Consider the following 55420-nt stretch of genomic DNA (forward strand, 5'->3'; position numbering starts at 1 on the left):
AACAGATGCCCTCCACCGTCCGCCGGTGGTCATTCCACGGACGGCCGCCCTTCGCGCCCCCACGCGGCATCAACGGCTCAATCCGCGCCCACATCTCGTCACTGAACTGAGGACTCCTGGTCACAAAGACAACCCTGACCCAAACCACCCAAATCAGTTACGCGACACGCCCTAGTGCCCTCGCGCTCGTACGCCACCACGCACCGCGTCCCGGGTGCGATCCCGCAGGGGATGTACCTCAGCGCCGACGACCCCAAGCGGTCGCTGCGGACGGTGCCGGTCGGCGACGAGGAGCTGCTCATGGTCGGCGGGAACGGGCACGTGGTGGGGCGCTCCGACTCCGAGGCGGACGCGGTCGCCGACCTCGGCGCTGCGCGACCGGACGCCGACCCCCGCCGCCGCCTTCGGCACCGTCGCGCCGAACATCCAGATCGCGGCCGAGCTCGCCAAGGACTGGGTGGCGGCCGAGCTGCGCGCCGTCCCCGACGAGCCCCCCGCCGAGGGTGAGGGCGTCGTCGGACGCGGTGCGGGCGGCCTCCCGGAGGGCGTGTCCACGGTCGCGGGCCGCACCTGCCGCGTCCGGGCGGTGTGCACGCACCTGGGCGGGGTGCTGCGCTGAACGACGCCGAGCTGTCGTGGGACTGCCCGCTGCACGGCTCGCGCTTCGCCGCCGACGGCACCCGGCTGGAGGGACCCGCCGTCGAGGACCTGGCCCTCACCGAGGAGGGGTGAGCCCCCTCACTCCACGATGACGCGCTTCTCGCCGAGCCTGATCTGCTTGGCCAGCAACGCCCGGGACAGCTGGTAGGGCCCACACGCGCACCCGGACTGGAGCTCGTCCGGCACCGTCGGGTCGTCGCCGGCGTCCAGCAGGTAGAACCAGTCGCGTCCCTCCTCGGAGCCGGTGGAGCGGCTCACGGGCAGGTCCTTGCGGCCGCGCCCGCGCGAGGTGAGGACCGAGCGCGCTTCGGGAGAGGCGCCGTGGTCCGGCGCGACGGCCGTGCGGGGCATCGGAGTGGCACGCCTTCTCGGCGGCGTCTCGGTTCTCGCCGTCCTTGGATACACGTACGGAAGAGGGGCACTTGCGGGACGTACGAGCCTGATGGACTACCTTGGATTCTTCACGAACTCGACGAGCCTGCTCGCTTCGCTCATCTTCATCGCTTGTTGGTACATGCACCCGTCTCAGGGGGCGCTTTCGTTGAGTCTGCGTATTGGTGCCGTGCTCGCTGGGCTGTTCGTCGCGGCGGGCGCCGTGTGGATGGCGAGCCGCTACCGGTTGTCGGCTGGCGCGGTGTCGTTCCCCGCGTCTTCGCCCATCTCGGTGCCCTTGCCCTCGTTCCCCTCGCTCCCATCGCTCCCCTCGCTTGGCCCGGCACCGGCACCGGCAACCTCCCCGACGGGGGTCCTCTCGGCCGTCCCGTCGCCGTCGGTCTCGTCTTCGCGATCATCGATCCCGGCCCTCTGAGCCCACACGAGCAGCGCCACGCCCGCGATGACCATCGGCACGCAGAGCCACTGGCCCATGCTCATGCCGAGCGAGAGGAATCCCAGGTGGGCGTCCGGCTCGCGGAAGAACTCGCCGATGAAGCGCAGGATGCCGTAACCGAGCAGGAAGGCGCCGGCCACCTGGCCGCGCAGGCGGGGTGCGCGTGCGTAGAGCCACAGGATGACGAAGAGCAGAACGCCTTCGAGGAGAGCCTGGTAGATCTGCGACGGGTGGCGGGCCACCGCGCCACCCGTCGGGAAGATCATCGCCCACGGCAGACCCTCGGGCGCCTCGCGCCCCCACAGCTCGCCGTTGATGAAGTTGCCGATCCGGCCGGCCGCGAGGCCGAGCGGGATCGTGGGGACCAGGAAGTCGCCGAGCTGCAGGAATGGGCGGCCCTTGACGCGCGCGAGGAGGGCGAGCGCGAGGATCACGCCGAGCGCCCCACCATGGAAGCTCATCCCGCCGTCCCAGATTCGGATGATGTCGAGCGGATTCGCGAGGTAGTAGGCCGGGTTGTAGAAGAAGCAGTACCCGAGCCGGACGCCGAGGATCACGCCGAGGATCGAGTAGAAGAGGACGTCGTCGATCAGCTCCGGCGTCCACGCGGAAGGCTTCGTGATCGAGCGGTAGGGCTCGTGGTGAAGCCGGCGCCGCATCAGCACGTACGCGATCGCGAACGCGAGGAGGTACATGATGGCGTACCAATAGTTCGGGCGTCCGAACACGGTGATGGCCACCGGGTCGATGTCGGGGAACTGCAGGGCGAAAGGGCTCACGTCGTTTGGTCTCGCACGCGACGGCCACCCGAAGCATTGCGGAGCGCACCGCGCCCACCATCATGAGCCCGACGGCGTCACGCCCAGTCCGCGGGCGCCTCTCCTTCGCGCAGGTACCCGGTGATGACCGAGAAAAGCCTCTCGATGTCTTCGGGAATCATCGTCTCGAAGAAGGCGAAGGCGTGGATCATTCCGCTGGCGATGAGGAGGCGAACGGGAGCTCCGGCCCCGGCCGCCCGTTCCACGTACGTCTCGGCCTCGGACAGGAGAGGATCGTACTCGGCGGCGATGACGAGGGTCTCGGGCATCGCCGCGTCGAACGGTCCCAGGGCGGGCGAGGCGGCCGCGCGGTCCGTCCCCTCCGGGAAATAGTTGTCGAAATACCACGCGACGCGCTCCGCGGACAGGAAGTAACCCCGCCCGAGCCTCTCCATCGAGGGGCCGCTCATCGTGTAGTCGAGGCTCGGGTAGATCAGCACCTGGCGGTCGATGGGGGACTCCCACTCGCCGCGGGCAACCCGCTGGGCGATCGAGGCGAGTTTCGCGCCGCCGCCCGAGTCCGCCACGGCGTGGATGCGGCCGGTGGTCGCGACGTCACCCAACGCCGTCGGGAGCGCGCGAAGGACGCGGTACGCCTCTTCGAGGCCGCAAGGGTACGGGGCCTCGGGTGCGCGCGCATAGTCCACCGAGACGACCACCATGCGGGTTGCCGCAGCCACGCGGCGGCACTGGAAGTCGTAGACGTCGAGGTCCCCGGCCATGTGGCCACCGCCGTGGATGAAGTAGACGACGTCGCTCGGGACTCCGGGGGTGGGCACGTACACGCGCACGGGAACGCCGTCGATCTCGCGATCGGACACGTCGGCGACTTCGATTGGTGCGGCCGCGAACTGGTTCAGGCCCGCGAGCGCGGCCCGCGCGGACTCGGGGGTGGGGACGAATCCGGAGGCGGCCGCCTGGTCCACCAGCGGGTTCAGCTCGTCGAGATACGCGCGAAAGGCGGGGTGGAGGCTCATGCCGTAATCTCCTCGGAGAACGCGTTCTGCGCTTTGAACCAGCGCCAGATGAAGAAGGTGCCGATCAGGAACGACGCCTCGGCGATGACGATGAAGATCATCGGCGCCACGGAGACCGGCACGTTCGAGCCGGGAATGAGCCCACCGGTCGCGTCCGCGATCCACGCGAAGATCTGGATGATGAACACCGATCCCGCGTAGCTGACGGCCCAGAAGATGGAGAACGTCACGGCGATTTGGCGGGGCGTGACGCCGGGGCGGATGAACGCCGTCTGCACGAAGAAGGGCATCGGGAAGAAGATCACGAAGCCAAGAATCACGCCGATGAGCACCTCGAGGCGGTGGCCCGCGAGCGCCAGGACGCTCGCCGCCGCGATCACCTGCGCGAGGGCGCTCCAGACGACGATCACCGGCTTGAGGCGGTCCTCCACGCGGGCGGAGACCACGGTACCGGACAGGGCCCCGACGATTCCCGCGTAGATGACCCAGCGGATCGTCGAGGGGTCCATGAACGTGAACGCCACGATGTAGTAGGACAGCAGGCCGGTGTAGGCGAGCGCGAACACCCAGTTGAACCACTCCTTGAAGCCGTCCGCCATCGTGTAGGAGTGATCCACCGCGGCCTCTTGAGCCTGCTCGGGCTTCAGGACCATCTTCGAGACCACAAGCCAGGTGACGAGAAGGATGATGGACAGCGTCGCGGCGATGACGACGGCGATCGTCGGACGCCCGCTGAAACGCACGCCAAAGGTGATGGCCACGGCGAGGCCCGTGTTGAATGCCACCGAGCCGATGCCGTTCGCGATCTGGAGATCGCGCCCCGTCAGTACCTTCGCGGCGATCGCGGACCCCATCACGACCATCAGCGCGCCGCCGAGGCCCATGACGAACCGGATGAAGAAGACAAGCGGAAACGCCTGCGTGAGCGAGACCAGACCGCCGAAGACGATGAGGGCACCGGCCAGTGTGTACGCCTTGCGCGTACCGAGCTGCACGATCACGTTGGCGGCCACGATCGATCCCACCACCTGGGCGAGCGTGATGGCGTTCGTCATCACGGCGGTCCGCGAAGCGGAGAACCCGAGGCTCGTGACGTACATGTCGCCCCAGTTCCACGCGACCGCGAAGAGCATGTAACTGGTGAACGTGGTGGCGACCAAGAGGACTTTCTTGGTGGTTCCCAGATCGGCGTAGGGGTGGGCCGGGGCCGAATGGGAGGTGGAGACGTCAGGCATTCCGCGGCCTTTCAGAAGGTCGTCGCGTTCGACGGCGGTGAGGGCGCCGCCCGATCGCCCGGCTCTTCTTGAGCGTGCGGATCGACGCGACGTCTCATCTTGGCACGCGCGTGAGGAAACTTCTGACAAGTGTCGTATTGAGTTTTCGTGTGTCGCGGGAGCCGGCGGGAATCGCCGCTTGGGCGAGGGTTCCGCGGGTGGAGGTTATCGTGACGTATGACTTCTCGCGCGGCACGCAGACTGGCGCTCGTTGCGCTCGCGATCGGCGTGAGTGGGTGCGGCGGGGACGGCGATACGGGCGTCGAGTACCCTCCAACGCACGGCGTCTTCGACTACCAACTGGGCGGGACATACGGCCGGATCTCCACCCCGGACGGCGAGAGTCGGATCGACATCGTGGTCCGAGATTCGACGGAAGAGCCGCTCGTCGGCGCCTACAACGTCTGCTACATCAACGGCTTCCAGACCCAACCCGGAGACGAGGCCGTGTGGCTCGGCGAGCGGGCGGATGCGCTCCTCCTCGACTCCGCCGGGCGTCCCGTGATCGACCCGGATTGGCCGGACGAGTACGTCCTCGATCCCTCGACCCGCGAACAGCGCGAGGTCATCCTTGGCGCCGTCGTGCCCCTCGTCGATGCGTGCCGTGAGGCCGGGTATGACGCCGTCGAGATCGACAACCTCGACACCTGGACGCGCTTCGCTCGGATCGATCGTGACGGAGCGATCGCGCTCGCGCGGGAGTACGTGGACGCTGCCCACCAAAGGGGCCTCGCGATCGCCCAGAAGAACGCCGCGGAGTTCCTCGGCGTCGAGATCGGCTTTGACTTCGCGATCGTCGAATCCTGCGCCGCGTACGACGAATGTGGCCTCTACGCGTGTCGTAGACCGACCCCAGGTGATGGCCCTTGCTGCAGTGCACGGCCACCCTCGCCTTCTCGCTCGGGCTCGGCCCCAGCTTCTCGAAGGCCTCTCGTGCGGCCCGCTCACGAATCTCATGGTTGGTGGCACTCATCCTGAGACGGTACGGGGCCACCTGCCGCTCTGCAATGGGGGTCAGTCAGTCGTCTTGAGCAATGCGTGCTCCTGGCCCTGCGTGTGGCGCCGGACACGTTCCGCAAACTCAGGGCACCCTGCCTTCTTGAGTCGGGCGGGCAGATTGGCGCTTCCGGTCTTGGAGAACCAGTACTGGTTCATGCTCAGCGTCGCCGCCCTGATGAGTTCCGGTGCGGAGTCGTCCAAGAGCGTCAGGAACGCATCTGGATGGAGCACGTCGTACGGGGCGGTGTCCTCGTCCCAGACAAAATCGGAGACGTTGCACGTGAGGAGGATCCCCGCCCCGCAGGCTACCGCTGCGGCGTGCACATGGGCGTCGAGTGGATCTTTGCCCTGGTAGCGCTCGTCCATGGGGAAGCTCTCGACACGTCCCACCTCGAAGGTCGACTGGAGTAGGTCTCGGATCCGCGTGATCCGTCCACCATCCCAGGCGGGATGCTTGCGTCGAAGCGAGTAGAGCACCTCTGCCATGACGTCTTCCGTCCACCGCACCTCGAACGGCGGTGTCTCGGGAAGCGTGTACAACCTTCCCACCCAGTCTCGAAGCGTCCGTGAGTACCAGACGTTCGCGTCGACAAAGACAACCATGGTTCCCGGGGCGGGCATGCGCTGAGCCTAGCGGCGACACTCAGCCGGTTGTCGGAGGCTCAGTCGTCGTCGCCCTCCGCCTCCAACAACGCGGCGAATGCCGCGCGTTCGCGTGCGCGTCGCGCCTTCAGTTCGGCGAACACATCCTCGGACTTCAGCCGATGGTGGGTGCCGACGCGGTGCGAGGCGATGTGTCCTTCCTTGACCATCTTCATCAGCGTGGGTCGAGAGATGCCCAGGATCTCGGCCGCGCCCGCAGGAGTCAGTTCCTTAGGAACCGAGGTGACCGTGATGGTGCCACCGCGAGCCATGGCGTCCAGCACCTGCTGGAGAATACGTCCGACCTCGGGGGGCATCGTGCTCGCGGCTTCCCCGGCGCGCTCGACGACCAAGGTGCCCTGTGGACCCTCCAACTGCGCGAGCACGTCGCGAGCCTGTGATACCTCACGTTCGGTTGCGATCACACGGCTGCGTTCGGGGGGTGCCATCGTTGTCGCCATGCGACCCACGATACACACCTTTCACTTGTATCTGTAAATAGTTCCAGTTGTATCTGTTCGGGAAGGGATGCTGGGGCCTATCCCCTGACGCCCGCCCTGCCCACCTCGGCCTCGGATACGGTGAGGCGATGGGCCCGACCACCACGACGACGAAGCGACCGCCCCGGGCGTCGCTGGAACGTCTGGAGCTCACCCGCCTCAACGCGATCGGGCTGCTCGTGGCATTCGCCCTGTTCTGGGTGCCGCTGCTGGTCGACGTGCCCGACCTCGACGACGTCGGCGAGCGGATGCTGTCGATCTTCCTCGTCGCGCTGGTGCTGTTCGTCACCGAGGCGATCCCGCTGTTCGCGACCGCGGCGCTGATCATCCTGCTGCCGGTGCTGTGATCTCCGACCGGGCGCTCGTGCCGCTGGCCGAGCCCGCCGGCACCGCGCGCCACTTCTACTCCGCGCTCGCCGACCTCGTGGTCATCCTGTTCCTCGGCGGCTTCCTCATCGCCGACGGTGCGGCCAAGTACCGCCTCGACCGCAACCTCGCCAGCCTCGTGCTGACCCCGTTCAAGCACAACGCCCGCACGGCGCTGCTGGCGCTCATGCTGCTCACGGCGGTGCTGGACCAGTTCATGTCGAACACCGCGACGGCGGCGACGATGATCGCGGTGCTGCTGCCCGTCCTGTACGCGCTGCCCCACGAGAAGGCGCGGGCCGGGTTCGCGCTGTCGATCCCGCTGGCGTCCAACGTAGGTGGCCTCGGGACGCCCGTCGCCTCGCCGCCCAACGCCATCGGCGTCGCCGCGGTCGCCGCCCGAGGGGAGTCGATCTCGTTCGTCGGCTGGATGCTCGCGATGTGGCCGCTGATCATCGTGCTGCTGGCGATCGGGTGGCTGTACCTGGTGATCCGGTACGTGCCCAAGGGGCTGGCGCTGGAGTTCACCCTCGAGCGCGACTTCGACACCCGCCTGTCGGCGAAGGTCTACTACGTGGCCTCGGCGCTCACGATCCTGCTGTGGTTCACCGAGCCCTTCCACGGCATCCCGGCCAGCGGGGCGGCGTTCCTCGCGGTGGTCATCCTGCTCGGCAGCAAGGTGATGACCGGTGACGACCTCCGCGCCCTGCAGTGGCCGGTGCTGTGGCTGGTCGCCGGCGGCATCGCCCTGGGCGGCGGCGTGGTCGCCAGCGGCCTGGACGAGTGGCTGGTCGGCCTCGTCGACTGGGCGGCCGTCCCCGGCGTCCTGCTGCTCGGGCTCGTGCTGCCGCACCTGTGGGCGCTGCTGGGGGTGACCGGATGATCACGACCGTGCTCGTCATCGGCGAGGGGGAGCGCGCGCAGACCGCCGTCCGCGAGATCACCGACGACATCGGCGGGACCGCCGTGGTCCACTCCTTCAAGCGCACCCAGAACCTCGCCGACTGGTCCGGACCGGGCGCCGGTGCCACCGCCGTCGCGCTCGTCGTGCTCGTGCCCGGCGACGACGACAACGTCGACGACCTCATCGAGTCGGTCATCGCGCACCCGGCCAGCCCCGACCCGCGCATCCTGCTCGTCACCGACCGCCCGTACCTGGACGACATCAGCCGGGCGCTGGACCGCCGCGACGTCGCCGGCGTCGTCGCCAACCCGTGGACGCCGGGGGTCCTGGCCCGCTACACCCGGGCCGAGGTGTCGCGGTGGCTGCGCCTGCACCCGCAGGGCGAGCCCGTGCCCGAGCCGCCCCCGCTCGGCAGCGACCTGCTCCGCGAGCTCCGGATGCCGCTGGAGGCGGCGACCCACGAGTTGCTCGAGGCGCTCGAGGAGGCGCTCGGCCCGCGCCCGCGCATCCACCTCCCCGCCGGGGTGCACATCTCGCGCGAGGACCTCGACATGGACCAGCTGTGCATCGTCGTGTCCGGGCGCGTCTCGCTCACGGTCAAGTCGCCCACCACCGGCAACGTCACCCTCAACCACGCCTCCACCGGCCCGATCATCGGCCTGCTCGCGCTCACCGACCGCCGCGGCTCGATGGTCACCGCGCGCACCACGACCCCCTGCGAGATCGTCCAGCTGACCGTCGAACAGCTCGACCGAGCGCTCGCCTCCAGCGCGCGGGTGGGCGCGATCCTGGCCACGCTGTCGTTCCGGGCGCTGTCGGCGCGGCTACGGCGGGCGCAGTCCGACCGGGTGCAGAAGACCGAGCTCAACCGCAAGCTCCAGGACGCCCTGACCGAACTCCGCCAGGCCCGCGCCGACCTCGTCGCCCAGGCGCGCATGGCCACCCTCGGCGAGCTCGCCGCCGGCATCGCCCACGAGCTCAACAACCCCGTCGCCGCCCTCACCCGCAGCGCCGAGCACCTCGCCGACGACCTGCCCCAGCTGCTGGGGGACGACCCGGTGACCCGCGGCGTGCTCGAGCAGGCCCGCGGGGGCACCCAGCTGGACGCCCGCGCCGAGCGCGCCGCCCGCAAGGAGGTGCTGGCGGTCGTCAAGGACCCGGTCCTCGCCCGCCGCCTCGTCGCCGCCGGCGTCACCGACCCCGAGCAGGCCCGCACGCTCGTCAAGGGCCGGGACGCCGCGGGCGTGGACCGCGTCGAACGGGCCGCCGGCATCGGGGCCTCGCTGCAGGCGCTGGAGGTCGCGGCGTCCCACATCGCCACGCTCGTGGCGGCCTGCGCCAGCACGCCCGCCCCGACGGCTTGGACGGTGCGCAGCGGGTCCCCGTCGACGTGCGCGAGACCGTCCGTTCGGCGCTGCTGCTCGGCCACCGGCTCACCGACGTCACCGTCAGCGTCAAGGCCAAGCCCGGCCTGCCCCTGGTGCTCGGCACGCCGGCCGACCTCGTCCAGGTCTGGACCAACCTGGTCACCAACGCCGTGGACGCCCTGGGCGACAGCGGGACCGTCAAGATCCGCCTCGACACGGTGACCGATGACCGCAAGGTCACGTGGGTGCGCGTGCGCGTCGAGGACGACGGCCCCGGGGTGCCCGAGGAGTTGCAACCGCACGTCTTCACGACCAGGCACGGGGTGGTCCGGTTCGGGCTCGGCCTGGGGCTGGGCATCGCCCACACGATCGTCCACGACCACAGCGGCACCATCGGGCTGGAGTCGCGCCCGGGCCGCACGGTCTTCGAGGTGCGCCTGCCCGCGATGGAGGAGGAACGATGAAACTGGCGATCCTGGTGCTCGAGGACGAGCCCGACGTCCGTGCCGCCCTGGAGCGTGACATCGAGCCCCTTGCGCGCACCGTGCGCATCGAACCCGCCCAGGACGTGGCCGACGCCCGCGAGGTGGTGGCCCAGATCGAGGCCGAGGGTGACGTGCTGGCGCTCGTGCTCGCCGACCACCGCCTGCCCGGGACGACCGGCGTCGACTTCCTGTGCGAGCTCGCCGCCGACCCTGACACCGCGTACATCGCGACCGTGCTCGTCACCGGCCAGGCCGACCAGGCCGACACCATCAAGGCGGTCAACCTCGCCGGGCTCGACTACTACATCGCCAAGCCGTGGTCGGTCGCCGAGCTGGACACCGTGGTGCGCAAGCTGTTGACCGACGTCGTCGAGGCGACCGGGCTGGACCCCATGCCGCACCTGGCCGCCCTCGACCCGGTGCGCGCGATGGACCTCGTCCGCCGCCGCCTCGGCGACCGCTGACATTTCTACACACTGGTTGTAGAATCGGGCGATGGTCGAGAACGTGGTCGTGGTGGGCGCCGGACTGGCCGCCCACAAGGTCGTGGAGAACCTCCGCAAGGAGGGCTACACCGGGCGCCTGGTGCTCGTGGGCGACGAGAAGCACCGCCCCTACGACCGGCCGGGCCTCTCCAAGGCCGTGCTGCTGGGGGACGCCGAGCCCAAGGACCTCTACCTCGCCAAGGCGGGCTTCTACGAGGAGAAGGACGTCGAGACCCACTTCGGGGACGCCGCGACCGCGATCGACCGTGAGGCGCGGACGGTCACGCTGGCGTCCGGGGCGGTGCTGGACTACGACGCGCTCGTGCTCGCCACCGGCTCGACCGCGCGCCGGCTCGACCTGCCGGGGGCGGACCTCGACGGCATCCTCACCCTGCGCAAGTTCGAGGACACCCTCGCCCTGCTCGACGCCCTGACCCCCGGCACGAAGCTGGTCATCGTCGGCGGCGGCTGGATCGGGCTCGAGGTCGCCTCGGCCGCGATCGAGGCCGACTGCTCCGTCACCGTGCTCGAGCACTTCGAGCTGCCGCTGCTGAACGTGCTCGGCGCCGACATCGCCGGCTGGTTCGCCCGGCTGCACCGCGGGCACGGGGTCGACCTGCGCACCGGCGTAGGGGTGGCGGGGTTCGAGGGGTCCGGACGGGTCACCGGCGTGCGGCTCGACGACGGTGAGGTGGTCCCGGCCGACGTCGTGCTCGTAGGCGTCGGCGCGATCCCCAACACCGACCTGGCCGCGGCAGCGGGGCTGAGGGTGGACAACGGCGTCCGGGTCGATGAGCACCTGCGCACCGATGACCCGCACGTGTACGCCGTCGGCGACATCGCGAACGCCCACAACACCGCGCTCGGGCACCCGCTGCGCGTCGAGCACTGGGACAACGCCCGTCGCCAGGGACGCCTGGCCGCCGTGGTGCTGCTCGACCGCGACGACGTGTACGACTGGCAGCCGTACTTCTACTCCGACCAGTACGACGTGGCCATGGAGTACCTCGGCCGCGGCGGGCGCGACGACGAGCTCGTCGTGCGCGGCAGCCTCGACGACGACCACTTCTCGGCCTACTGGCTCGCCGGCGACACCGTGACCGCGGCCATGCAGGTCAACGAGCCGCGGCTGGCCGGTCCGCTGCGCAAGATCGTGGGGCAGGTCGTCGACCGTGGACGCCTGGCCGACCCCGGCGTCCCGCTCGAGGAGCACCTGGCCGACTGAACCACGCGCTCCACGCTTGGCCACGCGCGCCCGTGGCCAAGCGGCCCTGCGGGGCCGCGCGTGGTGGAGAATGCTCCCCATGGACCGTGAAGGGTTGTTGAGCGATCTCAAGGCCCTTCACCACGGGCGGGGGCTGCGGCGCGCGGGCGTCCGCGGGTGGTTGGGCCCCGCCCTGCTCGAAGCGCTGGGTGCCACACCGCAGCACTCGGACGCCGAACTGCGCGTCGCCCTCGCCCGGCTCCTGGCCCGGCACACCCAGGCCCTGCCGCGCGACCTGCGTGAGCTGTTCCGGACGGCCGTGGGCCTGGACGTCGACCTGCCGCGGCTCGAGGACCGGATGGAGCGCGCCGCGGAGGGGATGGACCGGTCCGTGCGGGTGCTGCGGCGGCGGTTGCGCGAAGCCGAGGTGCTCATGGCCGACGCGATCCTGCACCAGCGGGCCAGCACGAACGAGTGGTGGGACGCCCAGGGCTGGCAGTGGCTCGGCCTCGACGCCAGCCTCGTGCTGCGGGACGACGCCGTGATGTCCCTGCGCCACGAGGTGCTCGCCCTGACCGCGCAGCCGAAGTACGCGTCGCTCATGTTCACGATCCCCGGGATCCTGCCCGGCGACGAGGAGCCCACCTTCGAGGCGCTGCTCGGGTTCACGATCCTGCAGGTCGAGCGCACCGGACCCACCGGCTGGCGGCTCAGCCTCGAACTGCCGCGCGACCTGGGGCCCGGCGAGGCGGTCGACACCGTGATCCGCATCCGCGTGCCGCGCGCGTCGGCGTTGCAGCCCTACGTCGTGCTGGCGCCCCTGCGCGAGACCCCGCACGCGCGGGTCGAGGTGGACTTCGGGGATTCCTTCCCCGGCACGTCCTACTGGGTGCTCAACGGCGTGCTGCCCACCGACCTCGGCCCGGTCGGCACCATGCCGGTGCCGCGCGATGCGAAGCCGGCCGTGGGGCGGGTGACGTGCGACTTCACGCCCCGCGTGGGCCTGGCCTACGGCATCGCCTGGGACCAGCTGGAGCCGAAGCCGGCCTGATCGGTCTGGCCGTCGGGGCTCCCTGCTCGGCCTGTTCCCCGCATCCGGACAGTTTCCGGACAGTTGCTCCGTGATGGGCCGCTGGTTGTCAGTCCCACTGCTTATGGTCGTGCCGGGGTGGAGGAGGACACATGTCAGTGAACGGCCTGACGGCGCTCCCGGTTTCGGTCGAGCGACGTGGTGCGGAGTTGTACCTCGAGGTCACGGAGTCGGTGGACATCGGCAACTTCGGTACCGTCGGCTGGGCCGACCCCGTCGACCCCGAGCTGGTGCTCGTCGGCGAGAACCTCTTCCTGCGTGCGGGTCGCTTCGGGGCGTTCGCCACCGATGCCACCCTCGAGCAGGTCGCCCAGGTGATCCGGCGCGCGTACCGCGAGTTCGTCGAGGCGGCGCGCGACTGAGCCTGTCTCGCGGCGTCGCGCGTGGGGGTGCGCGACCCCTGGGTCGGTGGCGCCCCCTACGCGGGTTCGTGACGCCCGCCGGCGGGGGGCGCCACCACATCGGGGCTTGTCAATGGCTCATCGTCTGGTAGACACGGTGAATGACGACCTACGGGTTCCACGCGTCACACGAACAGATCTCGCCGCGTCAGCTGCTCGCTGACGTGGTACTGGCCGAGGAGGTCGGCTTCACCGCGGCCATGTGTTCGGACCACCTCGAACCCTGGTCCGAGCGGCAGGGGCACTCGGGCATGGCGTGGCCGTGGCTGGGTGCGGCGCTGGCGTCCACGAACCTCTCGTTCGGCACCGTGACCGCACCCGGGCAGCGCTACCACCCCGTGGTCGTCGCCCATGCGATCGCGACGCTGGGGCAGATGTTCCCCGGACGGTTCTGGACGGCGCTCGGCTCGGGCGAGAACGCCAACGAGCACGTCACCGGCGACGCGTGGCCGCGCAAGGAGGTGCGGCAGGCGCGGCTCGAGGAGTGCGTCGACGTCATCGGGCGGCTGCTCGATGGCGAGACCGTCTCCCACGACGGCCTGGTCACCGTGCACGAGGCGAAGCTGTGGGAGATCGCGGATCCGCGTCCGAAGCTGATCGCGCCAGCCATCAGCGTCGACACTGCGGTGCGCGGGGCGTCCTGGGCCGACGGACTGGCCACCATCAACCAGGACCCAGCCGTGCTGCGCGAGATGCTCGCGCGCTGGGACGACGCCGGCGGCGCCGACCACAAGGTGCTGCAGGTGCACGTGTCGTGGGCGCCGACGCCCGACGAGGCGTATGCCATCGCCTACGACCAGTGGCGCTCGAACGTGTTCGCGCCGCCCGCGTGCTGGGATCTCACCGTTCCCGCCTTCGACGCCGTGAGCCGAGAGGGCATCACGCCCGAGCAGGTGCACCGCTCGGTGATCATCTCCTCCGACCTCGGCGAGCTCGCCGGGCGCATCCACGACCTCGCCGAACTGGGGTTCGACGCCGTCTACCTGCACCACGTGGGGCAGGAACAGAAGCCGTGGCTGGAAGCCGCCGGGGCGTCCGTTCTGCCGCAACTGACCAGCTGAGCCCGCCGACCATCGTGACCACCTGACCAACCGACGATCAGGAGAAGCATGCTGAAGACCGAGACCTCTGACCTGTGGTGGAAGTCCGCCGTCGTGTACTGCCTGGACATCCAGAAGTTCTTCGACGCCGACGGCGACGGGACGGGCGACATCACCGGGCTGGCCCAGCGCATCGACTACCTCGCCGAGCTCGGCGTGACGTGCCTGTGGCTGATGCCGTTCTACCCGACCGACAACCGCGACGACGGCTACGACATCACCGACTACTACGGCGTCGACCCCAAGCTGGGCACGCACGGCGACTTCGTCGAGCTGGTCCGCACCGCCAAGGACCGCGGCATGCGCGTCATCGTCGACCTCGTCGTCAACCACACCTCGCACAAGCACCCGTGGTTCAAGGCCTCGCGCTCGAGCAAGGACAACCCGTACCGCGACTGGTACGTGTGGCGCGACACGGAGCCGCCGGACACGTCGGACAAGGTCGTGTTCCCCGACGCCGAGGACGGGATCTGGACCCTCGACGACAAGACCGGCGAGTGGTACCTGCACAACTTCTACGCCGAGCAGCCCGACCTCAACATCGCCAACCCGGCCGTGCAGGCCGAGGTCGCCAAGATCATCGGGTTCTGGCTGCAGCTGGGCGTCGACGGGTTCCGCGTGGACGCCGTGCCGTTCTTCATCGAGACCGTCGGCATCGACGCCGAGTGGACCGCCGAGTACGGCGACCCCCACGAGTACCTGCGCGAGCTGCGGGCGTTCATGGGACGCCGCCGCGGGGACGCGATCTTCCTCGGCGAGGTGAACGTCACCTACGACGAGCAGGTGAAGTTCTTCGGCGGCGACGAGGGCGACGAGCTCACCATGATGTTCGACTTCGAACTCATGCAGCGCATGTACCTCGCCCTGGCGCGCGGATCGGCCGCGCCCATGGAGAAGATGCTCAAGAAGCGGCCGAAGCTGGCGCGGCACAACCAGTTCGCCAACTTCGTGCGCAACCACGACGAGCTGACGCTGGACAAGCTCACCGAATCGGAGCGGGCCGAGGTGTTCGAGGCGTTCGGCCCTGACCCCGACATGCAGCTGTTCGACCGCGGCCTGCGCCGGCGGCTGCCCCCGATGCTGGACGGCGACCCGCGCCGGATCAAGATGGTCTACTCGCTGATGTTCTCCCTGCCCGGCACGCCGGTTCTGTTCTACGGCGAGGAGATCGGCATGGGCGAGAACCTCGACGTGCCGGGACGCCTGGCCGTGCGGACGCCCATGCAGTGGACCCCCGGCCGCAACGGCGGGTTCTCGGAGGCCGCCCCCTCGCGCCTGCCCTGCTCGCCGCCGTCTGGCGCCTACGCGCCCGAGCACGTGAACGCCGAGGACCAGCGGTCGGATCCTTCCTCGTTGTTGGCGTTCGTCGGCCAGCTCGCTCGGCGCTACCGCGAGTGCCCCGAGGTGGGGATGGGCGACTTCGAGGTGCTGTCCCACGACGCGCCGTCGGTGCTCGCTCATCGGTGCACGTGGTCGCAGTTCGGCGGGGGAGTGGCCTCGTCGGTGCTGGTCCACAACCTGGGGCCCGACGCGACCGAGATCACCGTCGAGCTGCCCGACGTCGAGGAGGGCACCCGCGTGGTCGACCTGTTCGCCGACGACGAGTGCGAGGTCGAGAAGGGCGGACGCCTCACCGTCACCGTTCCGGGGTACGGCCACCACTGGCTGCGCCTCCTCCTGCCCGGGGACCGCCGCCTGCACTGATTCCCTCCAGGCAGGGCGGTCCCCGGGCGTCCCCCTCGGCGGCCGGAAGGCGGGCTTTCGGCGGGTCAGCGGCGCCAGGCGAAGGTGACCTCGGGGCGTCCGGAACCGCCGAGGCGCTGGGCGCGGGCCACGCGTCCCTCGTCGGCGAGGTACTGCAGGTACCGGCGCGCGGTCACGCGCGAGGTGCCGACCGCGTCGGCGACCTCGGACGCCGACAGCGCGGCCGGCTGGACGTCGGTCAGCGCTCCGATTACCGCCTCCAGGACGTCACGGGCGAGCCCCTTGGGCGAGGTTCCCGACGTGGTGGGTCGGCGGAGCTCGCCGAACATCGCGTCGACCGTGGCCTGGCTCGCAGAGGTCGCCCCGGCCAACCCCTCCCGGAAGCGCCGGTACGCCTCCAGCCGCTCGCGCAGGTCGGCGAACGTGAACGGCTTCAGCAGGTACCCGACCACCCCCAGCGCGAGCGCCGACCGCACGTGCTCGACCTCGCGGGCCGCCGTGATGGCCAGGATGTCGATCGGACGCCCCGCCGCCCGGATGCCCCGCACCACGTCCAGCCCGTGCCCGTCGGGCAGGTTCAGGTCGAGCAGCACCAGATCGACCGCTTGGCGGGTGAGGACGGAGACTGCGGTCTGGACCGTCCCGGCCGTGCCCACCAGCTCGAACCCCGGCACCCGCCGTAGGTAGGCCGCGTGCCCCGCGGCCACCTCGGGTTCGTCGTCGACGACGAGCACGCGCAGGTCAGCCATCGCCGCCCCCTTCCGACGCGACGGCCACCGGCAGCGTCACGGTGAACGTCGCTCCCGGTGGTTCGGACACCTCGATCCGTCCGCCCAGCAGGTCGACGGTCTGCCGCACGAGGGCCAGCCCGATGCCGCGCCCCGCCGGTCCCGACGCGGGCTTCGACGTCGTCCCGCGCTCGAACGCCAGCTCCCGGTCCGGGGCCGGCAACCCCGGCCCGGTGTCGGCGACCGTCAGCGTCACGACGCTGTCGGAGGCCTGGGCGTCCACCAGCACCGCCTTCTCGGACCCGCCCGGCTGGCCCGCCACGGCGTCCAAGGCGTTGTCGATGAGGTTGCCGAGGATCGTCACCACCGCGCCCGACGGCAGGAGGCCGGCGGGGAGGTGGGCGTCCGGGTCGACGTCGAGGGTGGCGCCCCGCTCGGCCGCCTGCGAGGACTTGCCGATCACCAGCGCGGCGACGGCGGGGTCCTCGAGGGCGGCGGCGATCGCCTCCCCGTGCCGCTGGCTGGCGCGCAGCTCGTCGGTGGCGAAGGCGACGGCGTCGTCGGGGCGTCCGAGCTCGATGAGCGTGACGACGGTGTGCAGCCGGTTCGCGGCCTCGTGCGCCTGCGCGTGGAGGGCGTCGGCGAGGGACTGGGTGGTGTTGAGGCGTCCGGTGAGCGCCTCGAGCTCGGTGCGGTCGCGCAGGGTGGTGAGGGTCGCGACCGCGCGCCCCTGCCGCTGCACCACGTCGGAGCTCACCAGCAGCACCCGTCCACCGCTCGCGTGTGGCACGTCGACGTGCTGCTCGCGCCCGGCCAGCAGCGCGGCCAGGTCGGGGGCCAGGCCGAGGTCGGACGCCTCGCGGCCCACGGCGTCCGGGGGCAGGTCGAGCAGGCGGCGGGCCTCGTCGTTGACGACCTGGACGCGCCCCTTCTCGTCGGTGATGACCAGCCCCTCGCGGACCGCGTGCAGCACCGCCTCGTGGTGGTCGTGCAGGCGGCGCAGCTCGGTCGCGTTGAGTCCGAGGGTCTGGCGGCGCACCCGCTGGCCGACCACCGCGGCGCCCAGCGTCGCGACGCCCGCGGCGGCCAGGCCCGGCAGCAGCGCCTGCGGCAGCGTGCGCGTCAGCTGCTCGCCCACCCGCGACTGGTGGATGCCGACCGACACCAGACCCTTGACCTCGTTGTCGACCAACACCGGCACCACCGCACGCGTCGAGGGGCCGAGCGTGCCGGTGTACTGCTCGATCACGGTGCCGCCGGCCTGCGCGTCGGCGATGGTGCCGAGGAAGTGCTGCCCGATCAGGTCGGGGTTGGGGTGCGTGTAACGGATGCCGTCGGGCGACATCACCACGATGAAGTCGGTCTGCGTGGCCTGCCGTTCGCGCTCGATGAAGTCGCGCAGCTCGGACGCCGGGTCGGGCGAGGCGAGCCCCTCGCGCACGTCGTCGGTCGAGGCGATGGCCCGGGCGACGTCGGTGACGCGGGTGGCGGCGGCGTCCTCGACGAGGCGGGTCGCCTGGACGTAGGCCGTGACCAGCGCGACGGCGACCACGAGCGCGACGACGGCGCCCAGCACGATCAGGACGTGCGAGGCGACGCTGCGGGGTCCTCTGAACACTATGAACACAAGGATGCCCTTGCCCGGGGCGGCGTCGCACGCTGTTGCGCAGCCACACAGCGGTGGCCGACCCAAGGAGTACGGACAATGATTGCCCTGCACACAGCGATCGCGATCGTCGCGATCATCTTCCTCATCATCAAGGTCAAGGTGGACCCGATCATCGCGCTGGTGCTCGGCGCGCTCTACCTCGGCCTCGCGTCGGGGATGGGGTTCGTGGCCACCATCGAGGCCGTTACGTCCGGCTTCGGCGACATCATGGCCAAGATCGGCCTGCTGATCGGCTTCGGCGTGCTCATGGGCGCGCTGCTGCACCGGATGGGCGCGTTCAAGGTGATGGTCGAGGCGCTGGTGCGCGTCGTCCCGGCCAACAAGCTGCCCTATGCCCTGGCCCTCGCCCTGACCACCATCGCCCCCTCGATCTACGTCGACGTGCAGGTCGTGCTGGCCGCGCCGGTCGCCCGCTCGTCGTCGAAGTTCATCGAGCGCCACGGCCTGGCCTGGCTCGCCGGCGCGCTCGGCACCGGCATCTTCTGTGGCTACGTGTTCGTCGTGCCCGGCCTGTCGGCCATCTCGACCGCGGGCCTGCTGTCGGTCCCGCTGGGCACCTACATGATCTTCGGCATCGTCATCGGCATCATCACCGCCACCCTGACCGTGTGGATCTTCCGCCGCATGCTCAACTTCGGCTGGTGGAATCCCGCCCGCGATGAGGAGACCTCCGAGGCCCTCGAGGAGGTCGAGGCCGCCGAGCTGGTGGCCGGGGAGTCGGGCCGGCGTCCGAGCCTCGCGCTGGCGCTCGCGCCGATCATCGTGCCGCTGCTGATGATCGCCTTCGGCGCGTTCGCCGAACTGGCCGGCTTCACCAACGACGTCATCGCCTTCTTCGGGGACGCCAACGTGGCCCTGTTCCTCGGCCTGCTCGGGGCCTACGTGATGGCGCGCCGCTTCGTCGGCACCGAGGCCACCGCCGACGCGTTCGGCGACGGGCTCAAGACCACCGGTGAGATCCTCCTCGTGACCGGCGTCGGCGGCTCGCTCGGCGCGGTCATCAAGGGCACCGGCCTGGCGGACCTGCTCGGCGGGCTGTTCTCGGTGGACACCGGCGCCCCCGTGATCCTGTCGATCCTGCTGGCGTGGTTCATCGCGGCCCTGCTGCACCTGGCCATCGGCTCGGTGTCGGTCGCCGCCATCACCGCCGCGGGCATCATCGCCCCGATCGCCGGACAGCTGGACGTGGCGCCGGTCATCCTTGCGTTGGCGATCGCTTCGGGCGCGCTGTTCGCCCTGCAGGTGAACTCCAACTTCTTCTGGATGTTCAAGGCCCTTCTGGGCCTGACCACCTCCGGAGCCCTGAAGTCGATGACCACCGTGACCACCATCGCGTCCCTTGTCTCGCTGCCGCTGGTGATGGCCGCCGCCCTGGTGGCGCCCGCCCTGGGGTAGGCGCCCCTCCTGCGCCGAGAGCTTGTGCTCCCTGTGCCGAGAGCCTGTGCTCCCTGTGCCGAGAGCCTGTGCTCAAACTGCCGACAGCCCGCCCTCGCGATGAGGGCGGGCTGTCGGCGTTCGGAAGACGGGCTGTGGTCGTGCCTCCCGCTCCGCCGCGGCGGTTCGGGCTCAGCGGGTGCTGGTGGCGAAGAGGTTCTTCACCCAGCCCACCAGGCCACCCTTCTCGGACGCCTCGACGGCGGGCTCGGCGACGACCGGCTCGGCGACGACCTCGGACTCGGTGGACTCGACCACCGGCTCGGCCGGGGCCTCGGCGTCCGCCTGCTTGATGGCGGAGACCTCGAAGGTCAGCGTGACGTTCTCGGAGACGAGGACGCCACCGGTCTCGAGGGCGGCGTTCCAGACGAGGCCGAAGTCCTTGCGGTTGACGTCGACCTTGCCGCTCAGGCCCACGCGCTGGTTGCCGAACGGGTCGAGCGCGGAGCCCTCGAACTCGAAGTCGATGACGACGGGGCGGGTGACGTCCTTGATGGTGAGGTCACCGGCGACGCGCAGGATGTCGTCGTTGGCCGCCTCGACCGAGGTGGAGGCGAAGCGGATCGTCGGGTAGGTCTCGACGTCGAAGAAGTCGCCCGAGCGCAGGTGGTTGTCGCGGTCGGCGTTCTTGGTGTCGACCGACGCGGCCTGGATCGTCACGTCGATGCGGGCGTCGGCCAGGATGGCGCCGGTGGTCGCGGAGCCCTTGAACTCACCGAACGCGCCGCGGACCTTCGTCACCATCGCGTGGCGGGCGGTGAAGCCGATCTCGGTGTGGGCGGTGTCGAGGACATAGGTGCCGTTGAAGTCGGTGAGCGCGGTCATGGGTTCTCCTTGGTGCCGGGCGAACCCTCTCCGGGCCCACCTGATTGCTTGACGTGTCAATCAATCTAGAGGTGGATCATTGAAATGTCAACCAAGTTGCCGACGTGCTCGAGAAACACGAATCCCCGCCACGGATGTGGCGGGGACGGGCTGTCGGCGGCCGGAAGGCGGGCTGTCGGCGCGCGGAGCGCAGGCTGTCGGCGGCCGGAAGGCGGGCTGTCGGCGCGGGCCGGGGGTGGGTCAGTTGTAGTAGCCGAGGTCCTCGGCGATCTCCTTGGTCAGGAACTCCTGGTAGTGGTTCCAGAACTGGATGAGCTGCTTCATGGTGTCACCTCCTGATGATGACACTCAGTCTAGTCATAAGTACTAGAAACTAGAATCCTTCTCACGGACCTTCAACCGGTACGCGGCGAGGATCAACTCGACAGCGGTGTCGAGCGGCACGCGACCCGTGTTGATGACCAGGTCGAAGTTGTCGTTGTGGCGGGGGTCCCAGTTGAAGAGGCGCTGCGACATGGCGGCGCGGGCGGAGTCCTCGCGGTTCTGGCGGGCGCGCGCGTGGGCGAGGTCGATGCCGGCCGCCGCGGCCCCGCGGGCGATGCGTTGCTCGACCGGACCGTCCAGCTTCACGTGCAACGCGCGCGGCTCGTCGGCCAGGATCACCGTCGCGTTGCGGCCCAGCACCACGCCGCCCCCGGCGACCTGGGCGCGGAGCTCGCGCACGGCGTCCTCGGCGTCGAGCATCTCGAGCTGCCCCGAGAAGACCCCCACGTCGGCCGACGCCGCGGTGCGCCCCAGCGTGTTGAGCACCCGCGACAGCAGGCTGCCGTCGTCGGAGCCGCGGCCCTCGGCGGCCTCGAGGTCCTCCGACGAGTAGACCTGCGACACCCACGGGACGCCCAGGGCCCCAGCGACGGCCGGACCCACCTCGGCCGCACCCGACCCGTACATCTCGAAGATCGTCACCACGGGCTCGTCGATGCTCATGGGGAAACAATGCACGATCCCGGACGCCGCGGCACCCGATGCCCTACAAAGAAGCCATGACCCCCGCACCGGCACCGGACCCGGCCCGCGCGCCCACCCCCGCCGCGGGCAGCGCCCGCCACTGGATGGTCGTCGCCGGCGGCGCCTGCCTCATGTCGGCGGGCATGTTCCTGTTCCTGAGCAGCTCGATCCTCAACCCGCCGCTGGCGAAGCACCTCGGCGTCGGCCTGTCCGAGGTGATGGCCTACAACTCGATGATGGCGCTGTCCGGGGTGATCGCGATGACGTTCGTCGGGCCCCCGCTGTACCAGGCGATCGGCGTCCGGGCGGCGATCGTGGGTGGCGGGGCCTGGATGGCCCTCACCGTCGGCGCCGTCGCGTTCGTGCCGAACGTGCTGCTCCTCGCGGTGCTCGGCTTCGCCAGCGGCCTGATGTTCGGCATCTGCACCACCATGGGCGCCTCGATGCTGATCAACACCTGGTTCGAGGCGAAGCGCGGCACGATGATGGGCGCCGTGTTCGCCCTGTCGGGCGCGGGCGGCATCGCGGCCGGGCTGGTCATGCCGGCGATCGTGGGCGCGTGGGGCTGGCAGGGCGGCTTCCTCACCCTCGCCGGCGTGATGGTGGCGCTGATCGTGCTCCCCGGCCTGTTCCTGATCCGCTCCGCACCCGACCGGCTCGGCCTCCTTGCCCTGGGGGCGAGCGAACGGGGGCCCGCGGCGTCCGGGACCGTCGTGCTGCCCGGCGTGCCGGCCCGCCGCGCCTTCCGGACCCCGCAGTTCGCCGCGCTGTTCCTGGGGGTCGTGCTGTTCGGCATGGTGCAGGCGGTGCAGCAGCACTTCGCGCCGCTGTTCGTCGAGCACGGCGTCGAGCTCGCCGTCGCCGGCACGCTGATCTCGGTGATGGCCCTCACCGGCGTCGTCAGCAACATGGCCGTCGGCACGCTCAACGACCGCCGCGGCACCGTCACCGCCGCGGTGTTCGCGCTCGCCTGCCAGCTGGTCTCGATGGCCGCCTACGTCGTCGGCACCGGCTTCGTGCCGCTCGCCCTCGCGACCGTGCTGTTCGGGTTCGGCGCCGTGCTTCCGGGCGTGCTGCTGCCGATCATGGTCCAGCGGGTGTTCGGCATGCGGGACTACGCGACGATCCTCGGGCCGGCGATGGCGACCATGCCCGCCGGCATGGCCCTCGGGACGCCCCTGTGGGGCATGGCCGTCGACCGCACCGGCAGCTACACCGTCGCCCTGCTCGCCAGCATCGGCCTCACACTGGTCACCGCCGCCCTGCTCGTCTGGGCCCTGCGCAGCGCCCCGGCCATGCGCCGACGGGTCGAGGCCGAGCTCGGTGAGGGGGCGGCACCTACGATGGCGGCATGAACGACGCGACATTGGTCCTTGTCGGAAACGCAAAGGCCGGCACCATCTCGGTGCTGCGGCTGGGTGAGGGGTCCCTCGACCCTGTCGCCGAGAACGAGGTCGGAGTGGGGTGCGGCACCTTCGCCCTCGACCACGCCCGCGGCCTCGTGCACACCGCCGTCAAGGAACCCGAACCCGCGATCGTCACGTTGTCGTTCGATCGGGCGACGGGAGAGCTGACCGAAACCTCCCGCCGCACCCTCCCCGACCCGTTGGCCTACCTCGCGCTCACGCGCGACGGCGAGCTGCTGCTCGGGGCGTCCTACGCCGGCAACTGGGGCGCCAGCTGGCCGACGCCCAACGGGGTGCCCGGCGAGCCGGTCGGGCGGGTCGAGCACCGCCACCTCCACTGCGTGGTCCCGGACGCCGCGGGCCGCCACGCCTACTGGGTCGCCTTGGGCGACGACCTGGTCGCGCAGACGGCGATCACCGAGGACGGGGGCTTGGAGCCACTCGACCCCGGCACCGTGTCGGTCGAGGAGGGCGCCGGCCCGCGCCACCTCGTGCTGGCCGCCAACGAGCGCTCGGCGTATCTGGTCACCGAGTTCACCGGCGAGGTGATCCGGTTCGAGCGCGACGACGCCACCGGCGTGCTGACCCGGGCCGAGTCGGTCTCGATCGTCGACCCCGGGGCCGGCCTGTCGACCAGCCGCCTGGGCGCCGACCCGATGGAGGAGCACCTCATCTGGGGGGCCGACGTGCACCTGGCCCAGTTCGGGTCGTTCCTGCTCGCCACGGAGCGCACCGCCAGCACCGTCGCGACCGTCTCGATGGAGCCCGAGGGGTTGCTCGGTTCGGTCATCGGCCTGACGCCCACCGAGGCGCAGCCGCGCGCTTTCGCCGTCGCGCCCGACAGCCGGCACGTCGTCGTCGCCGGCGAGCGCTCGGGTGGGGTGGCGCTCTACGAGCTCTCCGACGAGGGCGTCCTGACCGAGCTGGACCGTCGCGACACCGGTTCCGGCGCCAACTGGGTGCGCTTCGCCTGAGCTAGTCGCGCGGGGATGGTTGCCACCCCACTCGTGCCTGAACCCCCTCGCGGTCTAGGGTTGAGAAGTGAGTGAAAGCGGAGCGGGCCTGCCCGAGCAGACGGACGTCCCCGAGGAACACGACCTGACCGGCGAGCCGGCCGAGCCCGAGGCGTCCGACGTCGTGGAGGTGGAGGACAGCGCGGCCGAGCCCGCGGCGTCCGAGCCCGACGAGCCGGAGGACGCTGAAGCGGAGGAGCCGCAGGGCCCGACGTTCGCCGACCTGGGGCTGGACGACAAGATCCTGAAGGCCCTGCGCGACCTGGGCTACGAGCGGCCGAGCCCGATCCAGGCGGAGACGATCCCGGCGCTGCTGGCCGGCCACGACGTGGTCGGCCTCGCGCAGACCGGAACGGGCAAGACCGCCGCGTTCGCGCTGCCGATCCTCGAGCGGCTCACCCCGCGCGCAAAGCACGTGCAGGCGCTGGTGCTCGCCCCGACCCGTGAGCTGGCGCTCCAGGTTGCGGAGGCCTTCGAGACCTACGCCGCCCACCTCAAGGTGCGCCTGCTGCCGGTGTACGGCGGGCAGGGCTACGGCGTCCAGCTGTCGGCGCTCGCCCGGGGCGTCGACGTGGTCGTCGGCACGCCCGGCCGCGTCATGGACCACCTCGACCGCGGCACGCTCGACCTCACCCAGCTGGAGTACCTGGTCCTCGACGAGGCCGACGAGATGCTCAACATGGGCTTCGCCGAGGACGTCGAGAAGATCCTTGCCGACACCCCTTCCGACAAGCAGGTGGCGCTGTTCTCGGCGACGATGCCGCCGTCGATCCGCAAGCTGGCCGCGACCTACCTCACCGACCCGGTCGAGATCTCGGTCAAGGGCAAGACGGCCACCGCGACCAACGTGACCCACCGCTACACGATCGTCAGCTACCCGCAGAAGGTGGATGCCCTCACCCGCATCCTCGAGGTCGAGAACTTCGACGGCATGATCGTGTTCGTCCGCACCAAGAACGAGACCGAGACGGTCGCCGAGAAGCTGCGCGCCCGCGGCATCAGCGCCGCCGCGATCAACGGCGACCTGCCCCAGGCCGCCCGCGAGCGGACCATCAACCAGCTGAAGGCCGCCAAGCTCGACGTGCTCGTGGCCACCGACGTCGCCGCGCGCGGACTGGACGTCGATCGCATCAGCCACGTGGTGAACTTCGACATCCCCACCGACACCGAGAGCTACGTGCACCGCATCGGGCGCACCGGCCGCGCGGGTCGTTCGGGCGACGCGATCTCGTTCGTCACCCCCCGTGAGCGCCACCTGCTGCGCGCCATCGAGCGGGCGACCGGCCAGGAGCTGTCGCACATGCCGCTCCCGACGGCCGACGACATCAACGCCACCCGCCTGTCGCGGTTCGACGACGCGATCACCGCGGCGCTCGGCCAGCAGGAGAAGATCGACTTCTTCCGCGACGTGGTGGCGCACTACGTCAACGAGTACGACGTGCCCGAGGTCGACGTCGCCGCCGCCCTGGCCGCGGTCATGCAGGGCGACGAGCCGATGCTGCTCGACCCCGAGCAGGAGCGTCGCGACGAGCGCTTCCGCGAGGACAAGTCCGGACGCCGCGGGCGCGACTCCGACCGTGGCTCCGAGGGTCCGCGGGACGGCGTGGTGCGCGAGCGCCGCCCGCGCCCGACCGGCGACCTCGTGCCGTGGCGCGTCGCCGTCGGACGCCGCCACCGCATCACCCCGCGCCAGATCGTGGGCGCCCTCGCCAACGAGGGTGGCCTGACCAGCGCCGACATGGGCCGGATCAACATCCGCGGCGACCACTCGATCATCGAGCTGCCCCCGGACCTGCCGTCCTCCGTGCTCGACAAGCTCTCCCGCACGCGTGTGTCGGGCAAGCTGATCGAGCTGCAGCGCGACGAGGGTCCCTCGTTCGTGCGCGACCGAACGCGGGAGCGCGACCGTGATGACCGGGGGGACCGTGGGGATCGCGGTGACCGGGGTGACCGCAGCTGGGGTGACCGTCCGGCGCGTGACCGCGGTGATCGTCCCTTCCGTGACAAGCCGTTCAAGAAGTCCGGCTTCAACGCCGACAAGAAGTTCAAGAAGCCCCGCCACAAGGGCTGACACCGGGCCGCACCCGCGGCGTCCGGACACCTGAACAGAACCGCTCCCGAACCGCCCCAGCCGTGGGGCAGTTCGGGAGCGGTCGCGTCGGGGGTGGGTCAGAAGCCCGTGATGTCCTTGAACCGGACGGTCTCGATCTCCTCGGCCTCGCCGGTGCACATCGCCTTGAACTTCCACTTGCCCTGGGCGTCGATGGTGTTCGTGTTCGCGATGCAGGTGCCGACGTTGGCGCCCTCCTTGTCGAGGGCGTCGAACGTGATCTGCACGTAGGTGTCGACCGGGCGGTCGCTGTTGTTGGCCACGTAGCCCGTGATGAAGATGGCGAACGGGTTGGACCGGTCGATCTCCCAGCCGTCCTCAAGCGTGAGGCGCTCCTTCGCGGGCTCCTGGGCCGGCTCGGCGGGGGCCTCGGACGCGGCCGGGGCTGCAGCGTCCGACGAGCCGGCCGGAGCCGGGGTGCTGACCGACTGGCTCGGCGCGGCTGCCTTGTCGCCACCACCGCCACCGAGGGCGTTGCCGATGCCGACGAGCACGAGCACGGCGAGCACCCACACCCACCACTTCTTGAACCACGGCTTCTTCGGCTTGGCGGCGGGCGGCGGCTGGGCCCCGGGGAACGGGGGGACCTGGCCGGGCTGGGTCTGGGACATCGGGCACTCCTTCACGTCGTCGTCCCTGACTGGGACACGTCTCCATCCCACTGCCGCGGGGGCTGCCGGCACATCGACGGGTCGGCTGCGGTGGCCTCCGCCGATCGGCTCGTCCGAGGTCCTTGTCGGCAGCCGATCGGGGGAGGGGAATTGTCGGCCGGCGTCCCTACGATGAGGGCTGTGTTGGAGTACGAGCTGGTCGGCGACGGTGCCCGCCCCCCGTGGTGGCGGACGCTGCTGTTCGCCGTGCCGATCGGGCTCCTGGGCATCGTCTCGGTGGTGTTCTCGCCGCTGGGGTCGGCCATGTCGGGGAAGGATCCCGACGGGGCCACCGTCCTCGGGGCCATGTTCGCCCTGCTCCTCGCCGTCGCGGCCCCGGCCGCCCTGTTCTGGCGCCACCGGTACCCGTTCGTGCTCACGATCGCGGCGGCTGTGGTGCCCCTCGTGGTCCCGATCGGCAACCTGCTGGCGTTCGCGTTCCTGGCGGCGCTGATCGGTCGGCGGCGCGGCCCGGCCGTGTGGGCGACCACAGCGCTGGTGGCCGCGACCTCGACGTGGGTGGTCGTCGCCGACGCGCTGGCCCAACCGCGGCAGGCGTCGGTGATCAAGACCATCCTGGGCCCGACCGGCGACGCGTCCGACCCGCTCGCCCACGTCAACGTCTCCGCGTGGGCGGTGGCGACGGTGGCGGTCCTCGGGCTTGGCCTGGCCATCGGTACGGGGTTCCTGGTCCGGCTGCGCCGCCAGAACATGCAGGCGGTGGGTGAGGTGGAGGTCGAGCGCGAGGCGTCCGGGCGGCTGGGCGACGAGGCCGCCCGCCGACAGGAGCGGGAGCGCATCGCCCGCGAGGTGCACGACGCGATGGGCCACCGGCTGTCGTTGCTCAACCTGCACGCCGGAGCGCTCGAGCTGAACGCGGGCGACGACCCGCGGCTGCAGCAGTCGGCGAGCCTCGTGCGGCAGAGCGCGGGCGAGGCGATGGACGACCTGCGCGGCCTCCTGCACGTGCTGCGCGAACCGCTGGGGGAGGACCCGCCGGTGATCCCGCTGTCGCGGCTGACCGAGGTGGTCCGCGACTCCTTCGGCGCCGGGCAGGTGGTGAGCTCGTCGATCTTCGTCTCCGAGCCCGACCGCGCCGACCCGCAGCTGTCGCGTGCTGTGTACCGCATCGTCCAGGAGGTGCTGACCAACGCGCGCAAGCACGCCCCGGGGCAGCCGGTGGAGCTGGTCGTCGATGGTGGGCCGGCGTCCGGGATCCTCATCGAGGCGCGCAACCGCTACGTCGGTGGTGCGGCCGGGCCGCCCGGGACGGCGCGCGGCCTGAAGGGCATCGCCGAACGGGCCGAATTGCTCGGTGGGCACCTGCGCTACGGCCTCGACCAGGACGGCACCGTGTTCCGCGTGCGGGTGGAACTCCCGTGGCGGGAGGCGGTCTCGGGCTGAGTCGCCGCGGGCCTCGGCCCCAGGCGCGTTGTCGGTCCCGCGCCCTAGGATGCGGCTCGTGCCCATTCGTGTGCTGCTCGTCGACGACGACCCGCTCGTGCGGGCCGGCCTGCGCTTCCTGCTCGACAGCGCCGACGACCTCACGGTCGTGGGTGAGGCCGGTGACGGCGACGAGGTCGTGGCCGCCGTGCGCGCATCTCAGCCCGACGTCGTGCTCATGGACCTGCGGATGCCCCGCGTGAGTGGCGTCGACGCCACCCGCCTCGTGCGCGCCCTGCCCGACCCGCCGCACGTCGTGGCCCTGACGACGTGGGATGTGGACGACGCCGTGGTCCGCACCCTCGACGCGGGGGCGTCCGGGTTCCTGCTCAAGACGGCCGCCCCGGCCGAGATCCTGGGCGCGGTGCGGGCGGTCGTGAACGGGGACGCCGTCCTCTCCCCACGCTCGACGCGCCAGCTGCTCGACCACCTGGGTCGCTCCTCCGACGCGGCCGCACGGCGCACCGCCGAGGAGGCGGTCGCGACCCTCACCGACCGCGAGCGCGACGTGGTCGTCGCCGTGGCCGAGGGCCTGGGCAACGCCGAGGTCGGTCAGCGGCTCTACATCTCCGAGGCGACGGTCAAGACGCACCTTGCCGCCGCCCAGGACAAGCTGGGCGCCCGCAATCGTGTGGGCGTCGCCGTCATCGCCGAGCGAGCGGGGTTGTTGCGCGGCCGGTGAGGGGCGCGCCGATCAGGCGATGTCCGCCGACTCGGGCTCCATGTGGGTGCTCTGCCACTCCCACAGCGTGCCGGGGCGGCCGCGGCCGAGGACGACGCGCTTGTGGCTGATGCCCAGGCCGCGCACGGAGGCGAGGCGACGGTTGAGATTGCCGCGGTCGGGGGAGGTACCGGTCAGCGACCGCGTGATCGCCACGGCCGCGGACACCGGGAACGTGGGGCCGGTCAGCGCGCGCGTGAACGTGAGGTCGCGCCACAGCCGATCGACCAGCAGCGGGCGGCACGAGTCGACCATGCGGTTGTGGTCGAAGGCCAGGGGCGGCAGGTCGTCGATCGGGTGCCACTGCACGTAGTCGGGGGCATCGGCCGGGTGGTCGGCGACCGCCCACATCGCGACCGACAGGGTCTGGCCGCGCGGGTCGCGGTGGGGCTCGTCGAACACGGTCAGCTGCCCGAGGCCCCGGACGCCCAGGCCAAGCTTGGTCTGCACCGCGCGCTCGGCGGCCTCGGCGAGGCGTTCGCCCTCCCACAGCGTGACGCCCGGAAGGGCCAGCTGGTCGATGTACGGCTCGGACATGCGCTTGGAGACGCCGATCTCGACCTGCCGGGTCTCGTTGTTGTACCTCAGCGTGATCGCGTCCACGGAGACGGCGGAGGTTGGCTGGCGACCCATGCGTTCTTCCTTCTCAGACGGCGATGTCACGAAGATTTCACCAATCAGGGTACCCCGCGAATTGGTGTCGGGCACCAGATCCCGGTTCGTGGGAGGAATCGGTCCACCTGCTGGGCGTCGACCACTCCATCCACAGCCCACGGACTGGAATGGGTGGCATTTCCCCTGGGTGGTTGCCTACCCTCGATCACGACGTACCCCCAGGAACAAGGACCCACCCCCATGGAAACCCCCGTTCCGGACGCCGCCGCGCGTCCGCGTGTTCGCCTCCGTCGCAGCCCCGTGTGGCTGGTCGCGGGCATCCTCGCCGTGTCCCTCGGCGGCCTCGCCTCGGCGTTCGTGTACCTGCAGGTCGCGGCGTCCGACCCCGTGCTGCGGGTCAACCGCACCATCCACCGCGGCGAGGTCATCCAGGCCGCCGACCTCTCGGTGGTCCAGGTGGGGGCCGGCCTCGATGTGCGCACCGTGCCCGACGCGCGGGCGTCCGAGGTCGTCGGCCGGGCGGCGGTCACCGACCTGCCCGGCGGCAGCCTGCTCGTCGACGGGTCGTGGGGGGACGCCGACGTGCCCCTGGGCAGCTCCCGGGTGGGCCTGCGGCTGGCCCCGGGACGGTTCCCGACCACCGACCTGCGCCCCGGCACGACCGTGCTCGTCGTCGCGCTGCCCGCGCAGGGCGGGGCCGTGGCGGAGGAACTGCCCGCCAGCGTGCCCGCGACCCTCGTCGGCGACGCCGGGACCCAGCCCGACGGCTCGACCCTGTTCGCGCTCGCCGTGCCCAGCGCCTCCGCCGAGCTCGTGGCGCGCCTCGCCGCGGCCGACCGGGTGGCGCTGGTCCAGACGGGGAACGGCCGATGAGCCTCCTCGTCCTCACCTCCGCCGCCGGGGCGCCCGGGGTGTCGACCACGGCGCTGGGGCTGACCCTGGCCTGGCCGCGGGACGCCGTGCTCGTCGACGCCGACCGCTCGGCCCCCCACTCGATCCTGGCCGGGTACCTGAGCGGGCAGTCCACCCGCGGCAACGGCATGCAGGGCCTCCTGCAGGCGCACCGCGAGCGCTCGTCGATGGCGGCCGCGCTGGCCGCCGAGTGGCGCCCGCTGCCCGACCTGCCGCGCCCACCAGGTCAGGACGCCCCCGGCGAGCGCCGGTTCGTCCCCGGCTTCACCCACCTCGGGTCCGTGGACCTCTTCGAGGGGGCTTGGCCGTCGGTCGTCGAGACCGCGCGCGAGGCGTCCTTCGACGTGGTGGTGGACGCGGGCCGCACCGGCCACCGCGGCCTGCCCGCCAACTTGGTCGCGGGCGCGGACGCCGTGGGCCTGGTCTGCCGCACCTCGCTCGCCTCCCTGGCCGCGCTGCCGCTGCACCTGGCGCCGCTCGTCGAGTCGGGCGCGCCCGGCCGCGTGGGGCTCGTCGTCGTCGGCCCCGGCCGCCCGTACGGGGTGCGCGAGGTCGCCGAGCAGTTCGGCGTCCCGGTGCTGGCCGAGGTGGCGTGGGACGCGGCGTCTGCCGCCGAGCTCAACGAGGGCGCACCGGTCGGCAAGCGCTGGGCGCGCACCGCGCTGGCCCGGTCGTTCGAGCGCGCCGCCGTCGCCCTCAGCGAGGCCATGCGCGCCGGACGCCTCGAGGAGGCCTCGTGAACCCGACGGCGGCCATGCGCCGCCTCGCCGACATCCCGTTGCTGGCGGGTCCCGAGCAGCCCTTCGCGGTGCCGGCCGACGACCTGCGGCGTGCGGCCGCGCCGCTTCCCGGCGACGAGGAGGTCGACTGGGGCCTGGTCGTCGTGCTGCGCCGCCGCGTCTCCGACGAGGTCACCCGCGAGACCGAGGCCCACGCCGAGCGCACCGGGAATCCGATGCCCGACGCCGACCGCCGGCTGCTCGCCCGGTCGATCATCAGCCGGATCGTCCACCAGTGGGCCGAGGACCAGACCCACCTCGGCGAGATGTGGACCGTCGAGCGCGAGCACACCTACGCCGACGCCCTCGAAGACGCGATCTTCGGCTACGGCCGCCTGCAGCCCCTGTTCGAGATGCCCGACGTGGAGAACATCGAGATCCACGGCTGCGACTCGGTCGTGGTGCAGTACGGCGACGGGCACCGCGTCGAGCTGCCGCCCGTGGCCGACTCCGACGAGGAGCTGATCGAGGCCATCCGGTTCCTGGGCGAGTCGGTGAACCCGCCGCGCCCGTTCGACGACGCGCACCCCACGATGACGCTCGCCCTCGGCGACCGGCACCGGCTGCATGCGATCGGCTTTGGATTGAGCTTCCGGCCGTCGATCGTCATCCGTCAGCACATCCTGACGACCATCGACCTGCCCGAGTTGGTCGACCGCGGCATGATGCCCGACGACGTCGGCCGCCTCCTGCACGCGGCCGTGCTCAACCGCACCTCGATCGTCATCGCCGGCGACCAGGGCGCGGGCAAGACGACCCTGCTGCGGGCCCTGATCGCCTCCATCCCGCACAACGAGCGGTTCGGCACCCTCGAGACCGACTACGAACTGCTCACCCACCTCCAGCCCGGACGCCGCAACATGCTCGCCCTGCAGGCCCGCGTCGGCCTGGGCGAGGTGACCGACGGACGCCACGTGGGCGAGTTCTCCGTCGCCGAGCTGATCCCCGAGGCGCTGCGCCAGAACCTGGCCCGCCTGGTCGTCGGCGAGGTCCGCGGTGTGGAGGCCGGGGCGATGTTCGAGGCCATGCAGTCGGGCGCGGGAACGCTGAGCACGACCCACTCCCACTCGGCGGTCTCGACCATGGACCGCCTGGCGGCCCGCGTCGCGCAGGGCGGCGTGCTCAGCGTCGACGAGGCCTACCGGCAGATCGCCCTCCACATCGGGCTGATCGTGCACGTGCACCTGGTGGACGACACCTGGCGCGGCGGGGTCCGGACCCGCAAGGTCTCGCAGGTCATCGCCCTCACCGGGGCGGTCGAGGGCAACCGGCCCGTGTCGCACCTCGTCTACCAAGCCGAGACCCCCGGCACGTCGGAGCGGTTCCAGCCCGAGCCCCGCATGATGGACGAGCTGTCGCCCTTCCTCGCGAGCTGGCGGGCAGAACCGTGACCCTCCTCCTCGCCGTCCTGGCCGCCATGCTCCTCGTGGGCGGCATCGTCATCCTGGCGGCGGTCGCCGCGGGGGTGCTGGTGCAGCGGCCGCGGCGGGCCGGGGCGTCCACAGGCCTGTGGAAGAAGGCTGTGGACAAGCTGGCCGGGTTGTCCAAGCGCTCCCGCCTGACGATCGCTGTCGGACTGGTCGCCGGGGTGGTGGCCACCCTGTGGACGGGCTGGCCCCTGATGCTCGTCGTGGTGCCGGTCGCGGTGGTCGGCGTGCCGCACCTGCTGTCGGCGCCCAAGCAGGACCAGATCGAGCTGCTCCAGGCCCTCGACCGCTGGGTGCGCGGCATGACGGCCACGATGGCCACGGGCAAGTCGATCACCGACGCGCTGCGGCTGTCGGCCCGGACGCCCCCGCCCCTGTTGGCGGACCACCTGGTCCTGCTCATCCGACGGCTGGACGATCGCTGGCCCGCCCCGCAGGCGCTGCTGGCGCTGGCCGACGACCTCGACTCGCCCGACGCGGACGCGGTGCTGGCCAGCCTCGTCCTGGCCGCCCACCGCGGCGGGACGGGCGCCACGTCAACCCTCGCCGCCCTGGCCGACACCATCCAGGAGCGGCTCAAGGCGCTGCGCGAGATCGAGTCGGAGCGCTCGAAGCCCCGCGCGGTCGTCAAGCAGGTGACGATCATCACGCTGGTGCTGCTCAGCGGGTCGCTGCTCCTGGCGCGCGACTTCTTCGCCCCCTACGGCACCCCGGTCGGGCAGGCGCTGCTCGCTGGGCTGATCGCCGCCTACGTCGGCTCGCTGGTCATGCTGCGCAAGATGACGCTGCCCCGCGAGCGCCACCGCATCCTGAGGAGCCTGTCGTGACGGCCCTCTCGCTGATCCTGCCCGGGGCGGTGCTCGCGCTCGGGCTCGTGCTCGTCGTTGCGTCGTTCCGGCCCCAGCACGCCCGCCTCGGCGACGCGCTCGCCGTGTTGACCGACCGGGCGCCAGCCATCACGCCGGTCGAGGACGCGTCGGGTGCGCAGGGCGTCGAGCGGCTGGGGGAGTGGTGGGTCCGTTCGCGCCAGGTCGTCGCGCCGCCCGACCTGGAGCGCCAGCTGCGCCTGCGCGGCCGCTCGCTGACCCGGCACTACGCCTACAAGCTGCTCGCCGCGGCGGGCGGGTTCCTGCTGCCGCTCGTCGTGGGGATGGTGCTGTGGCTCGGGTTCGGGGAGTCCCCGTTGATGCCGGTCGTGTTCAGCGTCGCGCTGGCGATCGTGGGCTTCGTCACGCCCGACCTGATGCTGCGCGGCGCCAGCGCCGAGGCGTCCGAGGACGCCACCGAGGCCCTGCTGGCCTTCTTCGACCTCGTCACCCTCGAGCGGCTGGCCAATCAGTCGGGCACCCAGGCCCTGCACGCGGCCGCGGCACTCTCCGACGTCCCGGTGTTCGCCGACATCCGCGCGGCACTCGAGCGCGCCCGGCTCCAGCAGCGCGCGCCCTACACCGACCTCAAGGAGCTCGGCCGCGAGCTCGACCTGCCCGCCCTGCGCGACCTCGCCGATGTGATGCGCCTCGACGAGTCGGGGGCCTCGCTCTCGACCGCCCTGCGCGCCCGCGTCAAGGAGCTGCGCGACGGCCACCTCACCGCCATGAAGATGGCGGCCTCCGAGGTCTCGGAACGGATGACGATGTGGATGGTTGTCCCCAGCCTCGTCTTCGGTTTGTTCTTTCTCGTGCCCCCGCTCCTTACACTCGTCAGTAGCGGTTGACCCACCCACCACCCCCGAAGGAGAACCGTCACATGTCCACCACGTCCTTGTTGAACACTGCCCTGGTCCACCGTGCCGTCGGCACGGCCCACCTGGTCCCCACGCGGCTGCGCGCGCTGCTGCGCCCCCGCGACGAGCGCGGCCTGTCCCAGTCCACCGAGCAGGCGCTGCTCGTCGCCGCGGCCATCCTCGTGGCCGGCGCGATCGGCATCGGGGTCTGGAACTTCGTGCAGTCGAAGCTGTCCGGCGGCGGCGTCACGATCACCGGCGGCCCGTAGTGAACCGCCCCGACAGAGGGATGTCGGGGTCCGTGCAGTGGGCGATCCTCGTCCCCGTCATCCTGCTCACCGTCCTGGGCGCGATCCAGGTCGGTCTGTGGGCGTACGGGCGCACCGTCGCCTCCCACGCCGCGATCGCGGCCGCTGAGGAGGCGGCGCTGCTGGGGGCGTCCGAGGCGGACGCCCGGGCCCTCGGCACCGAGATCGCCTCCGGCGGGGGGCTCACCGACATCCAGGTGCAGCTCGTCGTCGACGCCAACAACGCCCGCGCCACCGTGCGCGGCCGCATGCCCACCTTCGTCGACCTCGGCCAGACCCGCGTCAGCGAACAGGCCACCCGCCCCCGGGAGCAGGTGACCCGACCATGACGACGACCGGACGCCGGGGCGAGCGCGGCATGTCGATCTCGGTCGAGCTGGCCATCCTGTTGCCCGCGCTGGTGGTGATCATCGCGCTGCTCGTGGGCGCCGGACGCCTCGCGCTCGCCCGCATCTCCGTCCAGCAGTGGGCCGACTCCGCGGCGCGGACGGCGACGCTGGCCCGCGACGCCCACTCGGCCCAGGCCCGCGCCCACGCGGTGGTGGCCTCCGACGCCGGGGGCTCCGACCTGCGGTGCGCGGGCGGCTGGCAGCTCACCGTCGACACCGGGGCGTTCGCGCTCCCGGTCGGCCAGCCGGGCACGGTGCGCACCACCGTGCGCTGCCCGGTCGCCATGGCCGACCTGCTCCTGCCGGGGGTCCCCGGCACCATCCTCGTCGAGGCCGACGCCTCGTCGACACTCGATCGCTACCGAGGGAGAGGCTGATGATGCGTCGCATCCTGGCCCTGGCCGCCGTGCTCGCCACCGTCGTGGTGCCACCGTGGCTGCTGCTCGCCTGGGGTTTCACCGACTGGTCGGCCATCGGCCTGTGGAGCGCCACCGACGTCCGGGTGCTGCTCGGCGCCCTGACCGTCGTGGGGTGGCTCGCCTGGGCGGTGTGGGTCGCCGCGCTGGGCATCGAGTTCGCCGGCGCGCTGGCCGGGCGCCGCGTCCGGTTCACCCTGCCCGGGTTCGCGCTCCCGCGCGCGGTCGCCTCGGCCCTGGTCACCACCATCCTCGCCTCCGGGGCGGCCTCGCTCGCCCACGCGGCCCCGCCGCCCGTGGCGTCGGTCACCCAGCAGGCGGTGCCGGTCGCCCAGCCTCGCCCGGACTCGCTCGCCCAGGTGGTCGAGGCCCCCGCGGTCGCGGCGGGTCCGACCCATACGGTCGTCCCGGGTGATGAGCTCTGGAGCCTCGCCGAGCGCTACTACGGCGAGGGCGCACGCTGGCGCACGATCGTCGCCGCCAACCCGTCGTTGCAGTCCGACCCGATGGCGCGGCTGGTGCCCGGCACGGTGCTGTCGGTGCCCGGCCCGGTGGTGCTCGTCACCGTGCGCACCGGCGACACCCTGAGCGGCATCGCCCGCACCCACCTCGGCGACCCCGACCGCTGGCCCGAGATCCACGCGCTCAACACCGCGCGCATCGCCGACCCCGACCTCATCCTCCCCGGCTGGGTGCTCAAGGTTCCGATGGCCTGGCAGGCGGGTGAGCTCCCGGACGCCCCGGCCCCGGTGCCCCTGCCGGAGTCGGCCCCCGAGGCCGCCGGCGAGGACAGTGCCGCCGGCACCGGCGCTTACACCGGCGCCGCTTCCGTCGACGCCCCGGCCGAGGCTGGCGCCACCACCGGCTCGGCCGGGCCCACGGCGTCCCTGCTCGCCCCCGAGACCGACGCTGGGCCCGCCGCCGGCCTGCTGGGCGGGATGACCGCCCTGTCGGCCGCCGCCGTGATCGGCGGCATCGGGGTGCGGCGCCGGGTGCAGGCGCAGGCGCGGCCGCTGGGCCGGCGCTACGCCCAGCCGACCGGCGAGCTCTCCCGGTACGAGGCCGCCCTGGCCCAGACCGTTCCCGCCGAGGCGGGCCCTGACCGCTCGCGCCTGCTCGAGCGCGCGCTGCGTCTGCTCGCCCACCACTGGTGGCAGGCGGGCCAGCCCGCGCCCACGCTGGTGCACGCGCTGGTCGGTCCCGACGACCTGGAGTTCGTGCTGCGCGCGCAGCCGTCCTCGGTGCCCGACGGGTTCACGCTGCTGGGCGAGAGCGTCGCGGTGCGCTGGTCCATGCTGGCGACCCTCGCTGACGTCGACCACCCCGTCGCCTGGCCGGCGTTGGTGACGCTCGGGGAGCGTGAGCCCGGCCACCTCGTGATGGTCGACGTCATGTCGGCCGGCGTGCTCGGGCTGCGCGACGAGGGTGGTGAGGCGTCCGAGGTGCTGTCGGCGATGCTCGTCGAGCTGGCGTGCGCGCCGTGGGCGTCCGAGCTGGGCCTGCTGGTCGTCACCGCCGACCCGCAGTTCGCCGACGCCGCCGGGGAGGGCCGCATCGTCTGCGACCGCGAGGTCGAGGACGCCGTGGCCACCGTGGAGCGGCTCGTCCGGCAGCGCTCGCGCATCATGACGGAGGGCGGGTGGGACGCCGGCCGCCTCGACCCCGACCTCGCCGAGGCGTGGTCGGCGCAGGTGGTCCTGTTCGAGGTCGCGCCCGACGCCGACCAGCTCGCCCGGCTCGAGGCCGCCGTCTCGGACAACCCGTGCGGCGTCGCGGCCGTGGCGGTGGTCGATGCGGCCCGCGCGACGTCCGTCGACTGGGTGCTGTCGACGTCGGGGGGCGTGCGCCGCCTGGCCGGCCCCGACTCGGAGATCACCCCGCAGCGGGTCCCGGCCGGCACGCGCCGGGCGCTCGCCGACCTGTACCGCCTCGCCAACGACGCCACCACCGAGCGCGCCCCGTGGTGGCAATCCCCCTCGGAGGACGACGTGAACATCATCGCCCTGCGCCCCGTGCCGGCCCCCGCCCCGAAGACCGGCCCGCGCCTGAACCTGCTCGGCCCCGTCGAACTCCTCGGTACCGCCGGCACCCCGCCGGGCCGCGCGGTGCGCCAGTGCGTCGAGTACTGCGCGTGGCTGCTGCTGCACCCGGGAAGCACCCCGCAGCAGATGGGCGCGGCCCTGCTCGTGGCCGACGGCACCCGGCGTTCGAACATGAGCCGCCTTCGGACCTGGCTCGGCGCCGACGCCGCAGGCGACCTCTACCTGCCCGACGCCTACTCGGGGCGGATCCAACTCCACGACGAGGTCACCTCCGACTGGGACGAGCTGCTCCTGCTCACCGCCGGCGGCGTGAACCGCCAGCCGCTCGACCGGTTGCTGGCCGCGCTGGAGCTCGTGCGCGGGGCACCCCTGGCCGACGCGGCGCCGGGCCAGTGGGGCTGGGCCGAGGAGTTCCGCACCGACGCGGCGGCGCTGGTCCGCGACGTCGGGGTCATGGCCGCGCGCGCCGCCCGGGAGCGCGGCGACCTGGACACCAGCCGCTGGGCGGCCAACCGTGCACTCGTGGCCGCGCCCGACGACGAGCTGCTGCTGGGGGAGCGGATCCGCACCGAGCACGCGGCCGGCCGCGCCGACGAGGTCGAACGCCTCGTGGCCCGCGTCACCCGCACCGCACGCACGCTCGGCGTCGACCTGCTGCCCGAGACCGTCGACCTCTGCCAGGAGGTGGTCGAGGGGCGCCTGCGGGCGCGCGCGTGAGGCTGGTCGTCCGCCGCCGCAACGGGAACACGCCGGTGTGAGACAGTGCGTGCCAAGGAGGACACCGATGCCGACCGCACCGATCGCCACGTGGGGCGACCCCGCCCACCTCGCGTGGCTGGAGGACCACCGCACGCAGCTGCTCGACTTCTACGCCCCCGAGGTGTGCCGCGCCGAGGGCGGCTACCACTGGATCGGCAACGACGGCCACGCCATCCCGGCCCAGGGCCAGCAGCTGTGGATCGGCGCGCGCATGCTGCACGTGCACGCCCTGGCCCACCTGCTCGGCCGCGAGGGGGCGGCCGACATCGTCTGCCACGGGCTGGTGTACTACGTGGACGGCCCCGGCCACGACGACGAGCACGGCGGGTGGTTCAACGCGGTCATGCCCGACGGGGTCGACGACCGCAAGGAGCTGTACGGGCACGCGCACGTCCTGCTGGCCGGCAGCAGCGTCGCCCAGGCCGGGTTCGCCGAGGGGGAGCGACTGGCCCGCGAGGCGTCCGAACTCATCGACCGGCACTACTGGGTGGAGGCCGACGGCGCGGGCCTCGACTCGCTCGACCGGACCTTCGCCAATCCCGACCCCTACCGCGGGCTCAACGGCAACATGCACCTGACCGAGGCCTACCTCGCCGCGTACGAGGCCTTCGGTGACGACGTCTTCCTCGACCGGGCGCTGCGGCTGGCCCGGCGGCTGTCGGGGCCCGCGGCGTCCGGGGAGTACCGGCTCGTGGAGCACTGCGACCAAGGCTGGACGCCCGTGCGGGACTACAACCGGGAGGTGCCGAACCACCCGTTCCGGCCGTACGGGTCGACGGTCGGGCACTGGCTGGAGTGGGCCAAGCTCGACCTGCAGTTGTACGGCATCACGGGCCAGGAGTGGCTGCTCGACGCCGCCCGCACGCTCGTCGAGGGCGCGTTCGCCGACGGCTGGCACGAGCCCGGCTTCGTCTACACCGTCGACTGGGATGGGACACCGGTCGTCGACGCACGCTTCTTCTGGCCGATGGCCGAGGCGACCGGTGCGCTGCACGCGCTCGTGCTGGCCAGCGGCGAGGACCGCTGGCAGGAGCTGTACGGCCGGGTCTGGCAGCAGGCGCAGGCCCACTTCGTCGACCACGAGCGGGGTGGGTGGCACTCCGAGGTCGACGGCGACGGACGGCCCGTGCTGGTCACCTGGGACGGCAAACCCGACCTGTACCACGTGTTCCAGGCGACGCTGTACCCCCGGCTCTCGCTCGACCAGGGGCTCGCGGCCGCGCTCACATCGGGAAGATGATCCCCGACTGGACGATCCAGACGCCGACGGTCATCAGGATCAGCGCCAGCACCACGACGACGACCGCGACCCGGACGCCGACGCTGCGGCGCGGCGGGGCGTCGTCCTCGAACGGGTGGGGGCGCAGCTCCTCGGGGACGTCGAGGCGCTCGTGGTCGCTCACGCGCCGACCCAGAAGAAGGCCGCCAACACCAGCGCGAGCCCGCCGAGCATGGCCAACCCGGCCACCACACCCGCGACGATCGCGAAGATCCTGAACCGGTCGGTGCCGCCGCCGGCCATCAGGGCAGCTCCCGGCGCGAGCGCAGGTGGTACAGCAGCCAGGGCAGCTCGGTCTGCACGGCGTCCACCCCGAGGTCGAACAGGCGTGACCAAGCCGCGGACGGGCTCTCGGCGACAGCCTTCTCGTCGTCGTTCCCGGCGAACAGGGGGATGCCGGTGGTGAGGGTCTCGGAGTTCACCCAGGTGAGCAGGTGGTCGCGGTGCAGCTGCTCCATGACGCTGTCGTCGAACCACGGCGAGTCGTCGTCGTGGGCGATCAGCTCGACCCCGACGAGGTTGATCTCGTCGTCGTGGATCGGCAGCGCCCGGACCTCGTCGAGGGTGTAGCAGATCGCCAGGACCGGGTACTTGGTGCGGTGCTGGCGCAGCTTCTCCAGCGCCTGGGCCTCCCACGCCGGCACCTTGAGCAGGACCTGCTCGGCCATGCCGAGGCCGTCGAGCACGCGCAGCAGGGTCGGCCACCGCCACCACGAGCGGTCGAGCGCGAACATGAACGGACGCCCCCGGAATTCCCCGAGCAGCGCGGTCAGGCGCTCGACCCGGCTGCGGCGCAGCGGGCGGTCCTTCCAGTGGTAGGACAGCTCGCCGATCTCGCCGGCGGTCATGGTCTGGATGTTGCGGTCCACCCCGAGGAACTCGTTCTCGAAGCCGTCGTGGAATGCGAAGAAGACGTGGTCGACGCTGCTGGAGACGTCGATCTTGATGATGTCGGCGCCCGACAGCAGGGCCGCGCGCGCGGCGAGTGTCGTGTTCGACGGGACCGTGCTGGTGCTGACACCGCCGTGCGACACCACCAGCGGGCGGTGGGCCTCGACGAGGCGGTTGAGCAGGCCGTTGGTCTCGGCGTGGGTATCGGCTCCGAACAAAGTGACACTCCTTGTCACGGTCACTTCCCGGGGGATCGGGTGACCGCCCTCCAGTCTACGTGCGGGCAGGCCGGGTCGAAAGTCGGGGTGGCCGATCACCGCGGCAGGCGTTCGGAAGGGGTTTCGTGGAAAGATGGTGAGGGCCTGCGACGAAGGAGTGGAAATGGCTGAGTTCCTCTACGAAGACATGCTTCCGATCGGTGCTGACGAGACGCCCTACCGGCTCGTCACCAAGGAAGGCATCGAGACCGTCGAGGGACCCGACGGCCGCACGTTCCTCAAGATCGCGCCCGAGGTGTTCGAGAAGCTGGCCGAGGTCGCCATGCACGACATCGCCCACTACCTCCGCCCGGCGCACCTGTCCCAGCTGCGGAAGATCATGGACGACCCCGAGGCGTCCGACAACGACAAGTTCGTGGCGCTCGACCTGCTGAAGAACGCCAACATCGCGGCCGGCGGCGTCCTGCCGATGTGCCAGGACACGGGCACCGCGATCGTCATGGGCAAGCGCGGCCAGCAGATCCTCACCGAGGGCACGGACGAGAGGCCGCTGAGCAAGGGCATCTACGACGCCTACACCAAGCTCAACCTGCGCTACTCGCAGAACGCCCCCATCACCATGTGGGAGGAGAAGAACACCGGCTCCAACCTGCCCGCGCAGATCGAGCTGTACGCCGACACCGCGCCCGGCCACGAGAACACCTACAAGTTCCTGTTCATGGCCAAGGGCGGCGGCTCGGCCAACAAGAGCTACCTGTACCAGGAGACCAAGGCCGTCCTGAACGAGGCCGCGATGATGCGCTTCCTCGACGAGAAGCTCCGTGCGCTCGGCACCGCCGCCTGCCCGCCGTACCACCTCGCGATCGTCGTCGGCGGCACGTCGGCCGAGTTCGCTCTGAAGACGGCCAAGTACGCCTCGGCGAAGTACCTCGACACGCTGCCCACCTCGGGTTCGATCTCGGCGCACGGCTTCCGTGACGTCGAGTTCGAGCAGAAGGTGCTCAAGCTGACGCAGGACTTCGGCATCGGCGCCCAGTTCGGCGGCAAGTACTTCTGCCACGACGTCCGCGTGATCCGCCTGCCGCGCCACGGCGCGTCGCTGCCGGTCGCCATCGCGGTGTCCTGCTCCGCCGACCGCCAGTGCTTGGCCAAGATCACGCCCGAGGGCGCGTTCATCGAGCAGCTCGAGACCGAGCCGGCCAAGTACATGCCCGATGTCGTCGACTCCGACCTGGACGCCGACTCCCACGGCATCACCGGCACCGGCAAGGGCGCCGCGGTCAAGATCGACCTCGGCCAGCCGATGGAGGAGATCCTCGCCGAGCTCAGCAAGCACCCGGTGAAGACCCGCGTGCAGCTGACCGGCACCGTGGTCGTGGCCCGCGACATCGCGCACGCCAAGATCAAGGAGCGCCTGGACGCCGGCGAGGACATGCCGCAGTACCTCAAGGACCACCCGGTCTACTACGCCGGCCCCGCCAAGACCCCCGAGGGCATGGCGTCCGGCTCGTTCGGCCCCACCACCGCCGGTCGTATGGACTCCTACGTCGAGCAGTTCCAGGCCGCGGGCGGCTCGAAGGTCATGCTGGCCAAGGGCAACCGCTCCAAGGCCGTGACCGACGCCTGCGCCGCGCACGGTGGCTTCTACCTCGGCTCGATCGGTGGTCCGGCCGCCCGTCTGGCGCAGGACTGCATCAAGTCCGTCGAGGTGCTCGAGTACCCCGAGCTCGGCATGGAGGCCGTCTGGAAGATCGAGGTCGAGGACTTCCCGGCCTTCATCGTCGTCGACGACAAGGGCAACGACTTCTTCGCCGAGGTCACCAAGCCCGTCCTGCTGCAGGTGCAGAAGAAGGCCTGATCACGCTGGCTGCGGCCGGGTCGGCACCCTGTGGGTGTCGGCCCGGCCGTTTGCTGTTGGAGGGGGCGCGACCGTCAAGAAGGAGGGGTGATTCTTGACGGTTCCGCGCCGTGCAACAGCAAACGCGCGTCAGGACACATTCAGCGATTCCCAAGCGTCCCGGGTGATCGCGAACTGGCGGTGGAAGGTGCGCCGGTCCAGGTGCCAGGTGTCGGTTCCCCGGCCCGTCTCGGTCATGCCGATCCGCTGCAGGATGCGCACGGAGGCGGGGTTGGCGTCCGCGGCCTCGGCCCACACCTCGTCCAGACCGAGGACGCCGAAGGCGTGGTCCAGCCCCTGCCGGGCCATCGCCGTGCCGAGGCCCCTCCCGAAGCGCTCGCGCCCGCCGACGAGGTAGCCGAGCTCGCGGCGTCCGGGTTCGGAGCCGTGCAGGTCGACGTAGCCGACCACCTCACCGCCTGCGACCGCGGTCAGGCGGAGCAGGTCGGCGGGCGGGTCCGCGACGAGCTCGGCCCAGCGCTCGCGGCGCTCGGCCGGGTCGAGGTCACGCGACCAGCCGGCCTCGTCGCAGAACAACAGGTCGTCGCCCCATGCCGCCATCACCGGCGCGTCGCCGGGCTCGAGTGGGAGCAGCAGGACGCCCTTGGTGGGGGTCCCGTCGGGGGACGACATGGGCAGGATCCCGAGCAGGGGTGTCAGGCCTCGAGGTCGGCCTCGACCTCGTCGGCGTCGACCTCCTCGCCGTAGGCCACCTCGGCGGCCGGGTCGGGCTGCTCCTGCGCGAGGCGCTCCTCGATGGACTCCTCGGTCGCCACGTCGTCGGTGTGGAAGGCCGCGTCCACGGGCGTGACCGGGTCGTCGGGGACCATCGTCGCCGCGTCGGCGCCGTCGTACACGAGCTCACGCGTGTCCAGGTCCTCGGCCGTCACCTCGCCGTAGGGGCGGTTGGCGTCGGCGGCCTCGACCGCGTCCTGTCCCTCGATGCCGTCGTAGCTGCCGTCGTTCGCGTCGATGCTCATGCGCCCCAGCCTGACAAGGCCGGACGCCGGATTCAAGGGGTGTTCTCACCCCAGGGCGGACCGCAGGAAGGCGTCCACACGGGCGATGTAACCGGGCCGGTCGGTGAAGTAGGCCTCGCAGTGGTCCGCGCCGGGGAAGGTGACCAGCGTGCAGGCCGGACCCGCGGCGTCCGCGAGTTGCTCGGCGTGCGCGTACGGGATGACGCGGTCGCGGGTGCCGTGCAGCAGCAGGACCGGGCGCGGGGCGAGCCCCGCGATGGCGTCGAGTGGCCGCACCTGCGCGTAGGAGTACCCGTAGCGCAGCCGGTTGACCAGGTCGGCGAGCGGCACGATCGGCTGGGACGGCAGGCGGTAGCGGCGGTAGTTGGCGGCCACGACGTCGCCCATGGTGGCGAACGGCGAGTCGAGCACGAACGCGGCCACGCGCGGGTCGGACGCCCCCTCGAGGATGGCGGTCGAGGCGCCCATCGAGAAGCCGACCACGGCGATGCGGGCGTCGGGGCGCCGGCGCACCGCGAGGTCGATCGCCGCCCGCAGGTCGGCTTGCTCGTGGTGGGACAGCGACTGCGGCCCGTCACCGGAGTCCCCGTTGCCGCGGAAGTCGAACATCAGCACCGTGTGCCCGGCCCGCCACAGGCCCGAGCCGATGCCGAGCATGTCCGACTTGGTGCCCCGGTGGCCGTGGGCGCAGATGACGACGGTGTCGGAGCCGGGGGCGTCCATCCACCAGCCAGCCAGTTGCACCCCGTCGGCGGCCGCGAAGCGCACGTCCTCGGCGTCGGCGCGCACCTCGAACGGGGTGAACGCGTAGTCGGGCCACGGACGCCGGGGCCCGTTGAGGCTCCACGCGGTGTAGCCGGCCACGCCGATGGCGCCCAACGCGGTCCCGGTGGCGAGCGATCCGAGGGCGGTGGTGAGGCGGCGGCGCATGTCGCTGAGACTAGTCCGGCTGGCGAGGGGAGGCGGCGCTCGGCGTCCCCGCACCGAGGATCTCGACCAGCAGGCCCACCGTGCGCTCGGCGGGCACCACCCCGTCGGGTCCCGGACGCCGGCCCTCGAAGTAGGCGCCCCGCCCGTCGTGGTGCACCGGCCCGCCGTCGAGGACGGTGACCCGGCCGTCGGCGACCGCGTGGTGCCAGGCCGATCCCTTGGCGAACGGCCACCGCCCCGGGAACACCAGCGGCCCCAGCTTGCGGGAGAGGTCGCGCGAGCCGCGGATGTCCCACAGGTGCTCGACGTGCTCCAGGCCCGGGTCGTCGCCGAACACCCCGCCGATCGACACGACCGAGACGCGCATGCCCATCAGGCTGAGCATCGTGGACGCCCCGAGCGCCATCTGCGCACCCCCGCTGAACCCGATGAGGGTGACCGGCACCCCGCACCCGGGCGCCCACCCGGCGCGGTCGAGGGACCGGACGACCTGCTGGGCCAGCCCCGCGTTGAACGTCGGCCCGTAGCGCGGGTCGGCCGAGACCAGCACCTGCAGGATGTTGCGGACGTTGATCAGCTTCGGGGTGAGGCTCTCGCGGCGGACGCGGCGCAGGCGGTCGAGGCGCGTCCACAGCCAGCGGGTGGCGCGCTGCACGAGGCTGCGGTTCTCCACCGAGTAGGGGAACACGTCGGCCAGCACCCGCACGCCGGGCAGGGCCGCGGCCACGGCGTCCAGAACGGCGCGCTCGCGCAGGCTCAGCCCGTCGCCGGAGACCACGCCGACCCCCGACAGGTACACGACGAACCGGTCGGGCAACGGGCCGTACGCCCGCGGCGCGGGTGCGCCCACGCGCGCGAACGTGCGCCGGGTCTCGACGGCGCCGCGGGTGGCCCACCAGCGCAGGGACTCCAGCGGCGCGAGCAGCGCGAACGCCACGAGCAGCGCGAGCGCCCCGCCGAGGAGCCACGTCCCCCAGGTCATCGGCCGACCTCCCGTACCTGCTCGGGAGCACCGACCGGGATGAACGGCGTGCCGGCCAGGATGTCGCGGCTGGTGACCAGGACGGGCTGGCCGGACGCGAGGGTCCACAGCCGCGAGCCCAGCCAGCCCAGCGGGGCGGCCAGCAGGCGGCTCACGAGTTGGGCGACGAGCCACCCGGACGCCGCCACGAGCAGCGCCTGCCAGGCGGGGAGCGCGTAGGCGGCGCCGAGGAGCAGGAACAGCACGAGGAACGACCAGGCGCCGAGCACCCGGCCCAGGCCGAGGCCGACGTGGGGGAGGAAGGTGAGGGCCGCGAAGACCTGCGGGGCCAGGGCGAGCAGGAAGATCGTGACGACCGTCTCGACCGGGACGTCGCGGCGCGTGACGAGGGTGGCGACGCCCCACGTGACGAAGGCCTCCAGCACCCGGAGCAAGGTGAGCCAGACGAGGCCGGCGACTCCGGCCACCACCGCGCGGACTCGCCCGACGTGGTTGAGGTACAGCACGCTCGTGTGGGCGATGCCCGTCGAGGCCCACGCCAGCAGGGCCACGCCGAAGGCGCCGGCCAGCGGCGGGTCGGAGGCCAGGCTCCGCGCGACGGTGGCGTCGCGGGTCAGGACGTCCACCACGAGCGTCAGCGTGGCGGCGAGCGTATCGAGCACGGACGCATCATGCCCGGTCCGGCAAGGAGCGCCCGCGTTTCCTGAGTGGTACTTAAGTCTGAAAATCCGGGCTGAACCCTCCATCGACAGGCTGATTTCCGTCAGCCGGGGAGTGTTCCCCCTTTCGGAATCACAGGGAATTCTTAGACTTCTGTCATGCGCAACCCCACTGCACTGGACGCCATGGCCCGGTGGCTCGTCCTCACCCTCGCCGGTGTGGGCCTGTTCGCGCTCATCCCCGGTTCCTCGTTCGCTGCGCCGGGCTTCGCGTCCACCCGCTGGCTTTTCTCCCTGCACCCGGTGCAGCTGGTCGCCGCGGTCATGATCATCGCCGCCTGGGTCCTGTTCGTCGTGCACCTGGCGTTGCTCGGGGGCCCGTGGATGCGTGACCTGCCCAGCATCGCGCTGGCCGTGCTCGCCCTCGTCTCCGTCGGCGCCAGCGCCGCCGCCTTCACCTGGGGCACGACCACGTCGATCGTCACGGCCTTCCTGGTCTCGGTCGGCCTGCACGTGGCCCTGTGCCTGCGCATCGACCGCATCGCCCGCCACGGCCTGCCCGGGCGTCCGACCACCGTCGCGCGCAAGCGAAGGGCCGCCACCGCCCTGTGAGGCGATGACGGCCCGTCGGTCGTCGGTCGGGGTGGCCCGGGTCAGGTCAGAGGTACTCGCCCAGCGCCTTGACGATCGCGCCCTTGCTCTTGCTGCCGGTCAGCGACTGCACGACCTCGCCGTTCACGAACAGCTGCAGGGTGGGGATGCTCATGATCCCGTACTGCATCGGGGTGTTCGGGTTGTCGTTGGTGTCGAGCTTCAGGAACGTGATCTTGTCGCCGTACTCGCGGTCGAGCTCCTCGATGATCGGGGCGATCTGCTTGCAGGGGGTGCACCAGTCGGCCCAGTAGTCGACCAGCACCGGCTTGGTGGACTTCAGGACATCCTCGGCGAAGGTGGCGTCGGTGACGGCGGCGACCATGGGTGGCTCCTCGGATCAGGGAATCGGCAACGGCCTCCATGCTAACGCCGGACGCCGACGGTTTGTTTCGGCGTACCCTGCGGCCATGGAGTGGCTGCGCATCGGGGAGGTCGCCCGCCGGACCGGGCTCACGCACCGCACCCTGCGCCACTACGACGACCTGGGGCTGCTCGTCCCGTCGGGCCGCTCGGGCGGTGACTACCGGCTCTACGCCCCGGAGGACCTCGACCGGCTCCTAGCCATCCAGCACCTCAAGTCGCTCGGCATGGGCCTGGACGAGATCGGCCGGGCCCTGGACGACCCGGGCTTCGACGCGTCCCAGGCCCTGGAGCGCCACGTGGCCCTGGTCGAGGGCCGCATCGCCGCCGAGCAGGAGCTGCTCGACCGCCTGCACCGCCTCCGCGAGGCCTCGGGGAGCTGGGAGGAGGTGCTCGACGCCATCGCCCTGACCGAGCGGCTGCGCCACCCCGACGCGTGGGTGCGGTTCAGGGCGGCGCTCGAGGCGCCCACCGCCGCACCCCTGGCCGATCTGCTCGACGTGCTGCGCGGCGAGCCCGAGCCGGGCGTGCGCGAGGTGGTGACCTGGGCGATCGTGCAGCACGGCCCCGAGGCGCTGGACGCCGTGGTGGCCGGCCTCGCCGACGACGACCCCGCGGTGCGGCGCCAGTTCGCCCACGTGCTGGGCAAGATGGCCGACCCGGCGGCGGTGCCGGCGCTGGTGGGCCTGCTGGGCGACGAGCCAGAGGTGGCCGCCAAGGCCGCGTTCGGCCTGGGCCAGGTCGGCGGCCCGGACGCCGTGGCGGCCCTGACGGGCATGCTCGGCTCGGGCGTCTCGGGGGTCCGCGCCACGGTGGTCACCGCGCTCGGTGGCCTCGGTGCGGCGGCGGTGGAGGCCGTGCTGGGGCGGCTGGGATCGGCGTCGGCCACCGCGCGCGCCGATGCGGCCGAGGTGCTGGGGGCGCTGGCCGACGAACGCTCCGTGCCCGGGCTCGCCGGGCTGCTGGCCGACCCCGAGGAGGACGTGCGCATCACCGCGCTGATGGCGCTGGGTGCGATCGGCGGTGCCGAGGCCGCGGCAGCGATCGTGTCGGTGCGGGGTGCGGAGGGGCGCACCGGGGCGGTGGCCCGGCGCCTCGCGCCGTGAGTGCCGGCGCACTCAGTCCGGGTCGGGGGCCTGGGCTCTGGGCGATCCCTTCCGCGTGCGCGGGCGCGCCCCGACGGCCAGCCCGCCGAGGTTGAGCCCCCCGGCGAAGGGCAACAGGGCCGCGGCGTGCATCGCGGCCGTCTCCGTGGCGGGCAGGCCACGGGCCCGGAGCGCCACGATCGCGAGGATCGCGAGGAACCCGCCCAGCGCCTGGGGCCACCCGCGCGGGAGCAGCATGACGACGACCCCGGCCAGCAGGGCGAGCCCGGCGCGCGTGAGCACGTCGGCCGGGGGGAGTCCCAGCCACAGCGGCCACGCGACGCCCCCGAGCGTCGCGAGCCCGCCCACCACGAGGCTGAGGACCCGCCGCTGGTATGCGTCGCGCTGGGCACGGGTGGTGCGCGGCCGCGTCACGGCGTCACCAGGTCCTGCAGCGGGTTCTCGGCGATGCCGATCACGGTGCCCGAGGAGACGCCGCCCCAGATGGCCTGGGTGTTGGGGGCGCCGAAGTTCACCAGTCCCTGGGGGGTGCGGGTGCCGAAGTAGGACATCTGGCTGAGCGTGCTCGTGCCCGTCGACTGCCCGACCGGGTACCAGCTCTGCGAGGTCACCACGCTGGTGGTGGTGCTGAAGGCACCGCTCACGCCCACCGACGCCCAGTTGATGGGTTCGCCCGGGTTGGCGATCATCTGGCTGGTGAGGTTCCCCGCCGAGCTGCCCATGCCGTTGATCACGGCAGACGTGCCGATGGCCAGCGCCCCGGTCGAGGACTGCCCGAACACCGTGCGGGCGATCGTGCCGCCCGCCGGACCCGCGGCGCCGCCGACGCTGCCGGCGACGATCCCGCCGGAGACGGAGGCGGCGAGCCCCTGCCAGGTGAAGTTGTCGGTGGTCACCGCATAGGAGATGCCACCGCTGGCGCCGCCCACCCCGCCGTTGACGAGCACGGCGGTGCGCAGGGCCGCGGTGCCGCCCGTGGACGCCGCGCTCGCCCAGCTGGCGAACCCGCCGCCCGCGGCGCCGAGCACGCCGGACAGGGCGACCTGGCCCCAGTTCACCTCGCCGGTCGTCGCCTGCTGGATGATGGCGTTGCCGCCCGCGCTGATGAGGCCGACGCCCAGGGTCGGCCCGAGCGGGGTGAACATGAGGGCCGCTCCGGCGACGACCATGAGGGCGCCCTGCCAGTTGTCCGACAGCCACTCCCCGGCAGCGGCGAAGAAGCCGGCGCCGTTGGCGGCCGCGTACGCCTGCAGGTCGGCGTCCGAGACCGGCGAGAGTCCCAGCGGGTCGAGCGCGTGCAGCGGGTCGTTGCCCGCGTACGAGTACGGGTTGGACGCCCACGCGCTGCCCGGCACCGGGTCGCGCGGGTCGACGGCCAGGAACGACCGCGTGGCCGGGTCGTACGGCCGGGCGCCGAGCCACTCCAGCCCGTCGACGGCCAGCAGGCCGACCGGGCCGAGAGCAGTGCCGCCGCCGACCGCCGGGCCGAGCAGCGCCGCCCACGGGTCGCTGCCCGTGCCGCGCCCGGGACGCCAGCCCGCGGCCAGCCAGTCGTCGCCGACCGCGGTCGCGCCCGGCGCCACCGTGACCGGGCGGTCGCCGACGGCGACGGGGTGCGGGGTGGGGGAGGGGGTGTCCCAGAACAGCTCGGCGTCGTCGAGGCGGGCGAGCTCGCCGAGGGCGTCCACGTGCACCCGGGTGGCGCCGGCCGGGCCGGTGATGCCGGTGAGCCAGCCGAGGGCGCTCCACGTCAGCCGGAGGTCGCCGTCGGGGCCGTGCTGGCCGGTGCGGCGTCCGGCGGCGTCGTGGGTGTACCGGGTCTCGCCGGCGCTCGAGCGCGTGGCCAGCAGCTGGCCAGCGGCGTCGTGCTCGTGCTCGACCGTGGCCCCGTCGGCGGTCTCGGACGCCAGCCGCCCGGCCGCGTCCCACACCCAGGTGCGCTCGTGCTCGGCCGAGCGGGCGGCGAGGAGCTGCCCGGCGGCGTCGTGCTCGAAGGCGGTCGTGTCCCCGTCGCGGTCGAGGGCGGTGATGCGCCCGTCGGCGTCGCGGGTCACCGTGGTGGTGGCGGTGCCGGCACCGGAGCGCAGGGTGTGCGCGACCACGTGGCCGTCGGCCCAGCGCCAGGACTGCTCGCCCGCGGGGGTGCGGGTGCCGACCAGCCGGCCGGCCGCGTCGTGGTCGACCTGCACGCGCCCCGCGTGCGGGGTATCAATGGCGACCGGGCGACCGAGGGCGTCCCGCTCGATGTGGGTGGTGCCGGCCGGGGTGGTCAGGGCGGTGACGCGGCCGAGGGCGTCCCGCGTCCACCGGACGCCGCGCCCGTCGCGCGTGCGCTCGACGAGGTGGCCGGCGGCGTCCCACACCAGGGTGTGCGTGACCTCGCGGTCGGGGTCGGTGCGGTCGAACACCGTCACCGTGCGCGTCGCCGGGTCGCGGACGAAGGCGGCCACGGTGCGCCCGTCGACCGACGCGGACTCGGGGCGCCCGGCGGCGTCGTGGGTCCAGGCCAGGTGCTCCCCGGTGGCGTTGCGCTGCCACAGCTGGCGCCCGGCGCCGTCGTAGCCCGCCGTCAGTTCGCGGCCGAGGGCGTCGGTCTGGGAGGCGAGCCGGCCCAGGGGCGTCCATGACCGGTGGGTGATGTGGCCGAGCGGGTCGGTCGTGGCGACGACCCGGCCGAGCGCGTCGTAGGTGTGCGTCGTGGTGCGGCCCAGCGCGTCGGTGACCGCGGTGACCCGCCCCGCGGCGTCCCACGTGAAGCGGCGGCGGCCGAACCGGGCGTCCCTGATCGCGACCACGCGCCCGGCGAGGTCGTACTCCCAGGCCGTGCGGCCGTGGCCGGGGGCGGTGCGGGCGGCGAGGCGACCGCAGGCGTCCCACTCCAGGCGGGTGTCGGCGCCGGTGGGGTCGGTCTCGACCGCGAGGCGTCCGGCCTTGTCGTAGGCGAAGCGCCACGTCGAGCCGGCGGCGTCGGTGAGCGTGGACAGTCGGCCGCAGCGGTCGTAGGCGTACGTCGTCGTGGAGCCGTCGGGTCGGGTCAGCTGCAGCACCCGCCCGGCGGCGTCGCGGCGCAGCGCGGTGACGCCACCGGTGGGGTCGACGAACTCGACGGGCCGGCCGCAGCGGTCGTACCGGGTCAGCCGGTGGCCGCCGTCGGGGGCCTGCGTGGAGACGATGCGGCCGAGCTGGTCGGTCGTGACCGACGTGGAGCCGTCGACACCGTCGGGGCCGACGGTCAGCGTCGACCCGGACGCCGTGGCCCGCATCGCGCGGCCGGTCGGGTCGATGAGCGCCGTGGGGAGCCCCTGCTCGTCGAACTCGGCGCGCCACGTGTTGCCCTCGGGGTCGGTGGTGGCGACCAGGCGGGAGAGCGCGTCGTGGGCGTACTCCCAGCGGCTCCCGTCGGGCAGGGTGAGGGCGCTGATGAGCCCGAGGTCGTCGAGGGTGCGGGCGGTCGTCAGGCCCAGGGCGTCGGTGACCGCGGTGGCCTCGCCGTGCTGGCTGAGGGTGCGCTCGGTGCGGTGGCCGAGCGGGTCGACGGTCGCGACGAGGCGCCCGCCCGCCGTGTGCTCGAAGCGCCAGGTGCCGCCGTCGGGGTCGGTGCGGGAGGCGAGGACGCCCCGCTCGTCGTGGGCGAAGGTGGTGCGGTGCCCCTCGGGAGTGACCGCGGCCGTGGGGAGGCCGAGGGCGTCGCGCTCGATGCGGGCGGTCGCGCCGTCAGCGTCGGTCACCGCGACCAGGTCGCCCCGGGCGTCGTGGGTGAACTCCAGCCGCACGCCGGTCGGGTCGGTGACCGAGGTGAGGAGGTTGCCGGCCCACGCCAGGCGGGTCGTGCCGCCCTCGGGGTCGACCCAGGTGCTGGGGTTGCGGTCGTCGCCGGCGTACTCGTAGCGGGTGGTCGCCCGCTGGTCGCCGGACACGACGGCGACCTCGGTGACGCGGTCGAGCTCGTCCCAGCGGGTCTCGACGCGCGCGCCCGACGGCAGCGCTCGGGTGACCTCCCGCCCGCGCTCGTCGTGCTCGGCGACGGTCAACGACCCGTCGCGGGCGGTCACCATCACGAGGTGCCCGTGGCCGTCGTAGGCCATCGACTGGCGGTGGCCGAGGGCGTCCACGACCCCCACGAGGCGGCCCTTCGCGTCGTGCAGCCACGTGTTCGCGCGGGTTCCGTCGGGGTCGGAGACGACCGTCACCCGGCCGGGCAGGTAGGAGTAGCGCGAGGTGCGCCCGAACCGGGAGACCTGCGCGACCACGCGGCCGTGCTCGTCGTAGGTGTTGTCGACCTCGACCACGCCGTCGGCGTCGGTCACGGTCGCGATGAGGCCGGCGTCGTTCCAGGCGTAGCGGCGGGTGCCGCCGGGGGAGGTGACGGCGACCAGGCGGCCCGCGTCGTCGTAGTCGTAGGTGACCTGCCGGCCGTCGTCGGACGCCGCGCGCACGACCCGGTCGTCGGCCCAGTCGAGGTCGATGCGGCGCCCGCGCTCGTGGACCATCGCGGCCAGGCGGGTGCCCGACCACTCCAGGGTGACGGCGGTGCCGGCGCCGCGCGCCGTCTCGACCAGGCGTCCGGCGTTGTCGAAGCGCCACCGGCCGCCCCGGTTGTCGGTGACGACGTGGCCGTCGGCCGCGGCGTCCAGCCAGTACGCCTCGGTGGTCGCGCGCGCCCAGCCGGAGCCCTGGCGCGGGAACAGCACGCGCCGGCCGTCGGCGAGCACCCACCACGCGGCGTCGTCGTCGAAGACGAGGCCGGCCTCGGTCCACGACGACCAGCCGGGGCCGAACGCGCCGGTCGAGTCGTCCATCGCGTTGTACATGCGGGTGAGGCGCAGGGACGACGCCGCGCCCGGGAACGTGAGGTCGGCCTCGGGCTCGAGGAAGTTGCCCGTCGCCGTGTTCACCGGGTCGTCGGAGTAGCCGGTGGTCGGCGGGGCGCCGAAGGCCTGCGGGGGCTCGATCTCGAGGGGGGTGCGCTCGGCGCTGACGCCGCCGGCCTGCAGCGCGGCGGTGATGCTCGCGTTGGACAGCGTCACGATGCTGCCGTCGCCCGCCTCCTCGAAGGCGGCGGCCACGGTGCGGGCCCACGTGACGTCGTTGCCGTTGGCGGTCAGGTAGGAGCCGAACGCGGTCAGGACGCCCTCGGCCGACAGGGTGCCCCACCCGCAGCCGGAGGTGAAGGCGTCCAGCGCCGTGCGCAGGGAGGTGGTGTAGCTCGACAGCGAGTCGTTGGCGCCCTCGGAGTTGTCGGCGAACGTGCGCAGGTGGCCGGGGCGGGCCGACGAGGTGCCGCTCGAGGACGACCCCGAGGTCGGGGCGGTGCGCGGCGCGACGGCCGGGATCGGCGGGTACTGCGGCTCGGGCGGGTCGGGCGGCCCGAAGGGCGGGTCCTCCTCGCCCATGAAGAAGTCGTGGATGTGGTCGAGGGCGTTGCGGTAGTCGCGCCGGTGCTTCCACGCCCGGGCGGTCTCGCGGCGCTCCTGCTCCTTGGTCGCCGACCCGGCGAGGTACTCGGCTGCCGTCGCCACGTTGCGCAGGGCGATGACCAGCCCACCCGCGTCGGCAGCCTGGATGCGCCCGTTCTCGCTGAACACCTGGGAGTAGTAGCCGGCGAAGTCGACCAGCCCGTGCTGGACCCACGAGGCGCGCGAGCCGGCCTGGTCCTCGATGGAGGTCGCGGCGTTGCGGCAGGTGCGCGCCAGGTCGGCGGACGCGACGTGGTCGAAGCGGACGTCCTCGGCGGTGCCGTGGAGCGGGTCGGTCATGGGGGAACCTCGTCGGTGGGGGGGTGGTGGCCCGTCCACGCTAACAGCTGCGCCGCGGCCGCCGACCGCGATCCACAGGGGAGGACTCCCCGCTCGGGGGCCGGTGCACGAAGCGCCCCGTACCCGGTGGGGGTACGGGGCGCCTCAGGACGGTGCGACCGGGAATCAGCCCAGGAATCGCCTCGCGACGGCCGCGACGACCGGGTCGCCGGAGGCCGCGAGCCGCTCGAGGGCGGGGCCGGCGGTCTCGCCGAGCTGGCCGAGCGCGGAGACCGCGGCCAGGCGCACGGCGTCCACCTCGTCGGTGGCCAGCGTGGCCAGGGCCTCGGACGCCGTGGCGGCCTCCTCGCCCAGGTGGCCGAGGGCGTCGGCCGCGTGCTCGCGCACCTCGGCGTCGGTGTCGGTCAGCGCCGCGGTCAGGGCCGGGACGGCCGCCTCACCGAAGCGGTGGAACGCCGCGGTCAGCGCGTCGCGCTGGAGGGCGTCCCCGTCGCCGAGGCGTCCGGCCAGGGCGTCCAGCGCCTTGTCGGCCTGCTCGGCGCCCGAGTGGGCCACCGCGCGGTAGGCCTTGAGGGCCACGTCGACGTCCTCGTCGGCCACGAGGGGCGTCAGGGCGTCGAGGTGCGCGGGGTCGCCCACCTTGCTGAGGATGTGCGCGCCGGTGCGCCGCAGGTGCGGGTCGGCGTCGGTGAGCATGGCGAGGACCTCGGGCAGCGCGGTGTCGATGTGCTGGACGGTCGCCCAGGTCAGCGTCTCGTGGACGCCGCAGCCCGGCGTCTCGGCGCGCAGGCGCTGCAGCAGGCCGGGGACGACGGCCGGGTCCTTGAGCATGCCGAGGTTCATCGCCGCTTGGCGGCGCTCGGTCTCGGTGCGCATCCCGCTCGTGCCCGCCTGGGTGGGGGCGTCGAGGATCGCGAGCAACTGGTCAATGGTGTGGTTGGTCATGGATGTCCACCTCCTGTGGTCACGACGCTAAACCCTCACGTCGCGTGAGACTCAAATCGTGCGACAGCCCGCGTCCGTGGGGACGCGGGCTGCTGCGGTTCGGCGGTCACTCCGCCCGGGCGAAGGCCTTGTCGGTGAGGACCGCGTCGGCGAGGGAGGCGAGGTAGCGTTCGGCGTCGAGGGCGGCCGAGCAGCCGGTGCCAGCGGCGGTGATTGCCTGGCGGTAGGTGTGGTCGACGAGGTCGCCGGCGGCGAAGACGCCGGCCACGCTGGTGGCGGTGCTGCCGGGCTGGACCAGGACGTAGCCCTCGGCGTCCAGGTCGACCTGGCCCTTGACGAGTTCGGAGCGGGGGTCGTGGCCGATGGCGACGAACACGCCCTGGACCTCGAGGTCGCGGGTCTGGCCGGTGACGGTGTCGCGCAGGGTGATCGACTCGACGGTGTTCTCGCCGTTGATGGACTCGACCACCGAGTTCCAGGCGAAGTCGACCTTGGGGTCGGCCTCGGCGCGAGCGGCCATGATCTTGGAGGCGCGCAGTTCGTCGCGGCGGTGGACCATGGTGACCGAGGTGCCGAAGCGG

The 55420-nt window shown here is 72.2% G+C and carries 57 protein-coding genes (1 of these 57 cut by a window edge); 32 read left to right on the top strand and 25 right to left on the bottom strand.

The genetic code is table 11. The features are described 5' to 3' along the window. The first annotated feature begins 174 nt into the window (after positions 1-174). Positions 175-507 (top strand): hypothetical protein, encoded by a 333-nt coding sequence (locus tag H5397_RS10920; RefSeq protein WP_182817411.1) that lies wholly within the window; start codon positions 175-177, stop codon positions 505-507. Between the two features lie 81 nt (positions 508-588). Next, positions 589-732 (top strand): hypothetical protein, encoded by a 144-nt coding sequence (locus H5397_RS10925; RefSeq protein ID WP_182817412.1) that lies wholly within the window; start codon positions 589-591, stop codon positions 730-732. A gap of 6 nt (positions 733-738) precedes the next feature. Here H5397_RS10925 and H5397_RS10930 read toward each other — a convergent pair whose 3' ends face one another. The 4 genes from H5397_RS10930 to H5397_RS10945 form a co-directional block, all read right to left on the bottom strand. Then, on the bottom strand, positions 739-1011 hold the full coding sequence (locus H5397_RS10930; protein ID WP_182817414.1) for a hypothetical protein: 273 nt from the start codon (positions 1009-1011) through the stop codon (positions 739-741). A gap of 261 nt (positions 1012-1272) precedes the next feature. Beyond that, entirely contained in the window at positions 1273-2268 is a 996-nt protein-coding gene (gene lgt, locus H5397_RS10935; RefSeq protein ID WP_309224344.1) for a prolipoprotein diacylglyceryl transferase, read from the bottom strand. A 77-nt stretch (positions 2269-2345) separates the two neighbouring features. Beyond that, positions 2346-3284, bottom strand: a complete 939-nt coding sequence (locus H5397_RS10940) for an alpha/beta hydrolase (RefSeq protein WP_182817415.1) — start codon at positions 3282-3284, stop codon at positions 2346-2348. Continuing rightward, entirely contained in the window at positions 3281-4519 is a 1239-nt protein-coding gene (locus H5397_RS10945) for an MFS transporter (RefSeq protein ID WP_182817416.1), read from the bottom strand. The genes H5397_RS10940 and H5397_RS10945 overlap by 4 nt, the downstream gene beginning before the upstream one ends. Positions 4520-4735: 216 nt before the next feature. Between H5397_RS10945 and H5397_RS10950 the strand changes: the two genes are divergently transcribed. Next, entirely contained in the window at positions 4736-5536 is an 801-nt protein-coding gene (locus H5397_RS10950) for an endo alpha-1,4 polygalactosaminidase (RefSeq protein ID WP_182817418.1), read from the top strand. Between the two features lie 36 nt (positions 5537-5572). On the opposite strand, the gene H5397_RS10955 is transcribed toward H5397_RS10950, so the two are convergent. Next, positions 5573-6178 carry a PIN domain-containing protein gene (locus tag H5397_RS10955; RefSeq protein WP_220492199.1) on the bottom strand — a complete coding sequence of 202 codons (606 nt, stop codon included), beginning with the start codon at positions 6176-6178 and terminating at the stop codon, positions 5573-5575. 41 nt (positions 6179-6219) lie between these two features. Next, entirely contained in the window at positions 6220-6660 is a 441-nt protein-coding gene (locus H5397_RS10960) for an excisionase family DNA-binding protein (protein ID WP_208091057.1), read from the bottom strand. A gap of 128 nt (positions 6661-6788) precedes the next feature. On the opposite strand from H5397_RS10960, the gene H5397_RS10965 reads away from it, so the two are divergent. From H5397_RS10965 to H5397_RS11010, 10 genes are all read left to right on the top strand, one after another. Further along, entirely contained in the window at positions 6789-7046 is a 258-nt protein-coding gene (locus tag H5397_RS10965; RefSeq protein ID WP_182817419.1) for a hypothetical protein, read from the top strand. Then, positions 7043-7948, top strand: a complete 906-nt coding sequence (locus tag H5397_RS10970) for an SLC13 family permease (protein ID WP_182817420.1) — start codon at positions 7043-7045, stop codon at positions 7946-7948. Before H5397_RS10965 ends, H5397_RS10970 begins: the two co-directional genes overlap by 4 nt. After that, positions 7945-9558: a Crp/Fnr family transcriptional regulator gene (locus tag H5397_RS10975; protein ID WP_182817422.1), complete on the top strand. Its 1614-nt coding sequence runs from the start codon at positions 7945-7947 to the stop codon at positions 9556-9558. Before H5397_RS10970 ends, H5397_RS10975 begins: the two co-directional genes overlap by 4 nt. Next, positions 9507-9800, top strand: coding sequence for an ATP-binding protein (locus H5397_RS10980; RefSeq protein ID WP_309224345.1), 294 nt, complete (start codon positions 9507-9509; stop codon positions 9798-9800). Before H5397_RS10975 ends, H5397_RS10980 begins: the two co-directional genes overlap by 52 nt. Continuing rightward, positions 9797-10285, top strand: a complete 489-nt coding sequence (locus H5397_RS10985) for a two-component system response regulator (protein WP_182817424.1) — start codon at positions 9797-9799, stop codon at positions 10283-10285. The genes H5397_RS10980 and H5397_RS10985 overlap by 4 nt, the downstream gene beginning before the upstream one ends. Before the next feature lie 31 nt (positions 10286-10316). Then, positions 10317-11531: an NAD(P)/FAD-dependent oxidoreductase gene (locus tag H5397_RS10990; protein WP_182817426.1), complete on the top strand. Its 1215-nt coding sequence runs from the start codon at positions 10317-10319 to the stop codon at positions 11529-11531. Positions 11532-11628: 97 nt separating this feature from the next. Further along, positions 11629-12561, top strand: coding sequence for a hypothetical protein (locus H5397_RS10995; protein ID WP_220492200.1), 933 nt, complete (start codon positions 11629-11631; stop codon positions 12559-12561). Between the two features lie 131 nt (positions 12562-12692). Beyond that, positions 12693-12962 carry a hypothetical protein gene (locus H5397_RS11000; RefSeq protein ID WP_182817428.1) on the top strand — a complete coding sequence of 90 codons (270 nt, stop codon included), beginning with the start codon at positions 12693-12695 and terminating at the stop codon, positions 12960-12962. 140 nt (positions 12963-13102) lie between these two features. Continuing rightward, positions 13103-14062, top strand: coding sequence for a TIGR03885 family FMN-dependent LLM class oxidoreductase (locus H5397_RS11005; RefSeq protein ID WP_182817430.1), 960 nt, complete (start codon positions 13103-13105; stop codon positions 14060-14062). 48 nt (positions 14063-14110) lie between these two features. Next, positions 14111-15805 (top strand): alpha-amylase family protein, encoded by a 1695-nt coding sequence (locus tag H5397_RS11010; protein ID WP_182817431.1) that lies wholly within the window; start codon positions 14111-14113, stop codon positions 15803-15805. Positions 15806-15870: 65 nt separating this feature from the next. Here the strand turns inward: H5397_RS11010 and H5397_RS11015 are convergent, their stop codons facing one another. Next, on the bottom strand, positions 15871-16554 hold the full coding sequence (locus H5397_RS11015; protein ID WP_182817432.1) for a response regulator: 684 nt from the start codon (positions 16552-16554) through the stop codon (positions 15871-15873). Beyond that, the gene (locus H5397_RS11020) at positions 16547-18151 is read right to left on the bottom strand and encodes a sensor histidine kinase (protein ID WP_220492201.1); all 1605 of its coding nucleotides are present in this window, start codon (positions 18149-18151) and stop codon (positions 16547-16549) included. Before H5397_RS11020 ends, H5397_RS11015 begins: the two co-directional genes overlap by 8 nt. Positions 18152-18238: 87 nt before the next feature. On the opposite strand from H5397_RS11020, the gene H5397_RS11025 reads away from it, so the two are divergent. Continuing rightward, positions 18239-19597 carry a GntP family permease gene (locus H5397_RS11025; RefSeq protein WP_182817434.1) on the top strand — a complete coding sequence of 453 codons (1359 nt, stop codon included), beginning with the start codon at positions 18239-18241 and terminating at the stop codon, positions 19595-19597. Positions 19598-19768: 171 nt separating this feature from the next. Here H5397_RS11025 and H5397_RS11030 read toward each other — a convergent pair whose 3' ends face one another. Next, positions 19769-20461, bottom strand: a complete 693-nt coding sequence (locus tag H5397_RS11030; RefSeq protein WP_182817435.1) for a YceI family protein — start codon at positions 20459-20461, stop codon at positions 19769-19771. Between the two features lie 366 nt (positions 20462-20827). Then, positions 20828-21448 carry an AAA family ATPase gene (locus H5397_RS11035; RefSeq protein ID WP_182817436.1) on the bottom strand — a complete coding sequence of 207 codons (621 nt, stop codon included), beginning with the start codon at positions 21446-21448 and terminating at the stop codon, positions 20828-20830. 56 nt (positions 21449-21504) lie between these two features. Between H5397_RS11035 and H5397_RS11040 the strand changes: the two genes are divergently transcribed. The 3 genes from H5397_RS11040 (at position 21505) to H5397_RS11050 (ending at position 25959) form a co-directional block, all read left to right on the top strand. Then, positions 21505-22824, top strand: coding sequence for an MFS transporter (locus H5397_RS11040; RefSeq protein WP_182817437.1), 1320 nt, complete (start codon positions 21505-21507; stop codon positions 22822-22824). After that, complete coding sequence (locus H5397_RS11045; protein ID WP_182817439.1) at positions 22821-23849, top strand: beta-propeller fold lactonase family protein; 1029 nt, start codon at positions 22821-22823, stop codon at positions 23847-23849. The genes H5397_RS11040 and H5397_RS11045 overlap by 4 nt, the downstream gene beginning before the upstream one ends. A gap of 67 nt (positions 23850-23916) precedes the next feature. Further along, positions 23917-25959, top strand: coding sequence for a DEAD/DEAH box helicase (locus H5397_RS11050; RefSeq protein ID WP_309224346.1), 2043 nt, complete (start codon positions 23917-23919; stop codon positions 25957-25959). Between the two features lie 98 nt (positions 25960-26057). On the opposite strand, the gene H5397_RS11055 is transcribed toward H5397_RS11050, so the two are convergent. After that, the gene (locus H5397_RS11055; RefSeq protein ID WP_182817440.1) at positions 26058-26609 is read right to left on the bottom strand and encodes an FxLYD domain-containing protein; all 552 of its coding nucleotides are present in this window, start codon (positions 26607-26609) and stop codon (positions 26058-26060) included. A gap of 180 nt (positions 26610-26789) precedes the next feature. On the opposite strand from H5397_RS11055, the gene H5397_RS11060 reads away from it, so the two are divergent. Continuing rightward, entirely contained in the window at positions 26790-28052 is a 1263-nt protein-coding gene (locus H5397_RS11060; protein ID WP_182817441.1) for a histidine kinase, read from the top strand. A gap of 49 nt (positions 28053-28101) precedes the next feature. Then, on the top strand, positions 28102-28773 hold the full coding sequence (locus H5397_RS11065) for a response regulator transcription factor (RefSeq protein WP_182817443.1): 672 nt from the start codon (positions 28102-28104) through the stop codon (positions 28771-28773). A 12-nt stretch (positions 28774-28785) separates the two neighbouring features. On the opposite strand, the gene H5397_RS11070 is transcribed toward H5397_RS11065, so the two are convergent. Next, positions 28786-29445 carry an NUDIX hydrolase gene (locus H5397_RS11070; RefSeq protein ID WP_182817444.1) on the bottom strand — a complete coding sequence of 220 codons (660 nt, stop codon included), beginning with the start codon at positions 29443-29445 and terminating at the stop codon, positions 28786-28788. A 222-nt stretch (positions 29446-29667) separates the two neighbouring features. On the opposite strand from H5397_RS11070, the gene H5397_RS11075 reads away from it, so the two are divergent. The 10 genes from H5397_RS11075 to H5397_RS11120 all read left to right on the top strand — a co-directional run bounded on the left by H5397_RS11075 (position 29668) and on the right by H5397_RS11120 (position 39422). Continuing rightward, the gene (locus H5397_RS11075) at positions 29668-30300 is read left to right on the top strand and encodes an SAF domain-containing protein (protein WP_182817445.1); all 633 of its coding nucleotides are present in this window, start codon (positions 29668-29670) and stop codon (positions 30298-30300) included. Next, positions 30297-31079, top strand: coding sequence for a hypothetical protein (locus tag H5397_RS11080; RefSeq protein ID WP_182817446.1), 783 nt, complete (start codon positions 30297-30299; stop codon positions 31077-31079). Before H5397_RS11075 ends, H5397_RS11080 begins: the two co-directional genes overlap by 4 nt. A 14-nt stretch (positions 31080-31093) precedes the next feature. Beyond that, positions 31094-32509 (top strand): CpaF/VirB11 family protein, encoded by a 1416-nt coding sequence (locus H5397_RS11085; RefSeq protein WP_182817501.1) that lies wholly within the window; start codon positions 31094-31096, stop codon positions 32507-32509. Continuing rightward, entirely contained in the window at positions 32506-33372 is an 867-nt protein-coding gene (locus H5397_RS18880) for a type II secretion system F family protein (RefSeq protein ID WP_182817448.1), read from the top strand. The genes H5397_RS11085 and H5397_RS18880 overlap by 4 nt, the downstream gene beginning before the upstream one ends. After that, a complete protein-coding gene (locus tag H5397_RS11095) occupies positions 33369-34259 on the top strand; it encodes a hypothetical protein (RefSeq protein ID WP_182817449.1) in 891 nt (296 codons plus the stop codon). The genes H5397_RS18880 and H5397_RS11095 overlap by 4 nt, the downstream gene beginning before the upstream one ends. A 32-nt stretch (positions 34260-34291) precedes the next feature. After that, positions 34292-34537, top strand: a complete 246-nt coding sequence (locus H5397_RS11100; protein WP_182817450.1) for a hypothetical protein — start codon at positions 34292-34294, stop codon at positions 34535-34537. Positions 34538-34569: 32 nt separating this feature from the next. Further along, positions 34570-34905 carry a TadE/TadG family type IV pilus assembly protein gene (locus tag H5397_RS11105; RefSeq protein WP_182817451.1) on the top strand — a complete coding sequence of 112 codons (336 nt, stop codon included), beginning with the start codon at positions 34570-34572 and terminating at the stop codon, positions 34903-34905. Beyond that, a complete protein-coding gene (locus H5397_RS11110) occupies positions 34902-35342 on the top strand; it encodes a TadE/TadG family type IV pilus assembly protein (protein WP_182817453.1) in 441 nt (146 codons plus the stop codon). Before H5397_RS11105 ends, H5397_RS11110 begins: the two co-directional genes overlap by 4 nt. Further along, the gene (locus H5397_RS11115; protein WP_182817454.1) at positions 35342-38140 is read left to right on the top strand and encodes a LysM peptidoglycan-binding domain-containing protein; all 2799 of its coding nucleotides are present in this window, start codon (positions 35342-35344) and stop codon (positions 38138-38140) included. The genes H5397_RS11110 and H5397_RS11115 overlap by 1 nt, the downstream gene beginning before the upstream one ends. A 67-nt stretch (positions 38141-38207) precedes the next feature. Further along, positions 38208-39422: an AGE family epimerase/isomerase gene (locus tag H5397_RS11120; RefSeq protein ID WP_182817456.1), complete on the top strand. Its 1215-nt coding sequence runs from the start codon at positions 38208-38210 to the stop codon at positions 39420-39422. On the opposite strand, the gene H5397_RS11125 is transcribed toward H5397_RS11120, so the two are convergent. From H5397_RS11125 to H5397_RS11130, 3 genes are read right to left on the bottom strand one after another with little or no spacing between them, the layout of a single operon-like run. Next, positions 39406-39585 (bottom strand): hypothetical protein, encoded by a 180-nt coding sequence (locus tag H5397_RS11125; RefSeq protein WP_182817457.1) that lies wholly within the window; start codon positions 39583-39585, stop codon positions 39406-39408. The two genes, H5397_RS11120 and H5397_RS11125, sit on opposite strands and share 17 nt — an antisense overlap. Next, positions 39582-39704, bottom strand: coding sequence for a hypothetical protein (locus H5397_RS18315; protein ID WP_255438842.1), 123 nt, complete (start codon positions 39702-39704; stop codon positions 39582-39584). Before H5397_RS18315 ends, H5397_RS11125 begins: the two co-directional genes overlap by 4 nt. Beyond that, entirely contained in the window at positions 39704-40570 is an 867-nt protein-coding gene (locus H5397_RS11130; RefSeq protein ID WP_182817458.1) for a glycerophosphodiester phosphodiesterase family protein, read from the bottom strand. Before H5397_RS11130 ends, H5397_RS18315 begins: the two co-directional genes overlap by 1 nt. Before the next feature lie 163 nt (positions 40571-40733). On the opposite strand from H5397_RS11130, the gene H5397_RS11135 reads away from it, so the two are divergent. Beyond that, the gene (locus tag H5397_RS11135; protein ID WP_182817459.1) at positions 40734-42428 is read left to right on the top strand and encodes a fumarate hydratase; all 1695 of its coding nucleotides are present in this window, start codon (positions 40734-40736) and stop codon (positions 42426-42428) included. 129 nt (positions 42429-42557) lie between these two features. Here the strand turns inward: H5397_RS11135 and H5397_RS11140 are convergent, their stop codons facing one another. The 5 genes from H5397_RS11140 to H5397_RS11160 are packed head-to-tail and all read right to left on the bottom strand — an operon-like array spanning position 42558 to position 46021. Beyond that, a complete protein-coding gene (locus tag H5397_RS11140; RefSeq protein ID WP_182817461.1) occupies positions 42558-43100 on the bottom strand; it encodes a GNAT family N-acetyltransferase in 543 nt (180 codons plus the stop codon). Positions 43101-43123: 23 nt separating this feature from the next. Then, a complete protein-coding gene (locus tag H5397_RS11145) occupies positions 43124-43447 on the bottom strand; it encodes a hypothetical protein (protein WP_182817462.1) in 324 nt (107 codons plus the stop codon). A gap of 45 nt (positions 43448-43492) precedes the next feature. Next, positions 43493-44377, bottom strand: coding sequence for an alpha/beta hydrolase (locus H5397_RS11150; protein WP_182817463.1), 885 nt, complete (start codon positions 44375-44377; stop codon positions 43493-43495). 10 nt (positions 44378-44387) lie between these two features. Continuing rightward, on the bottom strand, positions 44388-45359 hold the full coding sequence (locus H5397_RS11155; RefSeq protein WP_182817465.1) for a hypothetical protein: 972 nt from the start codon (positions 45357-45359) through the stop codon (positions 44388-44390). Continuing rightward, positions 45356-46021, bottom strand: coding sequence for a hypothetical protein (locus H5397_RS11160; protein WP_182817466.1), 666 nt, complete (start codon positions 46019-46021; stop codon positions 45356-45358). Before H5397_RS11160 ends, H5397_RS11155 begins: the two co-directional genes overlap by 4 nt. Positions 46022-46177: 156 nt before the next feature. Between H5397_RS11160 and H5397_RS11165 the strand changes: the two genes are divergently transcribed. Continuing rightward, a complete protein-coding gene (locus H5397_RS11165) occupies positions 46178-46630 on the top strand; it encodes a hypothetical protein (RefSeq protein WP_182817467.1) in 453 nt (150 codons plus the stop codon). A gap of 46 nt (positions 46631-46676) precedes the next feature. On the opposite strand, the gene trxA is transcribed toward H5397_RS11165, so the two are convergent. After that, positions 46677-46994: a thioredoxin gene (gene trxA / locus H5397_RS11170; RefSeq protein WP_182817469.1), complete on the bottom strand. Its 318-nt coding sequence runs from the start codon at positions 46992-46994 to the stop codon at positions 46677-46679. Between the two features lie 85 nt (positions 46995-47079). Here trxA and H5397_RS11175 point away from each other — a divergent pair, with 85 nt between their 5' ends. After that, positions 47080-48138 carry a HEAT repeat domain-containing protein gene (locus tag H5397_RS11175; RefSeq protein WP_182817470.1) on the top strand — a complete coding sequence of 353 codons (1059 nt, stop codon included), beginning with the start codon at positions 47080-47082 and terminating at the stop codon, positions 48136-48138. 12 nt (positions 48139-48150) lie between these two features. Here the strand turns inward: H5397_RS11175 and H5397_RS11180 are convergent, their stop codons facing one another. From H5397_RS11180 to trxB, 4 genes are all read right to left on the bottom strand, one after another. Next, positions 48151-48552, bottom strand: coding sequence for a hypothetical protein (locus H5397_RS11180; RefSeq protein ID WP_182817471.1), 402 nt, complete (start codon positions 48550-48552; stop codon positions 48151-48153). Next, positions 48549-53894, bottom strand: a complete 5346-nt coding sequence (locus H5397_RS11185) for a DUF6531 domain-containing protein (RefSeq protein ID WP_182817473.1) — start codon at positions 53892-53894, stop codon at positions 48549-48551. Before H5397_RS11185 ends, H5397_RS11180 begins: the two co-directional genes overlap by 4 nt. Before the next feature lie 165 nt (positions 53895-54059). Beyond that, the gene (locus tag H5397_RS11190; RefSeq protein ID WP_182817474.1) at positions 54060-54839 is read right to left on the bottom strand and encodes a HEAT repeat domain-containing protein; all 780 of its coding nucleotides are present in this window, start codon (positions 54837-54839) and stop codon (positions 54060-54062) included. Positions 54840-54945: 106 nt separating this feature from the next. Then, on the bottom strand, positions 54946-55420 hold the final stretch of the coding sequence (gene trxB, locus H5397_RS11195; protein ID WP_182817475.1) for a thioredoxin-disulfide reductase. It continues 497 nt past the right edge of the window; 475 of the gene's 972 nt are visible here — the last part of the coding sequence; its start codon lies off the right edge, out of view; its stop codon occupies positions 54946-54948.

Origin of the sequence: Propioniciclava sp. MC1683 (assembly GCF_014164675.1) — a bacterium.
GTDB lineage: Bacteria > Actinomycetota > Actinomycetes > Propionibacteriales > Propionibacteriaceae > Propioniciclava.

Bases quoted from the DNA above. Each gene is read 5' to 3' on its own strand.
- H5397_RS11135 (WP_182817459.1), top strand. From the start codon at position 40,734: ATGGCTGAGTTCCTCTACGAAGACATGCTTCCGATCGGTGCTGACGAG.
- trxA (WP_182817469.1), bottom strand. From the start codon at position 46,994: ATGGTCGCCGCCGTCACCGACGCCACCTTCGCCGAGGATGTCCTGAAG.
- H5397_RS11080 (WP_182817446.1), top strand. From the start codon at position 30,297: ATGAGCCTCCTCGTCCTCACCTCCGCCGCCGGGGCGCCCGGGGTGTCG.
- H5397_RS10950 (WP_182817418.1), top strand. From the start codon at position 4,736: ATGACTTCTCGCGCGGCACGCAGACTGGCGCTCGTTGCGCTCGCGATC.
- H5397_RS10940 (WP_182817415.1), bottom strand. From the start codon at position 3,284: ATGAGCCTCCACCCCGCCTTTCGCGCGTATCTCGACGAGCTGAACCCG.
- H5397_RS11010 (WP_182817431.1), top strand. From the start codon at position 14,111: ATGCTGAAGACCGAGACCTCTGACCTGTGGTGGAAGTCCGCCGTCGTG.
- H5397_RS11120 (WP_182817456.1), top strand. From the start codon at position 38,208: ATGCCGACCGCACCGATCGCCACGTGGGGCGACCCCGCCCACCTCGCG.
- H5397_RS10990 (WP_182817426.1), top strand. From the start codon at position 10,317: ATGGTCGAGAACGTGGTCGTGGTGGGCGCCGGACTGGCCGCCCACAAG.
- H5397_RS11065 (WP_182817443.1), top strand. From the start codon at position 28,102: ATGCGGCTCGTGCCCATTCGTGTGCTGCTCGTCGACGACGACCCGCTC.
- H5397_RS11155 (WP_182817465.1), bottom strand. From the start codon at position 45,359: ATGACCTGGGGGACGTGGCTCCTCGGCGGGGCGCTCGCGCTGCTCGTG.
- H5397_RS10955 (WP_220492199.1), bottom strand. From the start codon at position 6,178: ATGCCCGCCCCGGGAACCATGGTTGTCTTTGTCGACGCGAACGTCTGG.
- H5397_RS11165 (WP_182817467.1), top strand. From the start codon at position 46,178: ATGCGCAACCCCACTGCACTGGACGCCATGGCCCGGTGGCTCGTCCTC.
- H5397_RS11100 (WP_182817450.1), top strand. From the start codon at position 34,292: ATGTCCACCACGTCCTTGTTGAACACTGCCCTGGTCCACCGTGCCGTC.
- H5397_RS11070 (WP_182817444.1), bottom strand. From the start codon at position 29,445: ATGGGTCGCCAGCCAACCTCCGCCGTCTCCGTGGACGCGATCACGCTG.
- H5397_RS11185 (WP_182817473.1), bottom strand. From the start codon at position 53,894: ATGACCGACCCGCTCCACGGCACCGCCGAGGACGTCCGCTTCGACCAC.
- H5397_RS10960 (WP_208091057.1), bottom strand. From the start codon at position 6,660: ATGGCGACAACGATGGCACCCCCCGAACGCAGCCGTGTGATCGCAACC.
- H5397_RS11030 (WP_182817435.1), bottom strand. From the start codon at position 20,461: ATGACCGCGCTCACCGACTTCAACGGCACCTATGTCCTCGACACCGCC.
- H5397_RS11085 (WP_182817501.1), top strand. From the start codon at position 31,094: ATGCGCCGCCTCGCCGACATCCCGTTGCTGGCGGGTCCCGAGCAGCCC.
- H5397_RS11055 (WP_182817440.1), bottom strand. From the start codon at position 26,609: ATGTCCCAGACCCAGCCCGGCCAGGTCCCCCCGTTCCCCGGGGCCCAG.
- H5397_RS10985 (WP_182817424.1), top strand. From the start codon at position 9,797: ATGAAACTGGCGATCCTGGTGCTCGAGGACGAGCCCGACGTCCGTGCC.
- H5397_RS11145 (WP_182817462.1), bottom strand. From the start codon at position 43,447: ATGAGCATCGACGCGAACGACGGCAGCTACGACGGCATCGAGGGACAG.
- H5397_RS10975 (WP_182817422.1), top strand. From the start codon at position 7,945: ATGATCACGACCGTGCTCGTCATCGGCGAGGGGGAGCGCGCGCAGACC.
- H5397_RS11035 (WP_182817436.1), bottom strand. From the start codon at position 21,448: ATGAGCATCGACGAGCCCGTGGTGACGATCTTCGAGATGTACGGGTCG.
- H5397_RS11015 (WP_182817432.1), bottom strand. From the start codon at position 16,554: ATGGCTGACCTGCGCGTGCTCGTCGTCGACGACGAACCCGAGGTGGCC.
- H5397_RS11110 (WP_182817453.1), top strand. From the start codon at position 34,902: ATGACGACGACCGGACGCCGGGGCGAGCGCGGCATGTCGATCTCGGTC.
- H5397_RS11005 (WP_182817430.1), top strand. From the start codon at position 13,103: ATGACGACCTACGGGTTCCACGCGTCACACGAACAGATCTCGCCGCGT.
- H5397_RS11175 (WP_182817470.1), top strand. From the start codon at position 47,080: ATGGAGTGGCTGCGCATCGGGGAGGTCGCCCGCCGGACCGGGCTCACG.
- H5397_RS11000 (WP_182817428.1), top strand. From the start codon at position 12,693: ATGTCAGTGAACGGCCTGACGGCGCTCCCGGTTTCGGTCGAGCGACGT.
- H5397_RS11075 (WP_182817445.1), top strand. From the start codon at position 29,668: ATGGAAACCCCCGTTCCGGACGCCGCCGCGCGTCCGCGTGTTCGCCTC.
- H5397_RS11040 (WP_182817437.1), top strand. From the start codon at position 21,505: ATGACCCCCGCACCGGCACCGGACCCGGCCCGCGCGCCCACCCCCGCC.
- H5397_RS11150 (WP_182817463.1), bottom strand. From the start codon at position 44,377: ATGCGCCGCCGCCTCACCACCGCCCTCGGATCGCTCGCCACCGGGACC.
- H5397_RS10945 (WP_182817416.1), bottom strand. From the start codon at position 4,519: ATGCCTGACGTCTCCACCTCCCATTCGGCCCCGGCCCACCCCTACGCC.
- H5397_RS11190 (WP_182817474.1), bottom strand. From the start codon at position 54,839: ATGACCAACCACACCATTGACCAGTTGCTCGCGATCCTCGACGCCCCC.
- H5397_RS10965 (WP_182817419.1), top strand. From the start codon at position 6,789: ATGGGCCCGACCACCACGACGACGAAGCGACCGCCCCGGGCGTCGCTG.
- H5397_RS11140 (WP_182817461.1), bottom strand. From the start codon at position 43,100: ATGTCGTCCCCCGACGGGACCCCCACCAAGGGCGTCCTGCTGCTCCCA.
- H5397_RS10930 (WP_182817414.1), bottom strand. From the start codon at position 1,011: ATGCCCCGCACGGCCGTCGCGCCGGACCACGGCGCCTCTCCCGAAGCG.
- H5397_RS11025 (WP_182817434.1), top strand. From the start codon at position 18,239: ATGATTGCCCTGCACACAGCGATCGCGATCGTCGCGATCATCTTCCTC.
- H5397_RS11115 (WP_182817454.1), top strand. From the start codon at position 35,342: ATGATGCGTCGCATCCTGGCCCTGGCCGCCGTGCTCGCCACCGTCGTG.
- H5397_RS18315 (WP_255438842.1), bottom strand. From the start codon at position 39,704: ATGGCCGGCGGCGGCACCGACCGGTTCAGGATCTTCGCGATCGTCGCG.
- H5397_RS11045 (WP_182817439.1), top strand. From the start codon at position 22,821: ATGAACGACGCGACATTGGTCCTTGTCGGAAACGCAAAGGCCGGCACC.